Origin of the sequence: Saccharothrix sp. NRRL B-16314 (genome assembly GCF_000716595.1) — a bacterium.
Taxonomy (GTDB): domain Bacteria; phylum Actinomycetota; class Actinomycetes; order Mycobacteriales; family Pseudonocardiaceae; genus Actinosynnema.
Window position 1 is genome coordinate 1 of sequence record NZ_JNXC01000028.1, and the last position, 57,671, is coordinate 57,671.

The 57,671-nt window shown below is 71.0% G+C and carries 35 protein-coding genes (1 of these 35 running past the window's edge); 21 read left to right on the forward strand and 14 right to left on the reverse strand.

The window, feature by feature from the left end:
• Positions 1-244: 244 nt before the first annotated feature.
• Genes OQ02_RS30485 through OQ02_RS30530 form a run of 8 tightly spaced genes read left to right on the forward strand, consistent with a single transcriptional unit; the run spans position 245 to position 11,555 of the window.
• Positions 245-826, forward strand: coding sequence for a YbaB/EbfC family nucleoid-associated protein (locus OQ02_RS30485; protein ID WP_331281559.1), 582 nt, complete (start codon positions 245-247; stop codon positions 824-826).
• Positions 826-1,143, forward strand: coding sequence for a WXG100 family type VII secretion target (locus tag OQ02_RS30490; RefSeq protein WP_033442096.1), 318 nt, complete (start codon positions 826-828; stop codon positions 1,141-1,143). Before OQ02_RS30485 ends, OQ02_RS30490 begins: the two co-directional genes overlap by 1 nt.
• Positions 1,144-1,201: 58 nt before the next feature.
• The gene (locus OQ02_RS46820; RefSeq protein WP_156077400.1) at positions 1,202-6,877 is read left to right on the forward strand and encodes a WXG100-like domain-containing protein; all 5,676 of its coding nucleotides are present in this window, start codon (positions 1,202-1,204) and stop codon (positions 6,875-6,877) included.
• A complete protein-coding gene (locus OQ02_RS30510) occupies positions 6,877-7,272 on the forward strand; it encodes a hypothetical protein (RefSeq protein ID WP_037329695.1) in 396 nt (131 codons plus the stop codon). The genes OQ02_RS46820 and OQ02_RS30510 overlap by 1 nt, the downstream gene beginning before the upstream one ends.
• Positions 7,272-7,667, forward strand: coding sequence for a hypothetical protein (locus OQ02_RS30515; protein ID WP_051772980.1), 396 nt, complete (start codon positions 7,272-7,274; stop codon positions 7,665-7,667). Before OQ02_RS30510 ends, OQ02_RS30515 begins: the two co-directional genes overlap by 1 nt.
• Positions 7,667-8,095, forward strand: a complete 429-nt coding sequence (locus tag OQ02_RS30520) for a hypothetical protein (RefSeq protein WP_051772981.1) — start codon at positions 7,667-7,669, stop codon at positions 8,093-8,095. The genes OQ02_RS30515 and OQ02_RS30520 overlap by 1 nt, the downstream gene beginning before the upstream one ends.
• Before the next feature lie 26 nt (positions 8,096-8,121).
• Positions 8,122-10,269 (forward strand): ADP-ribosylglycohydrolase family protein, encoded by a 2,148-nt coding sequence (locus OQ02_RS30525; RefSeq protein ID WP_033442100.1) that lies wholly within the window; start codon positions 8,122-8,124, stop codon positions 10,267-10,269.
• A 2-nt stretch (positions 10,270-10,271) separates the two neighbouring features.
• The gene (locus OQ02_RS30530; RefSeq protein WP_081916050.1) at positions 10,272-11,555 is read left to right on the forward strand and encodes an ADP-ribosylglycohydrolase family protein; all 1,284 of its coding nucleotides are present in this window, start codon (positions 10,272-10,274) and stop codon (positions 11,553-11,555) included.
• Between the two features lie 4 nt (positions 11,556-11,559).
• Here the strand turns inward: OQ02_RS30530 and OQ02_RS30535 are convergent, their stop codons facing one another.
• Entirely contained in the window at positions 11,560-13,269 is a 1,710-nt protein-coding gene (locus OQ02_RS30535) for an HAL/PAL/TAL family ammonia-lyase (protein ID WP_033442101.1), read from the reverse strand.
• A gap of 393 nt (positions 13,270-13,662) precedes the next feature.
• Between OQ02_RS30535 and OQ02_RS30540 the strand changes: the two genes are divergently transcribed.
• Positions 13,663-14,508 (forward strand): hypothetical protein, encoded by an 846-nt coding sequence (locus OQ02_RS30540; protein WP_033442102.1) that lies wholly within the window; start codon positions 13,663-13,665, stop codon positions 14,506-14,508.
• Positions 14,509-14,554: 46 nt separating this feature from the next.
• On the opposite strand, the gene OQ02_RS30545 is transcribed toward OQ02_RS30540, so the two are convergent.
• Positions 14,555-17,941, reverse strand: coding sequence for a helicase-related protein (locus tag OQ02_RS30545; protein WP_231500301.1), 3,387 nt, complete (start codon positions 17,939-17,941; stop codon positions 14,555-14,557).
• 170 nt (positions 17,942-18,111) lie between these two features.
• Between OQ02_RS30545 and OQ02_RS30550 the strand changes: the two genes are divergently transcribed.
• Positions 18,112-20,775: a DEAD/DEAH box helicase gene (locus OQ02_RS30550; RefSeq protein ID WP_033442104.1), complete on the forward strand. Its 2,664-nt coding sequence runs from the start codon at positions 18,112-18,114 to the stop codon at positions 20,773-20,775.
• A gap of 56 nt (positions 20,776-20,831) precedes the next feature.
• On the opposite strand, the gene OQ02_RS30555 is transcribed toward OQ02_RS30550, so the two are convergent.
• A complete protein-coding gene (locus tag OQ02_RS30555; RefSeq protein ID WP_033442105.1) occupies positions 20,832-22,181 on the reverse strand; it encodes a cellulase family glycosylhydrolase in 1,350 nt (449 codons plus the stop codon).
• 521 nt (positions 22,182-22,702) lie between these two features.
• On the opposite strand from OQ02_RS30555, the gene OQ02_RS30560 reads away from it, so the two are divergent.
• Positions 22,703-23,869 carry an ROK family transcriptional regulator gene (locus tag OQ02_RS30560; protein WP_051772982.1) on the forward strand — a complete coding sequence of 389 codons (1,167 nt, stop codon included), beginning with the start codon at positions 22,703-22,705 and terminating at the stop codon, positions 23,867-23,869.
• 118 nt (positions 23,870-23,987) lie between these two features.
• The gene (locus OQ02_RS30565) at positions 23,988-25,001 is read left to right on the forward strand and encodes a DUF2330 domain-containing protein (protein WP_051772983.1); all 1,014 of its coding nucleotides are present in this window, start codon (positions 23,988-23,990) and stop codon (positions 24,999-25,001) included.
• 3 nt (positions 25,002-25,004) lie between these two features.
• Here OQ02_RS30565 and OQ02_RS30570 read toward each other — a convergent pair whose 3' ends face one another.
• The 5 genes from OQ02_RS30570 to OQ02_RS45140 all read right to left on the reverse strand — a co-directional run bounded on the left by OQ02_RS30570 (position 25,005) and on the right by OQ02_RS45140 (position 30,782).
• Positions 25,005-26,498 (reverse strand): alpha/beta fold hydrolase, encoded by a 1,494-nt coding sequence (locus OQ02_RS30570; protein WP_231500302.1) that lies wholly within the window; start codon positions 26,496-26,498, stop codon positions 25,005-25,007.
• An 83-nt stretch (positions 26,499-26,581) separates the two neighbouring features.
• Positions 26,582-27,133, reverse strand: a complete 552-nt coding sequence (locus tag OQ02_RS30575) for a class I SAM-dependent methyltransferase (RefSeq protein ID WP_033442108.1) — start codon at positions 27,131-27,133, stop codon at positions 26,582-26,584.
• A gap of 71 nt (positions 27,134-27,204) precedes the next feature.
• Positions 27,205-27,693 (reverse strand): hypothetical protein, encoded by a 489-nt coding sequence (locus OQ02_RS30580; RefSeq protein ID WP_156077401.1) that lies wholly within the window; start codon positions 27,691-27,693, stop codon positions 27,205-27,207.
• Between the two features lie 158 nt (positions 27,694-27,851).
• A complete protein-coding gene (locus OQ02_RS30585) occupies positions 27,852-28,799 on the reverse strand; it encodes a substrate-binding domain-containing protein (protein ID WP_033442110.1) in 948 nt (315 codons plus the stop codon).
• Positions 28,800-28,994: 195 nt separating this feature from the next.
• On the reverse strand, positions 28,995-30,782 hold the full coding sequence (locus OQ02_RS45140; protein ID WP_051772985.1) for a serine/threonine-protein kinase: 1,788 nt from the start codon (positions 30,780-30,782) through the stop codon (positions 28,995-28,997).
• A 1,317-nt stretch (positions 30,783-32,099) separates the two neighbouring features.
• Between OQ02_RS45140 and OQ02_RS30595 the strand changes: the two genes are divergently transcribed.
• Both OQ02_RS30595 and OQ02_RS30600 read left to right on the forward strand, forming a co-directional pair.
• Positions 32,100-33,110 (forward strand): hypothetical protein, encoded by a 1,011-nt coding sequence (locus OQ02_RS30595; RefSeq protein WP_033442111.1) that lies wholly within the window; start codon positions 32,100-32,102, stop codon positions 33,108-33,110.
• A 328-nt stretch (positions 33,111-33,438) separates the two neighbouring features.
• Positions 33,439-34,671, forward strand: coding sequence for a cysteine desulfurase (locus OQ02_RS30600; RefSeq protein WP_033442112.1), 1,233 nt, complete (start codon positions 33,439-33,441; stop codon positions 34,669-34,671).
• 82 nt (positions 34,672-34,753) lie between these two features.
• Here the strand turns inward: OQ02_RS30600 and OQ02_RS30605 are convergent, their stop codons facing one another.
• Positions 34,754-35,449: a glycoside hydrolase family 11 protein gene (locus OQ02_RS30605; RefSeq protein ID WP_081916051.1), complete on the reverse strand. Its 696-nt coding sequence runs from the start codon at positions 35,447-35,449 to the stop codon at positions 34,754-34,756.
• Between the two features lie 327 nt (positions 35,450-35,776).
• Here OQ02_RS30605 and OQ02_RS30610 point away from each other — a divergent pair, with 327 nt between their 5' ends.
• On the forward strand, positions 35,777-37,156 hold the full coding sequence (locus tag OQ02_RS30610; RefSeq protein ID WP_081916052.1) for an RCC1 domain-containing protein: 1,380 nt from the start codon (positions 35,777-35,779) through the stop codon (positions 37,154-37,156).
• A 119-nt stretch (positions 37,157-37,275) separates the two neighbouring features.
• The gene (locus OQ02_RS30615; RefSeq protein ID WP_033442113.1) at positions 37,276-38,229 is read left to right on the forward strand and encodes a hypothetical protein; all 954 of its coding nucleotides are present in this window, start codon (positions 37,276-37,278) and stop codon (positions 38,227-38,229) included.
• A 9-nt stretch (positions 38,230-38,238) separates the two neighbouring features.
• On the opposite strand, the gene OQ02_RS46825 is transcribed toward OQ02_RS30615, so the two are convergent.
• Entirely contained in the window at positions 38,239-40,182 is a 1,944-nt protein-coding gene (locus OQ02_RS46825; RefSeq protein ID WP_037329698.1) for a serine/threonine-protein kinase, read from the reverse strand.
• Positions 40,183-40,452: 270 nt separating this feature from the next.
• Here OQ02_RS46825 and OQ02_RS30625 point away from each other — a divergent pair, with 270 nt between their 5' ends.
• Complete coding sequence (locus OQ02_RS30625) at positions 40,453-41,622, forward strand: GDSL-type esterase/lipase family protein (protein ID WP_063747186.1); 1,170 nt, start codon at positions 40,453-40,455, stop codon at positions 41,620-41,622.
• Positions 41,623-41,628: 6 nt separating this feature from the next.
• Here the strand turns inward: OQ02_RS30625 and OQ02_RS30630 are convergent, their stop codons facing one another.
• On the reverse strand, positions 41,629-43,227 hold the full coding sequence (locus OQ02_RS30630; RefSeq protein ID WP_033442114.1) for an FAD-binding oxidoreductase: 1,599 nt from the start codon (positions 43,225-43,227) through the stop codon (positions 41,629-41,631).
• 141 nt (positions 43,228-43,368) lie between these two features.
• Here OQ02_RS30630 and OQ02_RS30635 point away from each other — a divergent pair, with 141 nt between their 5' ends.
• The 4 genes from OQ02_RS30635 to OQ02_RS30650 all read left to right on the forward strand — a co-directional run bounded on the left by OQ02_RS30635 (position 43,369) and on the right by OQ02_RS30650 (position 48,311).
• On the forward strand, positions 43,369-44,169 hold the full coding sequence (locus OQ02_RS30635) for a pyridoxal-phosphate dependent enzyme (RefSeq protein ID WP_156077402.1): 801 nt from the start codon (positions 43,369-43,371) through the stop codon (positions 44,167-44,169).
• A 118-nt stretch (positions 44,170-44,287) separates the two neighbouring features.
• Complete coding sequence (locus tag OQ02_RS30640; RefSeq protein WP_156077403.1) at positions 44,288-45,424, forward strand: trypsin-like serine peptidase; 1,137 nt, start codon at positions 44,288-44,290, stop codon at positions 45,422-45,424.
• Positions 45,425-45,589: 165 nt separating this feature from the next.
• Positions 45,590-46,771: a peptidoglycan DD-metalloendopeptidase family protein gene (locus tag OQ02_RS30645; protein ID WP_197043569.1), complete on the forward strand. Its 1,182-nt coding sequence runs from the start codon at positions 45,590-45,592 to the stop codon at positions 46,769-46,771.
• Between the two features lie 283 nt (positions 46,772-47,054).
• Positions 47,055-48,311 carry a tetratricopeptide repeat protein gene (locus OQ02_RS30650; protein WP_197043570.1) on the forward strand — a complete coding sequence of 419 codons (1,257 nt, stop codon included), beginning with the start codon at positions 47,055-47,057 and terminating at the stop codon, positions 48,309-48,311.
• Positions 48,312-48,374: 63 nt separating this feature from the next.
• Here the strand turns inward: OQ02_RS30650 and OQ02_RS30655 are convergent, their stop codons facing one another.
• From OQ02_RS30655 to OQ02_RS44270, 3 genes are all read right to left on the reverse strand, one after another.
• Positions 48,375-49,802, reverse strand: coding sequence for a protein kinase domain-containing protein (locus OQ02_RS30655; protein ID WP_033442117.1), 1,428 nt, complete (start codon positions 49,800-49,802; stop codon positions 48,375-48,377).
• A 166-nt stretch (positions 49,803-49,968) separates the two neighbouring features.
• Positions 49,969-51,126 carry an acyl-CoA dehydrogenase family protein gene (locus OQ02_RS30660; protein WP_033442145.1) on the reverse strand — a complete coding sequence of 386 codons (1,158 nt, stop codon included), beginning with the start codon at positions 51,124-51,126 and terminating at the stop codon, positions 49,969-49,971.
• 13 nt (positions 51,127-51,139) lie between these two features.
• Positions 51,140-57,671 carry the 3' portion of a type I polyketide synthase gene (locus OQ02_RS44270; RefSeq protein ID WP_051772989.1) on the reverse strand. Its footprint extends 1,616 nt past the window's final position, so only the last 6,532 of its 8,148 coding nucleotides appear in the window; its start codon lies beyond the right edge, outside the window; its stop codon occupies positions 51,140-51,142.

The window sequence follows — 57,671 nt, forward strand, 5'->3', positions numbered from 1 at the left end:
CGACACCGTCATCTGCGAGAAGTACCAAGGCGTCCCCAAGGGCTCCGAACCCAAGAAGATCGGCGAAGGCGCCGACGGCAAGAACTGCTTCTACTCACCGTCCGACATCACCCAGCGGTAGTCGGTGATCCCGGGGTCGGGGCCGAGGCCTCGACCCCGGATCAACCGATCGCACCCGGAGGTGCCGCCCGAACCGCTATGGTCCTGATCAACACCACGGTGCGATCAGGGGGGAATCCTGGCGATGTCGGGCGACGATCGAGCGCGCCTCGAAGCGCGCAACGCCGCCATGAAGGAACAGGTCAACGGCCTGTTGGACACCTTCAACCGGCAGGCCGAGATGCTGCGCGAAGCGCAAGTCGCAGCCGCGCGGACCACTGCTTCGCTGACGTCCAAGGACGGGTTGGTCCGGGCCGCGGTCGACTCCGGCGGCGTGCTCACCCACCTGGAGTTCGCGCCGTCCGCGTTCGAGCGGTCCACGCCCGAGGCCCTGGCCAGGTCCGTGCTGCAACTCGCGCGTGAAGGCGCGAGCCAGGTGAAGCAACAGGTGAACGACCTGATGTCGCCGCTCACCGAGGGCCTGCCCGACTTGTCCGACCTGGTCGAGGGCGCGCCGTCGCTGTCGGCCCTGCTCCCCCGCTTCGACGCGCCCCCACCGCCACCGGTCACGCCGGACGACGACTCGTTCGAGGACCGCAGTGCGCTCGCCGGCCGTACGGAGCAGGCACCGCCGCCACCACCACCGCCACCGCCTGCCGCGCGCAGGCGCACCGCGTCGTCCGATGACGAAGACCTGCCCGACAGCTGGCTCAAGGGGAGCTACTGATGGGCGCGGGTGGCTTCGACATCAACCCGGAGGCCGCGACCACCGCCGCCACCGAGCTCGGTTCGGCGGCGGACCAGTTGCAAGCGGCCGGCAGTGCGCTCGCCGACGCCCTCTCCGCCGTCGGCGCGTGCTGGGGCGGCGACGAGTCCGGCCAGGAGTTCGCCAAGGACTACGTGCCCGGTTCGGAGGGCACGGTGCGGGCGTTCGCGTCGTTGGTGGAAGGGCTGCGCGGGATGCGCGGCAGCGTGGTCGACGCGATGACGACGTACCGGGCTGTCGAGGACGCGCAGGCCGAGACGTTCTCGCGCGGGATCTGAACGGCGATGCAGACCGGTCCGGGGCCGCAGACGGCGTGGCGGGGGTAACGCTGTGGGCATGGAAATACCCGACGAGGTCAAGTGGCTGCTGCCGATCGTCGTGGGCGAGAGCTGGCCGGAGGGCGACGAGGACAAGCTCCGCGAGCTGCGCGACGCCTGGCACCGTGCGGCAGAAGCGATCCCGCAGGTGAGTTCGGCCGCCGACCGGGGTGCGTCGTCGATCATCGGTGAGTGGAGCGGGGAGAGCGCCGAGGCGTTCGAGGAGGCCTGGCAGAAGTACGTCGACGGGGACGAGGCGTACTTCAAGTCGCTCGCCGAGGCGTGCCAGGCCTTGGGGGATTCGTGCGACGCGACGGCGCTCGACGTCGAGTACACGAAGTACATGATCATCGCTTCGTTGATCATGCTGGCGATCTCGATCGCGGCCATGATCGCTTCGGCGGTGGTGACGTTCGGCGCGTCGACGGCCGGCATCGTGCCCGCGCAGATCGCGACGCGCATGACCGTGCAGATGATCTTCCGGCAGTTGCTGCAGAAGCTGGTGCAGCAGGGGTTCAAGAAGGTCGCGCAGCAGGTGTTGCAGCGGGTGCTGCGGGAGGTCGCGACGAACGTGGCCACCGGGGTGGCGCTGGACGCCGGTATTCAGGCCGTGCAGATCGCCAGTGGGGACCGGAAGTCGTGGGACTGGAGCAAGACCGGGGACGCTGCGGTCGGTGGGGCGGTGGAGGGCGTGGTCGGTGCCGCGTCGAACGCCGTGCCGGCGGGCGCGACCAGGGGTCTGACCGACAGCGTCGGTGGCCAGGTCGTCGACGGTGCGGTGCGTGCCGCGACCCGTGGTGCGGTGGAGGGTGCGGTCACCACCGTGGGGGAGGCGGCGGTCACCGGGGAGTTGGACCAGCTGTCGGCGAAGGACGTGCTGATGGGCGCGTCCGGCGGGGCGGTGGACCGGGGTGTCGGCGGGGCGACGGATTCGCTGGGCGCGATCCGTGACATGGACGTCGACACACCGGACACGGATGCCTCGCCGGACACCGGCACTGGCACGGCCGGCACGTCCGTTCCCCGATCCGGCAGCGGTGCGGACGACGTACCGGTCCGGGAGACGGCAACGCGGACTTCGGGACTGTCACCAAGCCTCGCAGACCGTCCGGACACCGCCGCAGCCCAGTTCGGCACCGGTCAGCCCGGCGTGACCAGCGGCAACCAGCCCGCCGGCCAATCCTCCGCGTCCGCACCGACTTCGCAGCCGTGGGTACCGCCAGGCGGGACAAGCCCAGCCGCCAGCGCACCCACAGGCCAAACCTCCACCCAGCACACGGCCACGCACCACACGACCGGCTCCACGTCACCAGGCAGCGCAGGCCAGCCCTCCCCCACAGCCACCTCCAGCCAGGGATCACCCACGCCGACCGGCGGTGGCCAGTCCACCCCGGCAAGCACCACGAGCCACACCGGCTCAGCACCAACCAGCACTCCCAACCAAGCCACCTCCACCCCCGCCCCCAGCGCAGCCGCCACCTCCAGTCCGGCCCCCAGCGGCGGCGGCCCAGGCAGCACCTCCAACCCCACACCGGGTGGCAGCACCGGCACCAACCCCTCACCCGCCGGCAGCCCCAGCCCCAGCACCACCCAAGGCACCAGCTCCACCACCTCCGGCATCAACTCCAGCCCTCCCCCAAGCGGCAGCCCCAGCCCCGCACCGGGCAGCAGCACCACCCCAAGCACCGGCACGGGCACTAACACCGCCACAGGCACCAGCACCACCGCAGGCACCGGCACCAGCCAGGGAAACCCCTCCGGCGGTTACGGGAGGGCTCCCGCACCGGGTCCCGGCTTCGGCATGGCTCCCCCTCCCCCCGGCCCTCCTCTCGGCACTCCCCCCGGCCCTCCCCCCGGCGGCTTCGGCCCACAACCAGCCGGTTACCCCACCGACCCCGGCCGCCAGCAGAACCCGCCCCACGGCAACGTCTTCGCCGCAGGAACAACCGGCCCGCAGTCCGCACCCCGTTTCGACACCCCACCACCGCCGCGCCACGACACCCCACCCGTCCCGCAACAGCACGGCACCCCGCCCCCACCGCCGATGCCAGGACACCAACCCGGCGGCACACCCCCACGCGCCTTCAACCAGGGTCCGCCACAGCGCGGTCCCCAAGGCACACCACCACCACGCGGCCCGGTCCCACCACAGCGCGGCCAACACGGCTCGCCACCACACGGCGCGCCACCACCCCGTGCCGACATGCCCCCGGCCGGCCGCCCCACACTGCCGCCCTACACGCCCGCACCCCCGCCGCCACGGGCTCCGATGCCGCCTCCCGCGCGCCCGATGGGTCCTCCACCGGCACACCGCCCACCCACCGGTCGCCCGCCGATGCCCCCACAGGGCTACGCGCCGAACGCCCCGCACCCACAAGGCCCGCCACCCCCGCGACGTCCCGGACCGGCCTTCCCACCGCCCAACACACCCCGCCCGCAAGGTCCGCCGCCAGCCGGTCCCCGCAGGCCGCCCGAGCCTGCCGACTCACGGCCGTCCGGCCGTCCGGACACCACCCGCACCCCAGGACCGGTCACCCCGCCCCAGACCCGCGCCCCCGAGCCGCCGACCCCGCCCAAGACTCCCCAGGTTCCCGAGGCAACCACCTCACCCGAGCCCAAGCGCACCCCCGAACCCGCGCCGGCCGCACCACACCAGGAGCCGACGCCACCCATCCAGCAGGAAGCGTCGCCTACCCCCGAACCAACGCCCGATCAAACGATCGACACCACCCCCGCCAACACCACCAACACCGACCACGTCGAGCACAACCAGACCGACACAGACCCCGTCGACACCGCCCTCGCTGACACAGATCCCGTCAACGCGGACCCCATGGATGCCGACCCCGTTGACGCCGATCCTGCTGACACGGACCCCGTGGATGCCGACCTCATCGACGCGGCCCTTGTCGACACAGATCCCACAGACGCCGAGCCCTCAGACGCCGACCCCGTCGACACGAACCCCCTCGACACGGACCTCGGCGAGGACTACCTGTTCGACCCGGACCACCGCGCCACCGCCTCCGACACCGCCGCAATCGCCGCCGGGATCTCCAGCGACGACCGCCGCATCCAGCTCAGGCAAGACGCCCTCGCACACCGGGACGCCTCCGAGTCGCTGTCCCGCCTGTCCGACGAAGGCGCGATAGCGCTGCACGCCTACACCGGCCACGACCTGTTCGCCTCGGCCAACACCGCGCAACGGCTCGGTCCCGACGGCAAGCTCGCTGACGACAAGCCCGTGGACTTCCAGCGCGCCAGGCACCAGGTCCGCGCAATCGTGTCGGCGATCAACGAGCTGGACCCGGTCGAAGTCGAACTGGTGCGCGGTATCGACGTCAGGGGCAACCCGGTCCTCGCCAAGATGATCGCGGACCAGTACGAGCCCGGCCGGACGACCGTCGAGCCGACCATCGTCAGCGCCTCGATCAAGGAGTCGCCGGACTTCGTCTCCAAGTTCGGCGAAGACGTCGAGATCCACATCCAGGCCAAGACCGCCCGTGACATCCACGAGCTGTCACAGTGCAAGGACGAGCGCGAAGCGGTCACCAAGCCGGCCACCCAGTGGTACACCCACGCCAAGGAGACCATCGAGGTCGAGCGCGGCGGGAAGGTCAAGCAGAAGACGATCATCCGGGTCGAGGAGGTCCTGCCCGGCGACCCCCGCTACCTCGACCGCACGGCGGCGGAGCAGGAGATCGCCGACCGGCGTGCCGCCAACAACGCCAACAAGAAGACGTTCGACGAACTGCTGGCGAAGTCGATCAACGAGCGGCTGGATGGTGGCAAGTCCGACCAGCCGGAACCACCGAAGCCCACCCCCGCCAAGCGGGAAAGCAACGTCATCAACTACCGGCTCGGCGGCGGCAGCGGCGGTTTCGCGGGCGCGGACCCGATGTTCGACGGTGGCCCGATCGATGTCGACACCACCGGAAGCCACGACTGGTCGCCGCTGTCCCGGGCCACCAACCCGCCGTCCGAACCCGCGATCCACGCCGATACCGCCAACGCCAACCAGTCGGCCAAGTACGTCGCCGAGCGACACCCGCACCTGGCCGGCGTCAACCCGCGCTTCCACGAGGCGAACGCGTACGAGCAGGGTTACCAGACCAACTGCACGCGCGGCGTCGTGGCGAGCGCGTTGCGGCGGGCGGGCATCGACGCCGAAGCCGGGCCACTGCGGCCGGAGCAGATGGAATCCCTCGGCACGTTGGACCACGTCCAGGAACAGCTGGGTGGCGAGTGGCAGTCGCACAACGACTACGACGACGTGATCCGTGCGATGCGCGAACAGCCGCTGGATTCGCGCGCGGTGATCGCGGTCAAGTACCTCGGGCCGGACGGCGTCGAGTACGGGCACGTGGCGGAAGTCGTGCACACCCGCGAGGGCGTGGCGTTCGTGGATCCGCAGACCAACTCGCTGATGAACCTGCCCCACCCACCGGTGACGCTGGACCTGCTCCCGTACGACCTGGCCGAAGCAGCCGACCGCCACTCGACGCACGCCGACACAGAAACGTCCATTAAGGACACGACTGCCACCAGCGACACCGGCTACGGCGCAGCCGAGCCCACCCAACGGCACGAGGACCGCCCACCACCGACCCGCGAGGAAATCGGCCGCTACCTCCAGGAGTCACGCGTCCAGGAAGCCATGCGGGTGGCGGACGCGATCAGCCAACGCGATCCGGACTCCCGGATCACCGTCGACGGCCAGAAGCTGCACATCGGCGAGGCCATCGCCGCACTCCTGCCGCGCCATCCCGAGCTGGCAGCCCTCCTGCGCGACGTTCCGTTCCTGGAGAACTCGCTACTGGCCCGGCCTCAGACCTTGGCCAACCTGCTGAGGCACCCGCAGGCGATCGAGGTGCTGCAGGACTGCGTCCGAGAGGTCAACGAACACGAGGACGGCCCGGAAGCCCTGGCCGACCACTACGACGCCGAACCGACCCCAGGCCCCGCACTGCTCACGCCCGAACAGGCCGAGTTGTCCCAGCGTGCCAAAGACATCGCCCAAGACAGTCCCGGGTCGCACCGTTGGCAGCCTGACTTCATCGAGGCGAACAAGGACGACATCAGCTACCGGGAGCAGTACCTCGAAAGCCTGTACAGCGACTGGCCGGTCAAGCAAGGGCAGTTACACGCGCTAGCCGACGAGGTCGCCAGGGCGACCGGGGGTGACGCCTTCTCGCGCAAGACCGAGAAGAGCAGGGTCCGGGCGATGGACAAGATCACTGGGTACCAGGGGTACGCTGCCAGGCTTGTCGACCTGGTCGGATCCAAGATCCAGTACCGCTCGGTGGCCGATGCCTACCGGGGCCTGGAGGCCCTGCTGGACAAGGTGGAGCAGGACGGTTCGAAGATCAGCATCGTCGGATTCGACGACCGGTTCCTGGCTCCCCAGAAGAGTGGTTACCGCGATCTCCAGTTCAGCGTGCGCCTCGAACTCGAAGACGGCACGGCCCACGTGGCGGAACTACGCTTGCACTTGAAAGCGATAGACGATGTCGCGGAGTTCGAACACGCATTATTCGAGGTTCGTCGTGACTTCAAGGCGCTCGCCAAGGAGCAGGGTCGTATGATGACCCCGGAAGAACGCGCGCTGACCGGAGCGATCCTGGCCAGGGAACAGGATCTGTTCGGTGAAGCGTTCAGGCTGGGACGGGGAGCCGTCCGGAATGGTGGCGAGTGATGGTCCAGACCCCGGCCTACTTCAAGTACTACGGCTCGACCTTCGTGCTCGACACCGATCCCGAGGGCAACTGGGTCGGACATCGCCTCAACATCGACACCGGCGAGTTCGAACTCGACAACAGGCCGATCACCGAAGTGCTGCTGGCCACCTCGACCAGCGATGTCACGGTCCTCGACCGGGACGACTTCATCTGGTGGACCGAGCAGGAACGGGGTCGACTCCGGGGGGACGGCGCCGTCTTCGCGCTCTACGAAACGATCGACGCCATGTACGAACAGAAAGAACGCGAAGGCCGCAAAGCGTTCACCCCCGAAGAACGCGCGTTGATCAAATCGATCCGCCGACGCACGTTCAAGATGTGGAACAACCCTGTCCCGGACGGTGATCGGTGATGGTGCGGACCCCGGCCTACTACGAGTACTACAAGTCGACCTACGTCCTCACGACCAACTCCGAAGGCGACTGGATCGGCTATCGCCTCAACACCAGAACCGGCGAGTTCGACCTGGACAACCGCCCCATCCCCGAAATCCTCCTCGCAACCTCCACCAGCGAAGTAGCCTCCCTGGACTACGACGACTTCGTCTGGACCACCGAGGAGATCCGGGGTCGACTTCGGGGGGACGGAGCCGTCTTCGCGCTCTACGAAACGATCGACGCCATGTACGAGCAGAAAGAACGCGAAGGCCGCAAAGCGTTCACCCCCGAAGAACGCGCGTTGATCAAATCGATCCGCCGACGTATGTTCAAGATGTGGAACAACCCCATCCCGGATGGTGCTCGGTGATGGTGGAAACTCCGGCCTACTTCAAGTACTACGGCTCGACCTTCGTGCTCGACACCGATCCCGAGGGCAACTGGGTCGGCCATCGCCTCAACATCGACACCGGCGAGTTCGAACTCGACAACAGGCCGATCACCGAAGTACTGCTGGCCACGTCGACCAGCGACGTCGCCGTGATCGACCGGGACAGGTTCATCTGGCGGACCGAACAGGAACGCGGTCGGCTCCGCGGTGACGGTGCGGTCTTCGCGCTCTACGAGACGATCAACGCCATCTACGACCAAGCAGCCCGGGAAGGTCGCAAATCGATCACGCGCGAAGAACTGGCGTTGATCAAGTCGATCCGCCGGCGGACGTTCAAGATGTGGGAAGACGAAGCCGCCCGGCGAGCAGCCGGCGAACCGCCCACGTTCACCGTCAGGCGGCCGTGATGACGACAGGGAAGGGTTGAGCAGGGGTGGAGACCGCGGAGGCGGTGGCCAAGGTCGAGGAGTGGCTCCGGGCGGTCCACGGGGCGCGGGGGGTGCGGGTCGACCACGGGAAGGTGCGCCGAGTACCCGAGGGGTGGTCGGTGCCCTACAACTCCGTGGCCTTCTTGGACGGGGGCGACGCGGGCAAGGCGATCTTCCCACCACCGCGCCTCGTCGTGCGCGAGCCGGACGGGCAGTTGCGGGAGGCCAGCCCTCAGCCCGGCGGCCTCAGCATCCCCGCCCGGACACCCGGTGAGGTCTACTGGGCGGAAATCGTCGATCCGGAGGTCGCCGCGTCCGGCTTGGGTTACCTCGGCGTGCCCGAGAGGGCCATCGGCGGCTGGTCACGGGTCGAGCCCGACGGCACGCGGGCCGGTGTGGAACGCGTCAACGACCGCTACCGCTCCGGCCCCCTGCGCCTCGGCTTCCTCCCCCCGGCCAACCCGCTGGAGTGGATGCTGCTGTTCGCCGCCGTCGGCTGGTTCGACGACGACCGCCTGCTCACCGGCCTCACCCAGACCGACGTCCTCGTCCCCCGCACCGGCCTGGTAGGCAAGCGGACCGCGGACTGGTACCCGGTGTACTCGTCCACCCGGCACCTCCCCGCCGACACCACCGAGTGGCGGCGGGTGGACCTCGCGAGCCTCGTTGCGGGCTTCCCGGAACCGACCCGGCTGACCTTCTACAGCCCGGCCGGTCCGCGCGACGTGTCCACGGTCGACCTGGCCGACGCGTTGCAGCGGTTCCCACGCCTCCGTCCCCCCGTAGACGTGCCCGAGTCGCGGTTCGAGGTCGGCGAGGAACCGGCACGGCTGGCGAAGGACATGGCGGCGAAGCTGGGCCTCCGCTCGCCCGCCGACGTCCCGGTCCACGAAGCCCGCTACGCCCGCGCGAACGGCTTCGAGCTCACTGACGACGAGATCCGCCGGACGGTCGTCGGGAAGTCCTGGCAACAGCTGGTCCACGAGACCGGCGACCCGCAGCGGTGGCCTGCCGAAGCCGACCTGGCCGCCAACGGCCTCCAACCCGTCTACGACGACGATGGCCGGATCACGCCACAGGTTGACGCGTACGGCAAGTACTGCATCCAGGCTTCGACCGGCTTCCGGTACGGCTACGGGCGCGTCACCGGCGCGTTCGTCGGCTTCGCCCTGGGCGAAGCACTGGGCCGCGCCGTGGACACGCTCAGCCGGGACGAGATCCGCGAGCACTACGGCCCGCACGGCGTCACCGACCTGGTCTCCGGCGAGATCGGCCCGCTCACCCAACGCCTGCTGTTCCTCACCGAGGGCGCCATCCGCAGCCCCCACGGTCGGGCACCGGACGCGGAGGCGGTCCTCGCCGACGCCGCCACGGGCGGCCTGCTGCGCTGGCTGCACACCCAGGGCGACACGGTCCCCCGCGAGATCGACGGGTGGCTGGTGCGCGTAGCCGACCTCTACGCCGACCGACTCCCCGACGCCGACGAACTGGCCGCCATCCGCGACCTCGCCCTCGGCCGAACGGGCACGGGCTCCGGTCCGGCCGCGCTGCTCGCCGCGCTCCCGGCCGCGCTCACCGAAGGCGGTCCGGGAACCGGCCTCGCCCAAGGCCCCAGGGCAGCCGCCCGCGCAATCGCCGCCCTGACCACCCGGTCCGAAGAGGACATCGCCGCCACCGAGTACCTGACGGGCGTCTTCCAGATCGTCCTGGAGGACAAGGTGAACCCGACACCGCTGTGGTTGGCGGGCCGCGATGTCCAGGTGCCGGGCGTGGACGTGGTGTCGACCTTGCCGGACTACGGCAAGTTCGGCCTGGTCGACGCCTTCAGCCCCGACGAGATGGGCGCCGGACGCGACACGACGACCGTGCTGCGGCAAGCGTTCTCGGCGATCGCCGGGTTCGAGCACAAGCCCGAGCGCGCGCTGGTGCGCGCGGTCAACCACTCCGGGCGCAGCGCGTTCACCGGTGCGCTGGCGGGGGCGCTCCTCGGCGCGCGCGTCGGCATCCCCGGCCTGCCGGCCCGGTGGCTGGAACGGCTGGAGCTGCGCCACCTGGTGGAGAACCTGGCCACCGACGCCTTCCGCCACTTCAACCGCGCCTCGCCTCTCGGTGGCGCCTCGGGCCACTGGACGACGAGATACCCCAGGACGTGACCATGTCAGGCGACTTCCTCTCCGACGCCGACCTCGCGACGCTGGCGGGCCTGGTGCGCAAGCAGCACGCGGCCGACGCCCGGCCGGGACCGCCACCGCGTGACGTCCTGCGGGTCGAGCTGCACATCGGGATCGACGAGGCGGGCCGGAAGTTCATCACCCGCGCACCCGCAGCGGCCACCCCGGACGCGATCCGACCCGCGCCGTCCACAGTGGATCGACAGCGTTGGCGGGGCTGCGTGCTGGCGGGTGCCGTGGCGGACGCGCTGGGCGCGCCGATCGAGTCCAAGCCGATGGACCAGATCCGCGAACTCGCCGGACCACTCGGCGTGACGGGCATGATCCCGGCCTACGACGGCGTCGGCCGGATCACCGACGACACGCAGATGACGTTGTTCACCCTGGAAGCGGTCATCCGCGCGCACGCCCGGCAGCGGCGCGACGGCAGCGGTGACGTCGTGCGCTCACTCCGGCTGGCCTACCAGCGGTGGCTGCACACCCAGGGCACGCCGTGGGTGAGGGCCCGCGGCCCCCAGCACACCTCCGAGACCCCGGACGGGTGGCTGATGGGCGTCCGCGGGCTGTTCAAGCGACGCGCGCCCGGCGCCACGTGCTTCTTCACCCTCCAGGACTACGGCCTCACCGGCCGCGCCGGCACGATCGCCCAGCCGGTCAACGATTCCAAGGGCTGCGGCGGCGTGATGCGGGCGGCACCGGTCGCGCTGTGGTCGCCGGACCCGGCCGTGGTGTTCGAGGTCGCCGCCGCGTCCGCCGCCATCACGCACGGCCACCCCAGCGGCTACCTGTCGGCCGGTGTGCTCGCCGTGCTGGTGCACCAGTTGCTGCGCGGCGTGCCGCTGCGACCGGCCCTCGACACCGCCCGAAGCCACCTCGTCCGCTGGGACGGCCACGAGGAGACGTCGGCCGCCCTCGACGCCGCCCTGGCGCTGGGCGGTCCGCCGACGCCGGAGAAGGTCGCGTCCCTCGGCAACGGCGCGGTCGGCGAGTCGGCGCTGGCGATCGCGGTCTACGCGGCGTTGTCGACCGAGAACCTGAACGCGGCGCTGCTGGCGTCGGTGAACCACGACGGCGACAGCGACTCGACCGGCGCGGTGTGCGGCAACATCGTCGGCGCCCTCTACGGCGAGGACGCCATCGACCCGACGTGGTTGGCGCAGCTCGAACTGCGCGACGTCATCGAACGGCTGACCGACGACGCCACCGCCGAGTTCGGCCCGAACCCGCCCACGGACGACGACTGGCACACCCGCTACCCCGGCGACTGACGGCTCAGGCCGCGCACCTGCTCTGCTCCGGGCTGAGCGCGGCGCGCACGTCCCGGCTGAGTTCGCCGCTGCGCACGAGGTCGGTGGCCTTCTCCAGGTCGGGGGTCATGTGCCGGTCGTCGACCAACGGCCCGACGTGCCGGCGGACCGTCTCGTGCAGTCGCCGCGTGCCCGCGCCCAGCGGGAAAGCGGCCATCTTGTCCTTGATGAGGTCGATGCCCTGCGCCGACATCATGACGTGGACGGCCAGCACTGTCTCCAGTCGGTCGAGGTTGCCGTGCAGGGCGCGCACGGAGGCCATCGCCATCGTGTTGTGGTCCTCCTGCCCGAACTTCGCCGGCCGGGACAACGTGCCGGCGGGCGTCGCCAGCTGCTGCATCTCCGGCACCAGCGCCACCGCGACGGTCTGCACCTGCACCATGCCCGAGTTCAGGCCGACTTCGCCGCCGGCGAGGTTCGCGGGCAGGTGGTAGCTCCACTTGTCCGCGAGCAGCCGCGCGGACAGCTCTTGCGACAGCACGCCGAGGTCGGCGACCTGCGCGTTGAGCGAGTCGATCTCGTGGCCGATCAGCGCCGCGTCCCAGTTGCCGCCCATGACGAACTCGTGACCGCCGCCCTCCTTGGGGAACACCAGCGGGTTGGACGTGGACGCGTTCGCCTCGCGCTCGATGTGGACGCGCGCGTCGGCCAGGCGTTGTCGCAGCGCTCCGACGATGTGCGGGGTGGCGCGCACCGAGACCGCGTCCTGGATGCGCGGGCCGTCGTCGCTGATCGCCTTGCGCCCCTCGTCGGTCATCCAGCCGGTGCCGCAGACCAACACCCTGGTGACCCGGGCCGCCTCGACCTCGGCCGGGATGCGCCGCTCGTCGTGGGTGCGCGCGTCGAACGCGCCCTGCTCGGCCCTCGTGGCCTCCAGGAACAACGCGAACGCACCGTCGTAGGTGTCCACCAGCCGCTCGGCCCGCACCACCGCGTCGACGTACCGCGCGGTCAACACGCTGCTGCCGCTGATCAACGGCAGCGCCTCGCCCTGTTCCAGCTGGAAGCCCGGCGCCAGCCCGGCCGCGGCGAGGATGTCCGGCGCAAGCCCCTCCCTGCCCTCGAAACGGGCTGGTGCGAGCTCCCCGGTGAGGACCAGGCCTGCTGCCGCCATCGGCTGGAGGTCACCGGTGCCCAGCGACCCGATCTCCGGCATCCTCGGCGTGACCCCGGCGTTGACCAGCTCCAGGATGCGGTCCACGAACTCCGGCCGCACCCCCATCGTGCCGCGCGCCATGGAGTTCGCCCGAAGTACGAGCGCCAACCTCGCGACGCGGTCGGACAACGAGGGGCCGACGCCGGCGGCGTGCGAGCGCAGCACCCGGCGCTGGAACTCCACCCGGTCCGCCTCGGCCAACGGCTCGTCCTTCAGCGGACCCAGCGCCTGGTTCCAGCCGTAGACGCGCTGTCCGGCCGCCAGTGCCGCCTCGGCGCCCTGCCGGGTCCTGACCATCTCCTGGCGGGACCTCATGCCCAACCGGACCGTCACCCGGTCGGCCTCCAGCACGTCGACCAGCTGGGCCCACGTCAACGAGTTGCCGTCCAGCTCCACGTCGGCCGTCCCGACCACGTGCCCGGCCTGCCGTACCGCGACCGGCGCGGGTGCCGCGGCGGTGCTCGACACCGTCACGGCGGCGACCGCGATCACGACCAGAAACCGCCACGGGAACACCATTGGAGCTCCTGCCCTCGTTCCACCGGCCACGTCCGACCACCCGATCCTGACACCGCCGACGCCCCGCAGCCCGGCCCGCGCCCCGAACCGAGCCATCAGGTGAGGCCGGCCCGCATGCGCCGTCACGAACGGGTCGAACCGTCGACCGCACGTCACCGGACCGGCCTCCCGTCACCGTGTCGTGAGCAGCCGATCGGTCTGCGCTCGCGCATCGGCAGGGTCGACGCGCCAGCGGCTCGGTCACACCGAGGGCGTCTGTGGTTGGTTGCCCCGGGCCGGCACCGGATCGTTCCGGCGTCTCCTGCCGGGCGGAGGCGGAACCCCGGCCCGAGGCACGGCGTCTCGCACGGTGTACCGGTCCCGCTGCACTGTGAGATGCACTGTGAGGTCGCCATGCCCTTGCGTCGAACCCTGTCCACGCTCCTGGCCGCCGTCGTCGCGGCCGTGATCCTCGCGCCACCGGCGTCCGCCGCCATCCCCGGTGACGAACTCGTCCTGTCCGACCCCGCCGGGCCGTCGTCCTCCCCCACCCGGATCAACTCGGTGTCCTGCCCGGCGGGCAAGCAGCTGACCGGCGCGTTCGCCTACGTCCGGGGCAACAGACGGGACGTGCTGATCACCGCCCTGCTCCTGTCCACGTCCACCGCCTCGGCGATCGCCCACGAGGACCAGGACGGCACCACCGACGAGTGGTACCTCATCGTGGAGGCGATGTGCGCGCTGCCCGTGCCGGGCCACACCGTCGTCTACGCCACGTCGGACTACACGTCGGCCAACAAGCAGGTGCGCGCCACCTGCCCGACCGGCAAGAAGCTCCTCGCCACCGGCTGGAACACGCAGGGCGCGGGTCAGGTGCACGTCAACCAGGTCGCGCAGGCACCGGACCTCACGAGCGTCGCGGTGACCGGCATGGAGGACCCTGACGGGTACTCGAACACCTGGCGGCTGACCACCTACGCGGTGTGCGCGAACCCGTTGCCCGGCCAGGAGTTGCACACGGCGACCTCACCCGTGAACCCGCACGACAAGTTGTTCGACGTGCGGTGTGACTGGGACCAGCGGCGGCTGGCGGCGGGCTGGTCGTTCATCGGCACGGGTGGCGTGACGCCCGCCGGGCAGGTGCTGCCGAACATCTGGGCCGCCGGCACGTCCTGGTACGAGCTGGACGTCTGGGAGGACGACGACGGTTTCGCGCACGACTGGTACGCGATCGGACGGGTCGTCTGCGTCGACCGGTGACCCGACCCGGTCGGGGGACGGCGCGGACCGTCCCCCGACCGGGCGGTCAGAACGGCGCGGTGCCGGCGTCCCAGGTCTTCGACCAGTCGGCCCGGACGCCGGTGGCCGAGAGGTCGCCGAAGTCGACACCGGTGAACGGCGCGGCGACGTAGCGGACCTCGTCGTGCTCGGGGCCGCGCGCGCTGACCGCCACCAGCGCCAGCCGGTAGTCGGGCACCGCGTTCTTCCCGGTGACGATCTCGTTGTGGGTCACGTAGAAGTCGTCCGCGCCCTCGATGCGCGCCTTCACCTCGATCCGGATCGACGGACCGCCGTCGCGCGACACCGAGAGCACGTCGTACCCGGGGTTCGCGAACGGCTGCTCCCGCGGTTCCCGGCCGAGTGCCCGTTCGGTGGCCAGGACGAGGTCCACGCCGCGGCGTTCGACGGCTTTGGTCTCCCTGGCGTGCAACGGCGAGTCGGACGGGAGGTCGACGTCGGCCGCGGGCAGGACCAGCGCGGCCGTCACGATGTGCGGCGGCTTGGGGGAAAGCTCGCTCTGCTTGTCCAGCAGCGCCAGACGTGCCTCGCGACGGGCCCTCAACTCCTGCGCCTTGCGCGTGAGGCTCTCGGAACCCTCCTTCGGCTTGACGCCGGACCGCTCCCGGTCGCGTGCCGCCGCCGCTTCGCCCTCCAGCCGGTTCGCCTCGTACGTCAGCCGCTGGTCGACCTGCTTGCGGGTCCGCTCGACCTCGGCGACCCGACGTGACGCGACCTCGTCGGCGTACTGCTGGAGGCTGTGGCCGATGATCCAGCTCCGGGCCCGGGACTCGGCGTCGGCGAGCCAGGACGGCTTCACCACGGCCGCCGGGTCCGGCACCGGCACGCAGTCCAGGTACGGCGCGGGACCGGCGGGCGTCACCTGGCCGGCGGCGTCGACGTAGGCGTAGCCGAACCGGCGGGCGATGCTCTCCCCGGTGCCGTCCACGACCTCCTCCACGACGGCGACCAGCAGTCGCGGTTCCCCGATCTCCGCGGACACCAGGACCGTGCCGCGGTCGAGCACCCCTCCCAGCTGCGTGGTCGCGACCTCGGCGACGGCGTCGTGCAGCGGGTGGCCGGGTGCGAGCAGGTCGGCGCGGGGCTTGCCGTCCACGTCGACGAGGTCGAGCGCGAACGTGACCCGCTCGTAGCGGCTGGCGACCGGACCCCGCTTGGTGACGCCGCGTACGCCCGGCGGCACGTGGGTGATCTCGTAGCGACCGCGTTCGCGCCTCACCAGCCGTCCGCCGAACCGCTCGAACGCGGCCCGGAACGCCCACTCGACGTAGTGCGGCTGGAGCCGCCGGGCACGCGCCTCCTCCATCCGGCCGCGCACCGCCGCCAAGTCGCCGTGCGACATCGCGTGGTGGGTCAGGGCGCGGTCCTGGAGGAGTTCCCTGAGGCCGTGCGCGACCGACTTGTCGAGCACCTGCTCCATCCTGGCCCGGGTCTCCGGCAGCTCGCCGTACCGGATGGCGTCGATCAGCAGGTCGCGCAGCGGCGTCTCGTCGAACGCGGCGCCCAGGACGTCGAAGACCTTGCCCCCGTAGGCCTTTCGCTGTTCGTCCACCTTCTCCAGCAGCCTGGTGAACACCGCGCCCTCACGGGTGTTGGCGGCCACGAGGTTCCACAGCCGGCACACCTCGGTCTGCCCGATCCGGTGCACCCGTCCGAAGCGCTGCTCGATGCGGTTGGGGTTCCACGGCAGGTCGTAGTTGACCACGAGGTGCGCGGCCTGGAGGTTGAGCCCCTCGCCCGCCGCGTCGGTGGCGACGAGAACCCGGCAGGCGGGGTTCTTGGTGAACTCCTCCGTGGTGGCACGCCGATCCGCGCGCCGGACGCCGCCGTGGATCTCGCGGACCGCGTCCGCCGCGCCGAACAGCGCGCGGATCTTGCGACCGAGGTGGTGCAGGGTGTCGCGGTGCTCGGTGAAGATGATCAGCTTGCGGGGACGTTCGGCGGCCGGGTGGATGAGGTCGTTGTCCTCCAGGATGCGGCGCAGCTCGACCCACTTGCGGTCGGTGCCCAGGTCCCGCACGTGCTGCGCCGCCACGACCAGGTCGGCCAGCTCGGCCAGTTCGGCGTCGAGCTCCTGGACGGTGCGGGCGGCGGTGGCCGCGTCCAGCAGCTCCTCCTCGACCGCTTCGACCTCGGCCGCGCTGCGGTCGTCCGCGTCCCAGTCGCGCGGGTCGATCACCGGCTCGACGGCGACGTCACGACCCTGCACCAGGTCGTCACGGCGCCGCGTGAGGCGTCCGACCCTCCGCACCAACGACTGGTGGATGGCCTCCGGGCTGGACGCCAGGCGCCGCTGGAGGACCGTGAGGGCGAAGCCGACCGTGTTGCGGCGCTTGTCGTCCAGCCGCGCCGCGCGGTTCATGCCCTCGCGCACGTACCCGGTGACGCGGTCGTAGAGGTCCTTCTCCTCCTCGGTCAGCTCGTACGGCACGGTCTGCGCGATCCGCTCGGGGAACAGCGGTCTGCCCTCGAACGTGAGCAGGTCTTCTTTGATCATCCGCCGCATGAGGCCCGAGGTGTCCGGCCGGGGGACGACGCCGTCCTTGAACCTGCCCTCGAACCCGTCGCGCTCGAGCAACGTCAGGAAGAGCTGGAAGTCCTCTTCCTTGCCCGCGTGCGGGGTGGCCGTCATCAGCAGCAGGTGCCGGGTGTGGTCGCGCAGGGTCTCGCCGAGCAGGAAGCGCTTGGTGCGGTCGACCTTGCCGCCGAAGTAGTGCGCGCTCATCCGGTGCGCCTCGTCCACCACGACCAGGTCGAACTGGGTGTCCCGGAGCTGCGCGGTGAGCTCTTCGCTGCGCGAGAGCTGGTCCATCCGCGCGATGAGCAGCGGGTGCTGCTCGAAGACCGTCGTGCCGAGCGCCGCGTCGACGAGGTCCTTGCCGAGGATGTCGAAGCGCAGCCCGAACTTGTAGAACAGCTCGTCCTGCCACTGCTCGACCAGTCCACCGGGCGCGACGATCAGGCAGCGCCGGACGTCGTCGCGCAGCAGCAACTCCTTGACGTAGAGGCCCGCCATGATCGTCTTGCCGGCGCCGGGGTCGTCGGCGAGGAGGAACCGCAGCGGGGCGCGGTCGAGCATCTCGCCGTACACGGCCTGGATCTGGTGCGGCAACGGGCGCACGTCACTGGTCGCCACCGCGAGCATCGGGTCGGACAGGCCCGCCAGGGAGATCCGCTGCGCCTCGGCGACCAGCCGGAAGTCCGACGCGTCGGCGTCGAAGGGCCTGCTGCCCGCGTCGGACGGGCGGAGCTTGTCCTCGTCGGCCCTGAACAGCACCCGCTGACCCAACCCGCTGCTCACGGTCTTGTAGGTCAGCTCGACGGCGTCCGAGCCGTGCGGTTGGGCGGCGATCACCTGGACCGGCTCGCCGGGCACCACGCCCAGCACCCGCACGCCCGACCGAAGATCCTCAAGCCGCACCGACTACCCCCAGCCCACACCGCACCGTCGAGCGGAACATCGCCGCAGGGGCCCGATTCGGTACACACCCACGCTCGCTGGGCCCCGCAGGTGATGTGCTCTACCCTCACCCTTCCCCATTCCCCCGAACCCCGCAGCGGTGCATGAACAAGACTGAACGCCAAGAGCTCCGGCGGCTCGTGGACGACTCGCAGCAGTGGAGTCGGCGCGCTGCCGAATCACAGTCCCGGCGCAAGGCCGTCCGGAACGCGGCACGTGCCGCTGAACAACGGCTGGCCGCGCGCGCCGTGGACGTCAACCGCGCCGGGAAGACCACGTGGCAGGTCATTCCACTCGACGTGGAAGACAAGCAGGCCGTAGCACTCCTGCACGACCGGGCGAACCTCCCGAAGCGCTCGACCGACGACCGGGACCTGCTGAAGGCCCTCACCGAAGACGTGCCGCTCGTGGTCGGCGCGGTCTCCCGGGTGCTCGGCGTCCGGCGGTTCTTCACGGGATCGGCGCGGAAGCAGACGGCGGGCGAAGCTGCCTCGTACCTGCGGGACCTGCACGCGGCGGTCCTCGGGACCGACGGCCCGGCGCGGCTCGACCGGCTGGGGACCTTCGACGACCCGGTCGACGCCTCGGAGGTCGCGCTCGACGCGCTGCTCGACCCGGCGCTCCGCTTCGACCTCGTCTCGGGGCGGAGCGATCCCGGAGCGCTGGTCGTCGACCGGTCCGCCTTCGCCGGGTTGCCCCGTGCGCTGGAGTCCATCGCCGACGCCCTCGCCAACGAGGAGTCGTACCGCGCGGCGGCGCACAAGGCCGGTGAGGAGGTCCGCCGCGCGGAGGTGAGGCGGATGCTGGCCGGGATGCCGGTGGACGCGCTCAAGACGGCCACCCGCGACCGCCTCCGGTTGGGTCCGCTGGTCGAGGCGGGCATCGTCACCGTGCTGGACGTGCTGCGGAACGCCGGGTCGCTCCAGTCGCTGCCCGGCGTCGGCGAGACCTCCGCGCGCCGCATGGTGGGCGCGGCGCAGACGTTGCGGAAGACGACGTTCGACGAGATGCCGGTGCGCATCGACATCGCCAACCGCCACCCCGAGACCACCGAGCTCCTGGACCGCCTCGCCGACTGGGACTCCAGCCGGCGGACCCGCGGCGCGGCGGCGGACCTCGAACGCGCGGCCGAGCTGGCGCCGCTGGGCCGGGCCGTCGGGCGCGGCACGACGCACCTCCTCGTCATCCCCACCCGGAAGGCACCTGCCGACGGGTTCCTGGAGAGCGTCCGGATCGTCATCCGCCGGGCCGGGTTGCTGGACGGTTCGAGCGCGTCGGCGGCGCGGGACGCCGGTGCGGACCCGTGGGACGACTTCCTGGCCCGCCCCGCCGACTACTTCGCCATGCTGTCCGAACTCGGGTTCATCACCGAGGACGAGACCTCGACGCACGGCGACCTCCCGGAGGAGATCGTCGAAGCCGTGCGCGACCAGGCGCTCAGCGGCGAACACCTCACCGCGTCCCTGCGCGGCTACCAGAGCTTCGCGGCGCGGTTCGCCCTGGTGCAGCGCAAGGTCGTCATCGGGGACGAGATGGGCCTCGGCAAGACCGTCGAGGCGATCGCCGTGCTGGCGCACCTGCGCAGCGCGGGCGAGACGCACTTCGTCGTGGTGTGCCCGGCGGCCGTGGTCACGAACTGGGTCCGCGAGGTGGGCGGGAAGTCGAGGCTGCGCGCGCACCGCGTCCACGGACCCGACCGCGAGCGCGCAGCCCGGTCGTGGGCGCGCGACGGGGGCGTCGCCGTCACCACGTTCGAGACGCTGAAGTGGTGGGAGCCCGCGCTGACCCGCGTCCGCGACCTGGCGTGCGTCGTGGTCGACGAAGCGCACTACATCAAGAACCCCGCCGCACACCGGTCGATGCGCACCGGCGACCTCGTCGCGCGGGCGGACCGGGCGATCCTCCTCACCGGCACGCCGCTGGAGAACCGGGTCGAGGAGTTCCGCACCCTCGTGTCCTACCTGCGGCCCGACCTCACCGCGCACGCCGACGACCTGTCCGCCCGGACGTTCCGGCGGCGGATCGCGCCCGCGTACCTGCGGCGCAACCAGGAGGACGTGCTGACCGAGCTGCCCGAGCTCATCGAGGTGGACGAGTGGCTGCCGCTCTCGGCCGCGGAGGCGTCGGCCTACCGGGCGGCCGTCCTCCAGGGCAACTTCATGGCGATGCGCCAAGCCGCGATGCGCCAGGGCAGGCGGTCGGAGAAGCTCCGGCGGCTGGTCGAGATCGTCCAGGAGGCCGAGGCCAACGAACGGCGCGTCATCGTGTTCTCGTACTTCCGGGAGGTGCTGGACCTCGTCGCCAGGGAACTGCCGAAGCCGGTGTTCGGGCCGTTGAACGGCTCGGTGCCCGCGGCCAAGCGGCAGGAGGCGATCGACCGGTTCTCCGCGGCCAGGCACGGTGCGGTGCTGGTGGCCCAGATCGAGGCGCTGGGCGTGGGGCTGAACATCCAGTCGGCCTCCGTCGTCGTCATCTGCGAACCCCAGCTCAAGCCCACCACCGAGGCGCAGGCCATCGCCCGCGCGCACCGCATGGGCCAGGTGCGGTCGGTGCAGGTCCACCGGTTGCTGTCGGAGGACAGCGTGGACCAGCGGATCACCGAGCTGCTCGCCCGCAAGCGGCAGCTGTTCGACGAGTTCGCCAGGGTCAGCGACACGGCCGACTCCAGCCCCGAGGCGGTCGACCTGTCCGAGGCGGAGCTGGTGCGGGAAGTCCTTGCCGCGGAACGGAAGCGGTTCGCCGAGCGGGTCTCCGACCACGAGGGCTGAAGCCGCGACGCGCGGACGCCGGGATGGCCGGCGTCCGCGCGTCGAGGGTGGACAGGTCAGCTCGCGGTGCAGGAGGCGGTCGGCGCGCTGTTGGTGGCGCGCGACGAACCCGTGAACCCGAACGAAGTGCTGGAACCGGCGTTGAGACTGCCGTTGTAGCCCGCGTTCCGGGCCGTCACGGTCGATCCGGCGCTGGTGACCTCGGCGTTCCAGGCGTGGTCGACGGTCTGGCCGTCGGCGTACGTCCAGGTGACCGTCCAGCCCTTGATCGCCGACGTGCCCGCCGTGACCCGGACCTCGCCCTGGAAACCGCCCGGCCACTGGTTGGTGACCGCGTACGCGGCGGTGCAGCGGAGGCCGCCAGGCGTCGTGGTCGTGGGCGTGGTCGTCGTCGTGGTCGTGGTGGTGGTCGACGTGGTCGACGTCGGGCCGCCGAAGATGGCGGCTTCCTTCGCCGTGGCCTTGATCCCGTCGGCGCCGTTGAAGATGCGCTCACCCCAGGTCGTGAGCCGGTTCGGGTCGAAGTCGGTGGCCATGTCCAGGATCGGGTCGGAGTTCCCGCTCCACGACCACGCCAGGTAGCCGAGACCGCGCTTCTCCGACTCGGCCAGGATCGTCTCGTGGTCCACCTCGTTCGCGGCGAACTTCCAGCCGAACTCGCCGATGACGAGCGGCCAGTTGTTGGCCTGGAAGTGGTCCAGGTAGGAGACGATCGTGGACGCCGAGCTGTACACCGAGTACATGTGGATCGACAGCACGGTGTTCTTCCGGCTGTCCGCGTCGAGGACCTCCTGCGCGTCGGCCCGCATGACGTGCTGCCAGTCCTGGCCCCAGTTCGGCCCGTCGACCATCAGCAGGTGCTCGAACCCGTTGGCGCGCATCTTCTTGACCGCGTTGACCGTCGCGTCGGTCCACTGCGCGGCGTCGGTGTTCCCGATCGGCTCGTTGCCGATGTTGATGACGACGTAGTCCTCCTGGCCGACCAGGGCGCTCTTCTGGCTGATCCAGTAGTCGGCCGCCTCGTCGAGGGACGCGGCGGCGGCTTCCTCGCCGTAGCCGGTGGTGTCGTGCACCTCCAGCACGCAGATCATCTTGTTCCGCTTGCACAACGCGATCACTTCGGCCGTGTCGGTGGACGGACCCCACCGCTTGCCGGTGCCCAGGACGACCCGAACGGTGTTGGCGCCCAACGCCTTCACGTCGGCGAACGAGTTCGTCCGGCCGGTGTACCAGACGTGCGGGTGGTTGACGCCGCGCATCACGAACGGCTGCCCGTCGGCTTCGACGATCCTGGTGCCGCTGACGTGCAGCCCCACCGCCGCCTGGGCTTGCGACAGGGCCGTCACCCCGAAACCCGCGACGACGAGCAGCGCGGCGCTGATCATGGCGATTGCTCTTCTAGTCATTGCTCTTCCGACACCTCATCGAGTCGACTCAGCTGGTGACCGACGTTCCGTCTGGGAGCGCTCCCAGTAACGGTGTCGGTCAGTGATGACCACACGACATCGACGGGGAGCAGTAGTCGGCCGACCGGACTGGGTGCAGCACGGTCGGTGACGAGGCGGCGCCCAGCTCCGAGCACCATTAGTTTCCCTGCGGAACTTAAGCGCCCACGGTACGGCCGCCCTCGTCGTGAAGTCAAGATCTACCGTCACAACGGCCTGACCAGTACCGTCATCTGAACCCGCTCCTCCGGTAGAGCGAATCCGCTCCTCCTCGCGCCCGATCCGCCGTAGTCCGTTCGCGGTGGCGCGGCGTTCGGGCGGTCCGGCCGGGTGACGGGGAGGCGCGGGTCGACCGAAGCGGCAAGCCACCGGAACCGCCTGGTGGTGTGTAGCTTTGCGTGACCAGGCAGCGAGTCGTTGCACTGGGAGCGATCCCAGGACGCGGCGAGGTGTGAGCTCGAGATCCAGGAGTGCCGAGGTCGATGACAACGCCCCACGCCACGCCGTCGTGGCCGAACCTGCCCGAGGTCGCGCGGGACGTCCTGCTGGAGGTGTTGATCCACGGCCCGCTGTCCCGCGCGGAGATCGCCGCCCGGTTGCGCCTGTCCCGGCCGACCCTCACCAGGTTGACCAAGGCGCTGGTGTCGGACGGCCTGCTGGTCGAGGGCGAGACCAAACCGGCTCCGTCGGTCGGCCGCCCGTCGGAGATGCTCCACGTGCGGGGTGAGGCCCACCGCTTCCTCGGCGTGAAGCTGACCGCCGAACGGCTCTTCGCCACCGTCACCGACCTGACCGCGATCCCGCTGGACACCACCGAGGAGCCGCTGCACTCCCACGACCCGGACGAGGTCGTCGCCCAGGTCGCGAAGGTCGCGGCCCGGTTCCCCGGCATCACCGGCATCGGCGTGACGCTGGGCGGGATCGTCCTCGACGGGCTGGTCGCGCGCCACGAGTTCCTCGGATGGACCGACGTGCCGCTCAAGACCGCCCTGACCGGCGCCACCGGCATCCCCACCGCGGTAGACAACGACGTGCAGGCGCTCACCGCCGCCGAACACTGGTTCGGTCCGGGCGCCGGGCTGGAGTCGATGGCCGTGATCACCGTCGGCGCGGGTGTCGGCACCGGGCTGATCGTGGACGGCCGGCTCGTGCGCGGCGCGCACGGCCTGCACCCGCACTTCAGCCACACCCTCGTCGACTCCAACGGTCCGCTGTGCGGCTGCGGTCGGCGCGGCTGCATCTCCAGCTACCTCATGACGCACATGATGATGCGCAGGCTGGCCGGCAACCCCGCGTACGAGGAAGCACTGGACCGGGTCCGCGCCGGCGACCCGGAGGCCAGGCGGGTGTTCGACGACGCGGGATACGCGCTCGGCGTGCTCATCGGCACCGTCGCCAACGTCATCGACCCGCAGAAGGTGCTGCTCACCGGCGAAGGTCTGCCGCTGTACGAGGTGTCGTCCCGGTTCGTGCACGACGGCATCGAGGACACCTACGAGGACGACCCCGACCTGATCGAACTGGACGTGCAGCCGTTCGACTTCCGCGAGTGGGCCCGGTCCGGTGCCGCGCTCGCGATCAAGGCCACGATCACCGGGTCCATCCGCGACCGGCCGGAGGGCACTCCGCGACGCGTCGGCCGGCGGTGAAGACGGCTGGGTGAAGACCGGCCCCAGGTGAAGACTGGTCGGGTCACCCGGACGGCGGAACCCGACCGCCGTCGACCGCGTCGGACGGGTCATGGCACTCGGTCGGGTCGCAACCCGAATGGCGGTCGTGGTGGCACTCGCCGTCACGGTGGTGGCAGTGGACCCCGCGATGTCGGGCGCGTGCGCCTGCGGTGCGTTCGTCGCCAACGACAAGCTGCGCGCGCAGCAGGAGACCGCGCTGGTGGAGTTGACCGGGCGCACCGAGTCGATCACCCTCTCGGTGCAGGCGCGGTCCGCGGCGACCCAGGCCGCGTTCCTGATGCCGGTGCCCGCGCGCGCCCGGTTCGAGATCGCCGACGGTGAGCTGTTCACCGAACTCGACCGGATCAGCCGCCCGGACGTCGAGGTGCGGCGCGTGACGATCGACGGTGACGGCGCGGGTGCTCCCCCGGGTTCGGACCGCGGCGCCACGGTCGTCGACCACGTCGAGGTCGGGCCCTACGAGGTCGCGCAACTCGCCGGCACCGACGCCACCGCCGTGACGCAGTGGTTGGGAGAACACGACTTCACGCTGCCCACCGCCCTCGGAGGCGCGCTCGAACCGTACCTCGCCGAGGGCTGGCTCGTCGTCGCGGTGCGCCTGGCCCCGACCTCGGGCAGCCTGTCCGACGGGCTGCCGCCGATGCGGCTGGCGTTCGAGACCGACACCCCGGTCTACCCGATGCGACTGTCCGCCACGGCCGAGGGCAAGCAGCCGCTGCGGCTGTACGTGCTGGCCGACCACCGGATGGACGTCAGCAACCCGGCGCCCAAGGGCACCGCGCCCGAGCTGGTGTTCGCGGGCGAGGTGAAGCCGGACCCGCAGTACCCGACGCTGTCCGCCGCGTTGACCGGCCCGCGCTTCCTGACCCGCTACGACGCGGAGTTCTCACCCGCGAGGATCACCGACGACATCCGCCTCACCCGCGCCGCCACCGACGACCACCACCGAGCGATCGTGGTCGTCACCGAGTACGTCCGCTCGTCCTGGCCGATGCCAGGGCTGCCGCTGACCCTCCTGGCCTTGGCACTGGTCGCAGGCGCCGTCGTCATAGTCCGCCGCGTCCGGTCCCGCCGTTCGACCAAGGCCTGACGCTCACCGCACGACCGGCAAGCCCACCGTGACGTCACGCAACACCATCACGCTCGGCGTGCGGCTGCCGTGCAGGACGAACGTGTCCGAAAGCGCGCTGACGGTCAGGTACAGCGACTGGCCGGCCGGGACGGTCGTGGCGACCGACGGCAGTTCGATCGTCCGGCGGGCGCCGAGGGTCAGGCTCTTCTCGCGGTGCGGCAGCACGTTGTTCTGCACGACCTTCGCGTCCAGCGGGGACGTGCCGACGCTGAGCGCGAAGAACGCGCGGCTGTCCAGGCCCAGGGTGGTGACCCGGGCGTCGAGCGACGGTGACCCCGCGATCGTGAGCGGGCCGTCCGCGATCTTGATCGCCTGCGGCAGGCCGACACCTGCCGTGGTCGCGACGTCCGGCAGCGCGACGGTGGTGGTCGGCTTGACCGAGTCCACGCTGACGCAGCCGCCCTCGGCGGTCATGAGGTGGTAGCGGCCGTGGCCGGTCAGCGTGCGCGTCGCGCCCAGCAGGTTCTCGGAGAGGAACCGCAGTTCGAGTTCGTCGTAACCGCCGCCGACTTCGGCGGAGCAGGCGTCGCCCGCGACCGCGTGACCGAGCGGGAGGGTGCTCGGCAGCGCGTGCCCGCCGTTGTAGCCGACGAGGAGGCTGTTGGCACGGGCACGCGGGGTCAACGCCCGGTCGAAGTTGTCGATCGCCTGGTCCAGCGGGAACAGGTTGTCGCTGACGCCCTGGCGCAGCAGCACCGGGATGTCCAGCCGTCGGCCGGCGGCGACGTGGTGCGCGGGGCCGTTGTCGCGGAAGAACCCGTCCATCGCGGCCGGCCAGTCGCCGGTGACCAGGCCTTCGGCGTAACCGGTGTGCACCGTCGTGGAGTGCGCGTCGAGGCCGGCGGCGTACAGGGCGGTGACCCACGTGGTGCGCACGACCTCGCGCGGGGCGAGGCTGTCGTTCAGCGAGTGCCACGTGATCTGCGGCGCCAGCGCGTCGAACCGGGTCCGTCCGGTCTTCATGATCTCGGTGAACGCGCCGGCGAACTGGTAGCCGCCGCCGTAGGAGCCGCCGACCGCACCGAGGACCGGGTCGTTCGGGCCGTTCCTGCGCACCCAGTCCAGCGACGCGACGTGGTCGATCACGCGGATGACGTCCTCGCCCTCGAACGCCGGGTCCTCCACGTGCGCCTTGCCGCCGCTCTCGCCGAAGCCGCGCTGGTCGATGCTGACCACGCCGAAACCGGCGTCCAGGTACCGCTGGAACGAACCGGGCGCGGACGTGCGGGTGCCGCCCCAACCGTGGCTGTGCAGCAGCACGGGCACCTTGTCGTCCCGTGAGGCGGTGGCGGGTTTGAACACGCTGGCGCAGATGCTCACCGGTCCCGGTTCCAGCGGATCGGTCTCCGGCACGCTCTCGACGCAGACGTGCTCCGGCGCCGGGTGGGCCGCGTTCGCCGCCGGAGCGGCCACGACGACCGCGGCGACGGCCGCCGCCACGGTGAGTGCGGGCATCACGCGCATCGGGTACCTCCGGTTCCTCCGGCGTGCTGGGGCACGCAGCGGATCTAACGAACCAGCCCGGAGATCGTTGCTCTTCAGTTCTCCACGGCGCTGTGCACGGACACCGCGTAGTCGCCGCCGGTGAACGGCTGCCGGTCCCAGGTCGCGAATCGCTCGACCAGCCGCAGCCCGGCCGCGGCGGCGTGGGCGTCGTAGTCGGTGACGGTGTACCCGCGGTCGAGGCTGAAGCCGGCGATCAGCAGTCGGCCGACGTGCCTCGCCACACCGGCGACCAGCGCCGGTTCCGTGCCGGGCGGGGTGAACAGGGGGACGTTGCCCGCCATGACCACGACGTCGAACACCCGGCCGAGGTCGAGGTCGGCGAGGTCGGACTCCACCCAGGTGATGCCCGGGTCCAGTCGGCGCGCGGTGGCCAGCATGGACGCGTCGACGTCCGCCCCGACCACTTCGATCCCGTGCCGGGCCAACTCGATCGCGACCCGCCCGGTGCCGCAGCCGGCGTCGAGCACGCTCGTCGGCCCGTACGCCCGGACGAAGTTCGCCTCACCGTGGATGTCGGTGCCGCTCTCGGCCAACTCGTCGAACCGACGCTGGTAGTCGTCGCCGTCCCACTTGGTGTCCACCACCCGACCAGTATGGGGTTGGCGCCCACGGGCCGACTTGCCCGACCCCGCGCGTGCGCCGATTCGACGGCCGGTCAGACGACCTGGTGGGCTTTCCACACGGCCCAGGCGTCGGAGTGGGACTCGGCGCCGTCGAAGAACGCGTCCGCGACCGGGGCGACGTCCACGTTGTCCAGTCCGCCCGCGACGTCGAAGAACGTCGGGCCGTACACCTCGAACGCGGTCGAGTCCGTGAGCGGCTGGTAGGGCACGGCCAGCTCCATCGACCACGGGGTCAGGCCGTACTCGACCGCCTCGACCGCCAGCGCGTCGCTGCGCCCCCACTCGAAGTTCACGTAGGCGTCCACGACGAGCACCGCCCGGACCGCGCCCGACTCGTTGGTCTCCAGGGCGTGCTGGCCGACGGCCACGGCGTCCTTGAGGTCATCGGCTTGGATGCGCTGCAGAACGCGTTCGCCGTCGGGGAGTTCGTAGGCGAGGATCGGGATGAGCGTCTCGCCTTCGGACACGCTCCAGATCCCGTGTGCGGTGATGTACCCCGCCATCGAAGCGATCTCGATCATGACCGCGAGTATGCACCGGACACCCGTGATCGCGCGGGCAGTCGGGGACATTCACCACCCGACGTGCCGGTTCACCCAGGCGCGCAACGTCCGCGCCACCCGTTCCGCCGAGTCGTCCGCATAGCCGGGCATGCAGGTTCGGCGTCGACGGCGTCAGGTCACCGGGCGGACGGCTGCATCGTCGAAGACCGGACCACCAGCTCGGTGGCCAGCTCGACCCGGTCGGTGGCGGGCGGGTGACCGGCGATCAGGTCGGCCAGCATCCTCCCCGCCTGCCTGCCCATCTCGGCGAGCGGCTGGCGGACGGTGCTGAGCGCGGGTGACGAGCGCCAGGCCGTCGGCAGGTCGTCGAAACCGATGACGCTCAGGTCGTCCGGCACCGACAGACCGGCGGAGCGGGCCGCCTCGATCACGCCGAGGGCCTGCTCGTCGTTGGCCGCGAAGATCGCCGTGGGGCGGTTCGGCCGGCGCAGCAGCTCGTGCGCTTCCCGGCGCCCTCCCTCGCTGGTGAAGTCCGCGTGGCGCACCAACGCCGGGTCGAACGCGATACCGGCGCGGTCGAGGGCGGACCGGTAGCCGTCCAGGCGGGCGCGGCTGCACAGCACGTCACGCGGTCCGCCGACGAAGCCGATCCGGCGGTGGCCGAGGGACAGCAGGTGCCTGGTGGCCGACACGCCGCCCGCCCGGTTCGTGGCGGCGACGCTCAGCAGGTCCGCCGCCGCGTCGACCGGGTCGATGTGCACCAGCGGCACCCCGGCGCGGGCGAGCACGGTCCGCTCGGCGGCGCTGATCGGGCACGTCACCAGCAGCACGCCGGCGCGCCGGGCCTTGACCAGGTCGACGGCCCAGGACGTGCGGCGACCGGCCGCCGCCGACATCACGACGTCCACACCGGAGGCGACGACGCCGCACATCACCTCCATGGCCCACGCGCTGTTGAGGGCCGGGAAGACGAGCTCCACCAGCGGCGCGGTGCGGTGGACGGGCTGCGGCGTCCGGCCCTTCGACGCACGGCCCGCGTGGCACTTGCGCTCCAGGACCCTGGCTGCCGTTGGCGGTGACATCCCACCGGTGGCGGTGACGCCTGCCCATCGCGATCGACTCACGGTTCCGACACTATCGGTAAATCTGCGAAAAACAATCGAACCGCTGAACTGCAACGATTCACCTCCACGCCGGTGAAGGTCATCAGGCCACAGGCAGGGTCCCGACAGGGAGAAGCAAGGACTTTCGCAGGAGTTTCGCAAGTTGCGAAGCGGTGGCCGGCGTCAACGGCGTCCCAGCGTCCACGGTGTTCCGCGTCAGCGGTTGCCGGAGTAGTTGTGCGGCCCCGCGCTGTCGTAGCCCTCCTCGGCCGCCGCGGTCAGGGCTTCCTTGGAGCCGTTCGCCCCGGTGAACGTGGCGACCGCGCCGATCACGTAGCGGTGCTTCTGCCCCTTCCACCCGTTGTTCATCGACTCGTGGTTCGCCTCGCACGGTTCCGAGCCGGCTCCGGTCTTCGGGCAGACGATGCCGAGGTCTTCGGTGCGCACGTCCTTCAACGCCTCGTAGACGTTGTCCGCGATCTCGCTGTTGGCGAACTCCAGCACCTTCACGCTGACCAGGATCGTCCCGTCCGCGCTCACGAAGGCGCCGGTGGTCACGCCGATGCAGCCGTTGCGGTTGAGGATGCCCTCGACGTCGTCGGTCTGGGCGGGTGCGATGCACGACTCGCGGTGACTGCCCGCCTCGAACGTGAACGTCCGACCCTCGGAGTCGGTGAACTCGTCCGCCAACAGGGCCGAGGTGGTCTGCGGGGTGACGTCCGTCGACTTGTCGTTCAGGCTGCTCGGGTCGAAGCGCTCGGTCGTGGTCGTCGTCGTGGTCGTGGTGGTCTCGGCGGCGACGCGCTCGGCCGTCGTCCTCGTCGTGCTCGTCGGCTCGGGCGACTCCTCGCCGGCCGTCTCCGTCGGAGTCCGCGCCGTCGAGGTGGAGAACACGCCCGCCACCGAGTCGATCACCTTGTCGGGGCCGATCATCAGGAACGCCAGGAACCCGGCGAGCAGGACCAGCCCGACGGCGACGGCTTTGACCGTCGACTTCTTGAGCGCCGACTTGTTCAGCACCGACTTCTTGAGCGCCGACAACGGCCTGCCGGTGCGCAGGACCGCGGTCCTGGGCTTCGGCGGCTTGGCCACAGTCCTGGCGTCGTACAACGCGGTGCCGTAGTTGCCGAGGGAGGTCGCGATGTCGGTGGGCAGCCACGACCCGGCGGCCAACCGCATGGTCTGGCCCTCGGTCTGCTTCCTCGCGTACGCCATCACCTCGGTGAGCGTGGGCCGCTTGTCCGGGTCCTTCTCCAGGCAGCGCTCGGCGATGGCGCGCACCTCCGCCGGGCAGTCGTCCAGGTCCGGCGGCTCGTTGAGGATCCGGTAGAACAGCGCGTCCTGGTTGCCCTCGCCGAACGCGGTGTGCCCGGTGGCCGCGAACACCGCGAGCTGGCCCAGCGCGAACACGTCGGTGGCCGTCGTCGCCGAACGGCCGCGGACCTGCTCGGGTGACATCAGCGCGGGCGTGCCGATCTTCATGCCGGTCCGGGTGAGCGACGTGGCCGCGGCGGCGTGCGCGATGCCGAAGTCGATGACGCGGGGGCCGTCGTCGGCGAGCAGCACGTTGGCCGGGGTGAGGTCGCGGTGGATCAGGCCGCAGGCGTGGACGGCGGCCAGCCCTTCGGCCACCCCCGCCATCAGCCGGAACACCGTGGCCAACGGCAGCGGGCCGTGCTCGGTGACCGCCTGGCGCAGCGAAGGACCGGGCACGTAGGCGGTGGCCAGCCAGGGAATCGGCGCTTCGCTGTCCGAGTCGACGACCGGCGCGGTGCAGAGCCCTTGGACGCGCTGGGCCGCGTCGACCTCCTGGCGGAAACGGCGGCGGAACTCCTCGTCCTCCGCGTGCTCGGGCCGGATGACCTTCAACGCGAGGGCACGACCGCCTTGCGTGAAGGCCAGGTACACCCGCCCCATGCCACCCACGCCGATCCGCGCCCGGAGCGCGTATCCACCGACCTCGTCCGGATCGTCCGCCGTCAGCGGCTCGAACCTGCTGGACATCCCACCCCCCGGCACCGGCTCGTGTCCCGCGTCAGTTCTACCTCGCGGGAGGTCGCCGATGTGCGTCATACGGCGCACTGGGTGTGGAAAGGTGGATCAGGTCGGAACGGTCGCTGTCGCAGGTCAGTCCGAGTCGTGGACGCGGCTGAACCGAGGTGCGATCCTGGCGAGGGCCGAACCGGCCGCGATCAGCGCGAACCCGGCCAACACCAACCACAGCACGTTCACCCCGTCGCCTTCGCGTCACGAGGTCCGGGCGTCGGGTCTGGTGCGAGAGCGCGGCGAGGGTGGCACCGATCTGCGCTTCTTCGTCGTGGGCGGGCACGAGCGCGACGACGCGGATTGGCGCGGGAGGGGGTGCCTGCCGAGTGGTGGGGCGGTCCGGAGCGCACCCTTTGTCCCCATTGCGGGTTTCCTTCCGCACTGGCAACTCCTCTGACGGAGCGATCCCGTCACCTGTTCGGCGGTAAACTACGACGAGTAACGATGATCCGGCCCGCACGCCGGTCGGGAACCACCCTTGCGGGCGAGACGGCTCGTACTGTCCGTAGCAAACTCACCTAACGTGCATGTCCGTCACCTCGCGCCGGTCAACGGTCGATACGGCGATCGACCGCACCGCTACCCCCATTTGCGCGACAACGGGTATCCACGATGCACTGAGGACAGCTTTTTAATTGACCGGTCGCCCGAAGTGATGTACGGCCTGCCGGTTTTGACCGATCCGGAACCTTCTCGGGCAATCCACCCGAACGGCCTAGCAGTGGTGTGATCGTCCCAGGTCCACTTCGGCGCCCGAGCCCGGTTTCCACACGTCAAGGGGGTTGTCGGCGGCGATCCGCAGTCACTCGCGGCCGTCGCTCGGATGTTCTTGACAGTCGACATGACCCCGCATACGTTGACATCACGAGGGGGCGTTCAGGGGGATTGCGAACATCAACCGCGACGTCGTCGACGATCAAGTCGACAACCCTCGGCAGACCACGATGCGAAAGTCGGGACCACGCACCGGTTGCCATTCGATTCCGGGGGACGAACGGATGCGCGACGGTCCACGGCACCTTATGGGGGATGCGAAGATGCAGGTCGGCACGAGCATGAACCGCACCGACGACGGTCACTCGTCAGCCGTCGAGCAGGTCTGGCCCACGCCTTAGCGATATCGAGGTCCACCCGGACGCCTGGATTGAACCCGGTGAATCCGGCGCACCCGCGCGCCCTCAATTCTCGACACCGCAATTCCACCGCCCTGTGACCACCGGGCCGTCGAACCACGCCGTAGCCGACCCCTGAACCCGTCCAGGTGCGGAGAACACGATGACGCTCCCGCAAGACCTCGCGTACAAGCCCCACCTCCGGCACTGCACGTTCTTCGTGCCCGACAGCGGCGGCATCCTGATGATCGTCGGCGACCAGCACCTCGAACTGGAGCAGCAGGGCGCCGACCTCGAGTCGTTCCTGAACTTCAAGCGCTACCTGGACGGCCGCCACACCGTCGAGGAGATCTCGCTGATCACCGGCGTGAGCGTGGACGACACCCTGGCGATCGTCAACAGGTTCGCCGAGCAGGGCCTGATCCGCGACGAGAACCAGGACTTGGACCAGATCCCGGCCGGGACGTTCCTCAAGCAGATCGACAAGTCGTGCGCCCTGTGGACCGAGCAGATCGGCTACCACAGGCTGTGGTCCGGCCTGGAGAACGGGGACTTCCGCAAGGAGGTGTTCCTCGGCCTGGTCCTGGAGGCCTACCACCACATCGACTCGGCCAGCCGGCACATCTCCACCGCGATCGCGCACTGCTCCGACCCCGCGTGGAAGCACCTGCTCTCCGGGTACCTGTCCGAGCAGTACGACCGCGCCTGGACGGCCCGCGACAGCCTCGTCAACATGGGCCTTTCGAAGGAGGAGGTCGCCAACGCGCACCCGTTGATCGGCACCTGGTCGTGGACGAACAACCTGTGCGAGATCGCCCGCGAGGACACCCTCGGCTACCTGGCCTGCACCAAGCTGTTCGAGGCGCATGGCGTGGACACGCCGGACGGCGCGCACACCCTTCAGCGCCTGGCGGAGGCCTACGGCTACCCCGAGGGCTGCCTGTCGCCGCTGGTGTCCCGCGTGGAAGAGGACGCCAAGGCGAACCGCACCGGCCTGCTGGAAGAAGCGCTCGCTGATCGGGCCTCCGTGCCCGCCTGGCAGGCGCACCGCGCGGTGGACAACCTGCACGACCTCAAGCACTCGTTCGACCAGTACAACGACGGCATCATCACGTACTACTCGAACGTCTCGAACTACATCCCCCGGTTGAAGGTCGACTACTTCAGCCTCTGAGGAGGCGGTCGACCAGCCGAACCTGTGCCGGCTGCCCGAGCGGCGAGGGAACCTGCGCGGAGCGGGTGCGCGGTCACACCGCCACGGACCTGCCCCCCGGAGGAGCTGCACGAGACCGGCGTGCCGACCGCGGACACCGAGGGGCGACGAGATCGAGTCCGATGTGGACAGGTCCATCGCGCTGCCGGGGCAGGCCTTGGCGCACACCGCCCGCCGGCTCGGGTTCCAGCGCCTCGCGGGCGGACGCGGAACGGGCGCTGGGCGGGCGACCCGGGGCAAGTAGGCTGGGCGCAGACCCCGGATCCGCCGACCTTAGGGACCACGCACCGTGAACGTCGAGTCGATCCGCGAGGACTTCCCGATCCTCCGTCGCAGGCTGGCCGACGACCAGCCCCTCGTCTACCTCGACAGCGCGAACACCTCGCAGAAGCCGTGGCAGGTCATCGACGCCATCGCCGAGCACTACCGGCGGCACAACGCGAACGTCGCGCGCACGGTCCACCAGCTGGGCGAGGAGGCGACCGCCGCGTACGAGCTGGGGCGGACGAAGGTCGCGGAGTTCGTGCGGGCCGACTCGGACGAGATCGTGTTCACGAAGAACGCCTCCGAAGCGCTCAACCTGATGGCCAACGTGCTGGCCTGGAAGTCCCCGTACCAGGTCGGCGCCGGTGACGAGATCGTCATCACCGCGATGGAGCACCACTCGAACATCGTGCCGTGGCAGTTGCTGGCGGAGCGGACCGGCGCCCGGCTGCGCTGGTTCGGCCTCACCGACGAGGGCCGGCTCGACCTGTCCACTATGGACGACCTGATCAACGAGCGGACGAAGGTCGTCGCGCTGACGCACGTGTCGAACATGCTGGGCACGGTCAACCCGGTGGCCCTGATCGCCGAACGCGCGCACCAGGTCGGTGCGCTGGTCGTGCTGGACGCGTCGCAGGCCGTGCCGCACATGCGGTACGACGTGGCGGCGACGGGCGCGGACGCCGTCGCGTTCACCGGTCACAAGATGGGCGGCCCCACCGGCATCGGCGTGCTGTGGGGACGGCGCGACCTGCTCGCGGAGCTGCCCCCGTTCCTGGGCGGCGGTGAGATGATCGAATCCGTCCGGCTGGAGCGGAGCACGTACGCGCAGCCGCCGCACCGGTTCGAGGCGGGCACTCCCCCGATCGCCCAGGCCGTCGGCCTCGGCGCGGCGGTGGACTACCTGACGTCGATCGGCATGGACGACGTCGCCGAGCACGAGCGCGCCGTGACCGACTACGCGCTGCGCGGGCTGGCCGGGGTGCCGGGGCTGCGAATCCTGGGTCCGGCGACGGCCGAGGACCGGGGCGGCGCGATCAGCTTCACGTTCCAGGACGTGCACCCGCACGACGTCAGCCAGGTGCTGGACTCGCTCGGCATCGCGGTGCGGGCGGGCCACCACTGCGCCGCGCCCGCCCACCAGTGGTTCGGCGTGCCCGCGACCACCCGCGCGTCGTCCTACCTCTACACCACGTTCGCCGAGGTGGACGCGTTGATCGAGGGTCTGGAACGGGTTCGCGGCTTCTTCGTCCGCTGATTCACGAGAGGACGCACAACGCGCTGTGGCGCGGCGACCCGATGGCCGCCGCGCCACATCTTCGCGGGTGGTCCCGGGGAATTCAGCTCACGGTGATGTTGGAATTCCCGCTGCTCTGGTAACCCTCGGTCGCCATGATCATGTAGTACCGGAAACCGCCGAGGTTCATCCCGGCCCGGGCCCACGCGTCGAAGTGGTTCCCGGTGGTGATGGTCCCGCCCGTCTTCTTCGACGTGCGGACGCTCCAGAACTGCGGGAACGTCTTGGTGCCTTCGACGGAAGGCGCGTTGTACCGCATCGTCTGGTAGATGTCGTACGTGCCGCCGTCGCTGTTGACCGTGCCCTTGTGCGTACCGGTGGGCCGGTAGTTGCCCCAGTTGTCGACGATGTAGTACTCGACCAGCGGGTTGGACGTCCAGCCGTAGAGGCACAGGTAGCCGTTGCCGGACGGGTAGAAGCTGCCCGAGTACCGCACGGTCCGGCGGCTGCCGGTGCTCCAGCCCTTGCCGCACACGAAGTTGCCGGTGTTGCGCCACGACGTGCTGTACTGGCCGCCCGATCCCATGGTCATGGAAACGGTGCCGTTGGCGTCGGTCCAGAACGAGTAGTAGTAGCCGTTGTGGGTACCGGTCTGGTTGTTGGTGACGGTTTGCGCGTGGGCGGTGCCGGGCAGCAGCAACGCGGACGTGGACACGGCCAAGGCGCCGGCGCCACCGAGGAACATCCTGCGGCTGAGAGGGTGCGCGATCCGGTCAGGGGCGTCGTCGTCCATGTGCATGCTTCCTCCTCGTTGAGGCAGGCAGGGGTCAGGCGGCGGAGTACACCTGGCAGGCCTTTCGGCTGGATCGACAGCGGGTGAAGGCTCATCGATGCGGACAGTGTTCGTCCGACTCCGCCGCGTTGTCAACGATTCTCGTAATGTTTCGAAAACGTTCGGAATGCGCCCTTTCCGGTGGGTCGGCGTTTCCCCTCCGCGGACCCCGCATCAGGTTCGCGCAAAGACCTGCGCGACCGTGCCGCGGCCGTGATCACACCCTCTACCTTGATCACACACCGCGCTCCCGTGGGGGGAGTTCACGACCACGCGGTGATCCGAGGGGGACTGATGAGGGCTGTACACGGAGTCTTGACGGCGGCGGTCGTCGGCTTGTTGGCCGCCATGCCGGGCACGCCGGCCAACGCGACCGGTGACGGCGCACCGGAGACCACCACGACGACGAGCGTGCTCGGGTGGGGGCGCAACTCCGCCGGCCAGGTGGGTGACAACACCTGGACCAAGCGCGCAACCCCGTCCCTGACCTGCGCGGTCGGCGCCACCGACTGCACCACCAACCCGCTGACCTCGGTCACCGCGATCAAGGGCGGCACCACCCACACCGTCGCGCTGCGCGCCGACGGGAGCGTGCTGAGCTGGGGCGCGAACTACGACGGGCAGTTGGGTGACGGCACCACGACGAACCGGTACACCCCCGTGCCGGTGTGCGCGGTCGGCGCCACGAACTGCGCCGCCGACCCGCTGACCGGCGTCACCGCCATCGCCGCGGGCGGTGAGCACAACCTCGCCCTGCTGTCCGACGGCACGGTGGTGAGCTGGGGCCGCAACTACTCGGGCAGGCTCGGCGACGGCACCTACACCGACCGGTCCACCCCCGTGCGGGTGTGCGCGGTGGGCGCAACCGAGTGCGCGGCCGATCCGTTGAGCGGCGTCGTCGCGATCGCCGCCGGCACACCGCACAGCCTCGCGCTGCTCGGTGACGGCACGGTCGTCGCGTGGGGCGACAACTGGAACTCGGAACTGGGCGACGGCACGTCCAACGGCCGCAACACCCCCGGACCGGTGTGCGCGGTCGGCGCCACGGACTGCACCGCCGACCCGCTGACCGGCGTCACCGGGGTCACGTCGGGGTCGAACCACAACCTCGCCCGGCTGAGCACCGGCAGCGTCGTCGCCTGGGGGTACAACGGCAACGGCCGGCTGGGTGACGGCACCACCACGACGCGCACCACGCCGGTCCAGGTCTGCGCGGTCGGCGCGACGGACTGCAACGCTGCCCCGATCACCGGTGTCACGTCGCTCGCCACGTCACCGACCGGCTCGCACAGCTTCGCGTTGACGGGCAGCGGCCAGGTGCTCAGCTGGGGCTTCAATGGCAACGGCGAACTGGGCAACGGCACGACCACCGACCGGTCGACCCCTGGTGCGGTCTGCGCGGTCGCGGCGGTCGACTGCGCCACCACTCCGCTCGGCGGCGTCACGTCGGTGGTCGCGGGCGGCCAGGCCGGTGCGGCGCTCGGTGCCGGTGGCGCCGTCGTGACGTGGGGTGGCAACTACGACGGCCAACTCGGCAACGGCAGCGCGGTGACCAGGGCGACGGTGCCGGGACCGGTGTGCGCGCCGGGCGCGACGAACTGCTCGGCGAGCCCGCTGACCGACGTGACCGCGCTCGGTGCCGGCCGCTGGCACTTCCTCGCCGCACGCGGCTAGACGACCGCAGGGATTCCGCCTGCGGGTCCGCAGCGCACGAAACCCGGTCGGGTACATGCCTTCCCCCGTCCTCCCTGGCAGTCTGATCTTCAACGCCGGTCGAGGACGGGGAGGGTGCCATGACCGGAGACCCGGAGGCGGACCGGAGCCCGCGCTCGGCGACCGACGAGGAGCGGTTGGCCGCCCAGCGGGCCGTCTCGCCGCGCGTCGCGCTGATGGAACGCCTGAGCCTCCTCGAAGGTGAAGTGCCGGGTGCCGCCGCTTACCAGGCCGCGCGCAGGCTTCTCCCGGAGGAGGACCCGCATCCGGGGATGAAACCTCCTCCCGGGGCGGTGTGGAACCCGGAGACCGGCACCTGGTCGGTCGACCACGCGGCGGCGATGCGGCTGTGGTCGCCGGACGACGGGGTCGGCCTGCCGCCGTCGGAGATGGTGGACGCGTTCCTGACGGGCTACGCCGAGCGCACCGGGGACGACAGCGCGCGGCCACTGGTCGAGCAGCTCTACGCCGAGGCGGAGAAGCGGTTGCGCGACCGAGGGGGTGCACCGGAGTCTCTTTCCCCCAGTACCAAGGCAGAGGCGGTCGCTGTCGCCGGGCGGCACGGGTTCGGCGAGTTCGTGGAGACCGTCGAACTCGATTCCTCGTCCAGGGGCTTCGGCGTCGCCTTGGCGTTCGCGGTGTTGCCGGCGTTCTTCGGGGTCTTGCTCCTGTTCCAGGCCGACGGGGACGTGCTCGCCGTCGTGGGTGGCGTCCTGCTCACCGTGCTGGCGATCGGGATTCTGGCGTTGGGCGTCGTGGCGTTGCGCATGCCGGCACCGGTGCCCCGCCGGTTGTTCCTGTTCACCGGTGGCGTCGTGCTCGGCGTCGACGGTGTGCCGGACCCGTACGCGTGGTCGGATCTGGAGCTGGTCGAACGGGTCGTCGTCTCCAACGTGGGCTCGGATCACCACGAGGTCAGGGAGAAGCTGCTCCTGATCGGCCCACTCGGCAGGAGCACGCAGTTCCCCGTCCCCTCGGGGCATCGCGAGACCGTCGTCGCTCTCGGCAGGGCGGGCGGCGCGGTGATCCGGTAGTGCGGCCGGCTACATCCGGCTGAGGATCATGGTTTTCCACCACAGGTCGAGCCGTTCCAACGTGTCCGCCGTCGCGCCGGGTGCGGTGGTCAGCGTGCCCGTGGTGACGGTGCCCGCGTCCGTCCACAACAGACTTCCGGTGCTGCCGTCCAGGTAGCAGGTGGTGAACTCGCCGTCGAGCGGGCCGGAGGTGTCGCGGTAGTAGGTGGAGTAGTGCACGGGGTGGGTGGTCGGGCGGCAGCCGCCCTGGGAGTCGTCGCGCGGGATGCCGTGGGAGGTGACGACGGCTTGGAAGTGGGCGTCCTGGGCGGCGCGGGTGGCGAAGAGGCGGAACTCGGCGCGGGCCGGTGGTGCGAACCGGTCGTGGCGCTCGTTGGCTTGGGTGCAGACCACCTTCGCGGTGACGCCGTCGCCGTCGGTGGGTGCGGTGGCGCAGGAGGTGTTGTCGCGGTAGACGACGGGGAGGGAGCCGAGGAGTTTCTGCTCTTCGGGGTTCGGCCCCGGTGCCTTGGTGGTGGTTGTGGTTGTGGTGGCCGGTGTCGATGACTTGGTGGTCTTGGCCGACGTGGTGGGCTGGGACTCGGTGGTCTGCGAGCCGGTGGCCGTGCCCGAGCCGCCGATGACCCAGTTCGTCGTGCCGTCGAGCGTCACGTAGACGACAGCGGCCACGGCCACGAGCACGACCAGCGAAGCGGCGACCACACCGAGGGCGACGCGACGGGCCTGCGACTGGTCGGCGGGGTGGAACGCGACCGGCGGCTGCCCAGCCGACCCCAGCGGCCACGTGCCTCGGGGTGTGGCCGGAGACCCTGGGCTGTGGGTGGGTCTGAACGCGCCGGCAGCACCCGGCGCAGGGGCACCACCGGGGCCGACGGCAGCACCGGGTGCGGGGGTGGTGTTGCGGGGCTGTGGAGTGGGTTCGGGCGGCGTTGGGGCGGGCTGCGCTGGGATGCCGGGCGATGGGGTGCCGGGCGATGGGGTGCCGGGCGATGGGGTGCCGGGCGATGGCGCGGACGGCGCTGGGATGCCGGGTGCCGGCGCGGACGGCACTGGGATGCCGGGCGATGGGGTGCTGGGCGTCGGGGCGGGCCGCGTTGGAGCGCTGGGTGTTGGGGCGGTGGGTGTGGCGCGTGGTGTCGGGGTCAGGGCGGCGCGGGCGGCGGTGGCGAGGGCGCCGGCGGACTCGTGTCGGGCTGCCGGGTCCTTGGCCATGCCTCGGGCGATCACGTTGTCCAAGGCGGGCGGGACGGCCGGGTTCACCGGGTGCGCCTTCGGCGGCGGTTCCTGGACGTGGGCCCAGATCTGGGCTGCCGTGCCGTCCACGTCGAACGGCCGCCGGCCGCTCAGGCACGCGAACAGCACGCACGCCAACGCGTAGATGTCGGACCGCGCGTCGACCGCCACGTTCTCGAACCGCTCGGGCGCCATGTAGTCGACCGTGCCGATCACGTCACCGGACGCCGTGATCTGCGTTTCGGCCGCCGCGGCGGTGCGGGCGATGCCGAAGTCCACCAAGTACACGAAGTCACCCGGCGTGACGAGGATGTTGGACGGCTTCACGTCCCGGTGCACGAGCCCGTCGGCGTGGGCGGCGTCGAGCGCCCCGGCCACCTGCTCCACGATCCGCACCGCGCGCTCGGGGCTGAGCGGCCCCTGCGCGATCAGGTCGGTCAGGTCCGCGCCCTCCACCAGCCGCATGTCGAGGTAGAGCCGCCCGTCGATCTCACCGTAGGCGTGGATCGGGATCACGTGCGGCTCCCGCAGCCGGGCCACGATCTGCGCCTCCCGGCGGAACCGCGCCCGGAACGCGGCGTCGTCGTGGAAAGCGGGCGACAGCCGCTTGAGCGCCACCGTCCGGTCGTGCACGGTGTCGTGCGCCCGGTGCACCTCGCCCATCCCGCCACGCCCGATCAGCGGCCCGATCCGGTAGGGCCCGAACGTCTCGTCTGCCATGTCCCCCGCGTTCTCCGTACGCCGTCGCTGCGATCGACGCGAGCGGGGTCGCAGCGGTTCCCCGCACCGTCCCCGCGAGCGGGATTATCCGCAGCGGTGAACCGGGGTCGGCGGCGGGTTCGGTGTCGACGGGACCGGTCACGGTCGGCGAAGCGGTGGTCACCCGCTCCGGCGACCTCTCGGCACCAACGGGTCATCCGGCTCCCGGACCGTCCTCGACGGCGGTTCCGACACCTACGGTTGTCCGACCACACCAAGGAGTTGAGGTCGATGTCCGGTGCCACCCGAAGTCGGGTCCTCGCCGCCGTGATCGCCATCGGCGCCGCGGCGCTCACCGCGACCGAAGCGCGGGCGGCCACACCGGCACTGCCCGCCGCGGTCGTCTCGCTCGGCGACAGCTACATCTCCGGTGAAGCCGGTCGCTGGCGTGGCAACGCGCTGGAGAACTCGGGCGACAAGTGGGGCACGGACCTCGCCACCACGTGCGACGCGAACGGCTGCACGACCGACCCGCAGCGGGTCTACGGGGACACCCACACCTCCACGAACATGTGCCACCGCTCGACGTCGGCCGAGATCATCAGCGCCGCGATCCCGGACGCGACACCGGTCAACCTGGCCTGCTCCGGCGCGACCACCCTGGACGTGCGCAACGGCGACGCCGCGCGCAACCAGCCCAACCAGCTCGACCTGCTGCGCGCCACCGTCCGCGAGCACCACGTGAAGCTGGTCGTGCTGTCGGTCGGGGGCAACGACCTGGGGTTCGGCGACATCATCGCCGACTGCGTCAAGGGCTACCTCACCGGCTACAAGTGCGCGCCGACGTGGGATCCGAAGGTGGCCGCGAAGCTCGACCAGCTCCGGCTCGACGTCGGCGCCACCGTAAAGGCGATCAAGGAGGTGCTGAACGCCGCCCAAGGCACCGGCACTTATCAGTTCGTCCTCCAGTCGTACCCCGCGCCGATGCCGGCGGCCCGGAACTTCCGGATCCCCGAGGAAGGTCCGCGGTTCTCGGTGGGCGGTTGCCCGGTGTGGGACTCCGACGCGAACTGGGCGCGGCAGCAGCTCGTGCCGACGATCGCCGAGCAGCTCAAGAAGGTGGCCGCCGCCCGCTCCGTGCGGTTCCTCGACCTCCAGGGCGCCTACGACGGCCGGGGTGTGTGCGCCACGGACTCCCAGCAGGCGCAGAAGGAGAACAGCGCGTCCAACCCGCTGCCCGGCACCACGGCGGAGTGGGTGCGCTGGGTCGTCAGCGGGTACACGCCGCAGGGCGACCGGCAGGAGAGCATGCACCCGAACTTCTACGGCCAGCGCGCGTTGGGCACCTGCCTGCGCCTGATGCACGAGAAGGCCACCGGCGATTTCGGGTGCCACAACACGCGTGGCGCGGGTCCGGGGCGCATGACGCTGTCCCCGATCGCCACGACGCGCGACCTCTGACGTCGGTCACCGACGACCGAGGTCGGGCAGCAGCACGCCGGGGTTGAGGATTCCGGCCGGGTCGAGGGCGGCTTTCGCGGCGGTGAGGGCCAGTGCGAACGGTTCCGGCCGCTGGCGGTCGTACCAGGGGCGGTGGTCGCGGCCGACGGCGTGGTGGTGGGTGATCGTGCCGCCGTGCGCGGCGATGGCCTCGGACACGGCGATCTTGATCTCGTCCCACTGCGCTACCGTGCTGCCCCACCGACCGGCTGCGTAGACGCCGAAGTACGGCGCGGGACCGTCCGGGTACACGTGGGTGAACCGGCAGGTGGTCACGCCCACGCCGCAGACCTCGCGGATCGCCGCCTGCGCCGCTTCCGTGACGGCGGCGTGCAGGGCTTCGAACCGGTCCCACGTGCACGCGGTCTCGAACGTCTCCACGACCATGCCGATCCGGGCCAGCGCGTCGCGCTGGTAGGGCATGCGCAGGAACGACGACCGCCAGTCGTCCGCGATGCCGGACGAGCGCCCGACCGCCTCATCGACCACGCCGCCGTGCTCCCGGCACAGTTCGACGGCACGGGCCAGCGAAGCGTCCACCGGGTGGTCCGCCGATTCGAACGCGAGGACCAGCACCCCGCCGGCGGCGCTCACCCCGGCGTTGAGGAACGCCTCGGCCGCGTCGAGCAAACGGCAGTTCGCCGGGTGCAGACCGGACTGCGCGACGTCCCGGGTCGCGGCGACGGCGGCCGGGTAGTCGGCGAACCGCACCGAAGCGCCGACCCGGTGTCGCGGCCGGCCGCGCAGGCGCATCCACGCCTCCGTGATGACGCCCAGAGTGCCCTCGGAGCCCAGGAACATCCGGTCCGGTGACGGGCCCGCGCCCGAGCCGGGCAAGCGCCGCGACTCGCTGATCCCGACCGGGGTGACCACCCGCAGCGACTCGGTCAGGTCGTCGATGTGGGTCGTCAGCGTGGCGTAGTGCCCGCTCGCCCTGGTCGCGAGCCACCCGCCCAGGGTGGAGAACTCGAAGGACTGCGGGAAGTGCCGCAACGTCAACCCCGTCGGGCGCAGCTGGTCCTCCAGGCGCGGACCGAGCACGCCGGCCTGCACCCTCGCGGCACGGCTCGTGGTGTCGACCTCGATCACCCGGTCGAGCCGGCCGAGGTCGAGCGAGACGACGCCGGGGTGGTCGGCGCACCGCGGTTCGACGCCGCCGACCACCGAACTGCCGCCGCCGTAAGGGATCACCGCGATCCCGGCGCCGGCGCACCAGTCCAGCACGTCCACGACCTCTTGCTCCGTCGCCGGGCGCACCACCAGGTCGGGCACGTGCCGCAAGTCCCCGCGCAGGTTGCGGACCACGTCCCGGAACGCCTTGCCGTGGGCGTGGGCCGCCCGATCGGTGGCGTCGTCGGAACAGGAGCCCGCCAGCGAGCCGGGTGGCCGCAGTCGCACCGGCGGCAGCGCCAGGTCCGCCGGGTCCGGGGGCTCGTGGTCGGTGAGGTCCTGGCCGGGCAGCAGGGCCGCCACCCGCTCGACCAGCGCGGTCCGCTCGCCACCCGTGACCGCGTCCTCGACGTTGCCCCAGCCCCACCACGACCGCGTCTTCGACTTCGCCGTCAAGACTTCCTCGCCATTCCAGGGGTCGCCCACCGCGTTTGCCCCCTAGAAAACTCCTATCCGCGGCGTTGTGCAACACGTCGGATATCCGAAGTTCCCGACGACGCCGCTGAACCGGATTCCGGCGGACCACGTAGTAAGGGCATGTCGATTCTCGATAAGGTGTGTCTTGACGATTTAACACCCCCGGTGGTCCTGGACCGATTAACGGTCGACAGCGGTGTGGTGGCAGTAGCGCGCGAGGACGTCCTGCCGGGCGGGACGAAACAGCGGGCAATCGGTCCGTACCTGGTGGACGCCATGGACGGCGGCGTCTCGACATTCGTCTACGCCAGTCCGGCCCCGGGGTTCGCGCAGGTGGCCCTCGCGCACACGAGTCGACTGCTGGGCGCCGAGTGCGTCCTGTTCTGCGAGTTGCTCGACGGCGATTTCCACGAGTTCTCGCTGCTCGCGCAGTCTTACGGTGCAAGAATCCACGCCTGCGCCTCGCTCTACGACGCCGAGGAGGAGGCGGCGGCCTTCAGCGGCGACGACGACCGGGTGTTGAAGCTGCCACTCGGCTTCGGTTGCACCGAATACGCGTCGCACCTGCGCCAGGCGCTCGCCCGTGAGTGGGCCAACGTCGTCGCGGAGCTGGGGACGACACCGCGCCGGCTCTGGCTGCCCGTCGGCAGCGCGACCCTGGCGAACGCGTTCCGCCAGGTGCTGCCCGAGACCGTCGAGCTGCATTGCGTCGACGTGCGGATCCTGGAAGAGAGCGACGAGCGGATCAAGCAGCTCGGCGAGCTGCCCGGCATCGTGCTGTACCGGAGCGACCAGGAGTTCCTGGAAGCGGCGACCACGCCGCCGCCCTTCCCCTCCAACGCCTTCTACGACGCGAAGCTCTGGCCGTTGATCAGGGAACACGCGGCCGATGGCGACCTCTGGTGGAACGTGGCGCGGTGAATCGCCCCTGGGGCTGATCACGCTCTGATTGCCGACGATCGGCGGGCTGACACTTTCGGGTGACACGAGGACCATCACATGGTGTGACCATCCCTGCTCACAAAGTGAGGTGACACCAGTGCGGAGAACCCTGCAACTCCTCGCTGCCGCCTTGCTCGTCGTGCCCCTGCTGGTCGGAACCGCGTCCGCGGCCCCGGGGCTCGTCGAGCAAGTCCAGAAGGTCGGCGAGGACGAGGTCGTCTCGACCGTCCTCGACGGCAAGACCCGTTCCACGACGGTCGAGCGACCTGGTTCGTGGTACCTGAAAGCCCACTTCACCGGCCTGCGCCTGGTCGCGGGCGACGTGCTCACGGTGGCCGACCCGGCCGGCGCCGAGGCCTATCGCTACACCTCCGACGTGACCGCGTCGGGCACGGCCACCGTGGACGCGACCGGTTTCTGGGCGATGTCCGTGACCGGCGACAAGGCCGTGATCAGCCTCGAAGGCCGGGACGGCGGACCGGCGCACCCGGCCAGCCGGGTGACCCTCGACAAGATCACCCGCGGGTACACGGACGCGGAGATGGACGCCGCGGCGGCGATCGGGCCGCAGAGCATCTGCGGCACGAACGACTACCGCGACGCGGTCTGCTACCAGTCGAGCAACCCCACCGAGTTCGGCCGGACCAGGGCGGTCGCCAAGCTGCTGCGCAACGGCGGTTCCCTGTGCACGGCGTGGCGGGTCGGCCCGAACAACCGGATGCTGACCAACAACCACTGCTTCACCAGCGGCACGGGCATCGAGGTGTGGTTCAACTACCAGTGCCCGACGTGCGGCGGCACCACCTCCGCGACCGTCACCAAGGTGCTGGTGTCGTCGGTGCTCAAGACGAGCGCGGCGCTGGACTACACGTTGTTCAGCGTGACGAACTTCGCCGCGCTGTCGTCGTTCGGCTACCTGGAGCTGGACGCGCGGGTGCCGGCGGTCGGCGAGGAGATGTACATCGTCGGCCACCCGGCCGGGAAGCTCAAGAAGCTCTCCCTGCGTGACGACCAGAACGGCGGCGGGTACTGCGCCGTGAGCGCGGTCCGGGTGAACGGCAGCTCGTCGCAGTCCGACATCGCCTACCGCTGCGACACCGAGGGCGGCTCGTCCGGTTCGCCGGTGCTGTCCCGGCGGACGCACAAGGTGATCGGGCTGCACCACTACGGCGGCTGCCCGAACCAGGGTGTCCGCATCGACCTGGTCTACGGCCAGATCAGCTCACTACTGTAAGGACATCCGGTCGGGCCGCGTTCGGGCGCAACCAGCCGAACGCGGCCCGTCCCCCTGCCACGTCAACGTCAATAATTCACCACTCGCCCGAATGGCTGGTGATTTTCTACCCGACCGTGTCGACACTGGGACGTCCCTGCAACCGCCCTTCCGCCGGAGGCTGCCATGATCCCTCGTCTGCTCGCCGGGGCGTCCCTCGCCACCTTGCTGATCGCCACACCGCTCGTCTCCCCCACCGCGGCCTCCGCCGCGCCCGATCCCGCCGCGACCAACCCCGCCGACCTGAACTCCGTGGTGGTCGCGGAGATGCGCGAACGCGGCGCCTCGATCGCCGACACCAGCCGGACCGCCAAGGTGAACGCCACCAGGCAGGCCGGCGAGTGGGCGTTCGGCACCGCTGTGCTGACCACCGCGGCCGGCTCCGACGACCACCCGGAAGGCTGGCTGTTCGTCGCCCACCGGGCCAAGGGCGCGTGGACGGTGGCGCTCGAAGGCGAGCCCGCGTTCGCCGACCTGACGTCGCGCGCGCCGATCGTGCCCGCCGAAGAACGCACGTTGCTGGCCGAACAGGACGGCCGCCAGATCGGCACCACCAGCGCCACCGACGGGCGCACCGGCATGGCGTTGCCGTGGGCGGTCGGGCAGACCTGGTCCATGTGGGGCGGGCCGCACGGCTGGTCCGGCACCGCCGCGCCGTGGAGCTCGCTCGACCTCGCCGGCGGTGACCAGCGCGTGCTCGCCACCCGCGGCGGCACCGCGTACACGATGTGCACCGGGTGGATCCGGGTGATCCACGACCGCGGTTACTCCACCGACTACTACCACCTGTGGAACAGCATCAACGTCAACGGCGCGGGCGTGAGCCAGGGGACGTTCCTCGGCCACACGGGCACGGACGTCACGTGCGGCGGGTCGGCGTCGGGGCGGCACGTGCACTTCGGGTTGCGGCAGAACAGCGCCTACATCGGCATCGCCCAGCACAACATCGGCAAGTGGGTGCCACAGAACGGCGGCGCCGCCTACCAGGGCTCGGCGTTGCACGGCAGCGCGCGCGTCTACGCCGGTGGTGCGCTGTACAACTACGGCGCGCTCGGCTTCACGCAGGGCATCATCGACGCCAACGGCGGCGGGTCTGTCAACAAGCGCACCGGCCCCGGCACCGGTTACGGCGTCGCGGGTTCCGTGGGCGACGGCGCCACCGTCACCGTCTCCTGCTCCGCGAACGGGACGTCGCACACCGGCCGGTGGGGCACCACCAGCCTGTGGAACCGGCTCAGCGACGGCACCTGGGTCACCGACGCCTTCATGTGGACCGGCGTGAACGGCCCGATCAACGGCTGGTGCTGATAGCGCGTCGCACCAGGAGTTGTTCGACGTGACGCGCCACTTGGTCGGCTGTCGCGGATCGTCCGCCGGCGCACCTGATCGGTGGTGACCTGTCGGCGGGCGCGGACGGTGCTGCTGTCCGCGCCCGCCGACGACGAGTTCGGCTCGCCGAACGTCGCTTGGCGCGGCGCTAAGGTGCGTCCCCGTGGATGCTGCTGATCTCGAGTACCGAGCCCGGTCCTTGTCCGGCTGCATACCTCCACTCCTGGTCTCCCGGCTTCTCGAGCTCGGCCACAGGAAGGAAGTGGAGTTCCAGGCTCGCCGCGGGGAATGGTTCTGCGCGCGCGAGTGGGCACGGCTGCTCGGTGACCAGGGGCGGCAGGCCGAGGCGTTGGAGGTGCTCGCTCCGTACGTCGCCACGGGCTGGTGGCCGGCCGCCCACGCCCAGGCGGAACTGCTGGAGAGCTGGGGACGGGCAGAGGAGGCGATCGCCCTGGCCCGACCGCACGCCGCGGCCGGAGGGCTCTCGCTGGAGTTCTTCGGGCGGCTGCTGGCCCGGCACGGACATCAGGACGAGGCGCTCGTGTTGTTGAGCGCCGGAATCGAAGACCGGTTGATCGCCACCGCTCTGGTGGAGGTTGCCGAGGGAGCGGGCAGGGACGAGGACATCGCCGCGCTGCTGGTCGCACGAATTCCGGTCGAGCACCGACGCGAAGACCTCTCGTGCCGGAGCGGCCTCCACCCGGACACGGCGATCGGCCTGCTCGCGGCGATCCGCGAACGCCAGGGGCGCGTCGACGATGCGATCGCCCTGCTGCGCACCCGGCAGCACATCACCGCCGTGAACGGCCACGACCAGTTGGCCGACCTGTTCGCGAGGCATGACCGGATCGGGGAACTGCGCGGGTACGCGGCGTCCGAGTACCACGGGCACGCCGCGAAGCGCCTGGCCGAGGTGTTGGAGGGGCGCGGCGACGTGGAAGGCGCGATCGCCGTGTACCGGGAGCCGGGCGACTCACCTGCGCGTCTGCACCACGGTTCGGTCCGACTGGCGGAACTCCTGGCCCGGCGTGGCCGGGGCGACGAGGCGATCGCGGTGATGCGCGTGGTCGCGGACTCCCCCGGTGGCGCGGAGGACTGGATCGTCGACACGCTGTGCACCCTGTACGCCGACCACAGCCGCGCCCGGGACGGCCTGGCCTACCTCGACACCCTCACGGCGCGCCGCGACGGCGAGGAGGAGTGGGCCTTCTTCAGGCTGCGGCTTCGGCTCCTGGCCGGCTGCGGATCGCTCGATGACGCAATCGCGCAGGCACGTACGCACCCGGAGCGCGACACCTGGTACGCGGCCCGGACCATCTCCGACCTGCTCGCCGAGGCCGGTCGGACCGAGGAGGCGGTCACGGCCCTGGAAGCGCACCCTCCCGCCAACTCCACCGTGCTGGCGGGGCACCTCGTCGACCTCGGTCGGATCAAGGACGCGGTGGCAGTCCTCCAGCGCGAGCCCGAGCCCGTCGTTCCTCCCTGGACGGACGCTTTCCCCACCGAACCCCCGTTCTGACACCGCACCCGGTGGGCCGGCGGTCGAACGCTCGATCCGGTCGGGCTGTGTGCCGCTCCGCGTTCACCTCACCCTGGCGCCGGACGTGCAGGTCACGTCCGGGTTCGGTGTCGCGGGGCCGTTGGCGGTGAAGCCGAACGTGGTGGAGCCGTCCACGGGCACTTTCGCGTTGTGGTCGGCGTTGAAAACCCTCACCGACCCGGCTTCCGCGGTGAACGTGCCGTTCCACAGGTTGCTGATCACGTGGCCGGTCGGCTGGGGCCAGGTCACGGTCCACCCGCCGAGAGCGCGCTCGGCGGCGTTGCGCACCGTCACCAGGGCCTGGTAACCGCCCGGCCAGGAGTTTGTGATCTTGAGGTCGGCGTCGCAGTCGGCCGACGACGTCGCCGAGTCGGTCTGCACCGCGTCGTCGTCCGCGGAAGCGGTCGTCACGGGAACGGTCGTCGCGGGAACGGCGGACGAACTGGTGTTGCTCGTCGGGGCGGGCAGGGCGTTGTCGGCCGGTTCGTCGTCCCCCACGAGGTCGACGACCACCACACCGCCGACGACCAGCGCCGCCGCACCGGCCGCCAACGCGATCCTCCGCCAGGGCACCCGACGAGGCATGACCAGCGGCATCGTGTCCCGAACCGGCTCCGCTACCTGCTCCGCGACCGGTTCCGGCTCCGGCTCGGCGAAGGGCAGCGCCCGGCCCTCCACGACCGCGCCCAGCAGACCGTGCAGCTCGGCCATCGTCGGCCGCTCCAACGGCTCGCGCACCAGCACCCGCATCAGCACGTCACCCAACGGACCGGGGAACCGCAGCGGCGCCACCTCCGCCTCCGACACCCGCCGCAGCAACGCGTAGGGGTTGTCGGTGGTGCCGAACGGCGGGTGGCCTTCGAGCGCCGCGAACAGCGTCGCGCCCAGCGAGTACACGTCGGACGCGAACACCGCGTCCTCCCCCGCCGCCACCTCGGGCGCGAGGAACGCGGGCGTGCCGACGATGGCCCGCGCGTCCGTCACCGTGCCCTCGCCGATGGCCCGCGCGATGCCGAAGTCGGCGATCTTCGCGGTGCCGTCGTCGGCCAGCAGGATGTTGAACGTCGAGACGTCCCGGTGCACGATCCCCGCCGCGTGCGCCGCTGCCAGCGCCGACGCGACCTGCCACCCGACCCCCGCGACCAGGGCTTCCGGCAGCGGACCGCGCTCGTCGACCAGCTCGGCCAACGTCCGCGACGGCAGGTACTCCATCACCAGGCAGGGCTTGCCACCGTGCTCCACGACGTCGTGCACGGTCACCGCGTGCGGGTGCCGCAACCGGGCCGCGACCCGACCCTCCCGCAACGTCCGGCCCACCGCGTCCGCCGAGTCACCAGCGCCGAGGAACTTGACCGCGACCGCGCGCCCCAGCCGCTCGTCGCGCGCCCGCCAGACGACACCACCGGCACCACGCCCGACCAACGCCACAAGCCGATACCGCCCGGCGATGAGCTCGTCCCGTTCCGACACAGACAGACGCTACTTCGACACCCGACCCACCGGCCACCCTCATCCGTCGGACACCGAAATTGATCACTCAGCGTAATCGACGCGAACGGCCGGATCGGGACGGCGTCCGCGCGGGGTTCCCGCGCTTCCGCCATTCCGATCCGGCCGCTTCCACCAACCGAACCGCTTACGTCCGCCGTGGCACCGGCACGACGTAGCGACCGAACACCAGCTCGCGCAGCACGTCGTCCCCGCCCTCGACGATCGAGACGTACCGGATGTCCCGCATGAGCTTCCCGATCGGCATGTCGTTGGTGTAGCCGAGCCCGCCGAACATCTCCGAGCCGACGCTCGCCACGTCCCAGCCCGCCTGCCCGCAGAACATCTTCGCGGTCAGCGCCGACTTCACCGTGCCCTGCCGGTTGAACAGCGCCGGCGCGTCCGGGTCGGCCATGATCTTGTCGAAGTCGCGGGCCGAGCGGAGCAGGTGGCTCTTCATGACGTCGATCTGCATCTCCATCTGGCCCAGCCGCTGCGCGAACACCGGGCTCTCCAGGAGCGTGCCGTCGCGGAACGGCTTCGTCTTGGCGTAGTTCATGCAGTGGTCGCGGATGCGCCGCGCGATGCCGAGCGCCGTGGTCGCGATCAGGATGCGGCTGGCGTTCAGGCCGATCTCCAGCAGGCGCAGGCCGGAACCCGCGAGCTGGTTGGCGGCTGGCACCCGGACGTCCTTCAACGACACCTGGTACGTGTGCGACGCGCGGAGGCCGATGACGTCCCACCGCTTGACGATCTCCACCCCCGGCGTGCCGCGCGGCACCACGATGGCCGGGTAGTCCTCCGGGTCGTCCGCCGAGCGGGCGATGACCACGAGGAAGTCGGCGAAGTCCGTGTTGGTGGAGAAGAACTTCTCGCCGTTGAGGACGAGGTCGCCGCCGTCCTTCGCGACCATGGTCTCGATCTTGCCGAGCTCGCTGCCCGCGGTGCGCTCGCTGCCGAGCGACGCGCAGAACGTGCCGCCCGCCGCCATCGGGGCCAGGTACCGCTGCTTCAGCTCGTCCGACCCGTACAGCTGCACCATCGTGGTGCCGAGGATCGAGATGAACAGCGTGAAGGCCACGCCCGCGTCACCGTAGGACAGCTCGTTGACGATCTCGACGCTGTCCTCCAGCGTGAGCCCGCGGCCACCCAGCTCCTCCGGCAGCCACCAGTTCGCCAGGCCGGTCTCGCGGAACTTCTCGTACACCTCCAACGGCTTGTCGGTCAGCTCGTCGAGTCGCGCCTCGTCGGTGCCGAGCTCATCCCGGACGAACCGGCGCACGGCCTTAAGGTCTTCTGCCTTCATCGGTCCCATCACTTCATTCCGAGAACGCGCGGTCGATGAGGTCGTCGAGGTCAAGGCCGTCGATCTCCTCGTCCAGTTCGTCCTCTGCCGTGTTGTCGTCGGGTTCCACCGGCTCCGCTGCGTCCGCGCCGAACAACCGGTCGACCAGGTGGTCGGCCAGTGCCGCGGGCGTCGGGTAGTTGAAGATGATCGTAGCGGGGATCTCCACGCCGGTGTCCTTCTTGACGTGGTTGCGGAATTCGACGCCGCTCAGGGAATCGAATCCGATTTCCTTGAACGACATGTCCGCTTCGATGTCGTCCGTCGACGGGTAGCCGAGCACCAGGGCCGAGGTGGACAGCAGCATCCGGAGCATCTCTTCCGTCCGCTCCGGCACCGGGAGGTCGGTCAGCCGCTGCACGAACGGCGGCACGCCACCGGCTTCCACGACCTTCGGCTGCCGCGGCGCGACCATGCCGTGGAACAGCGCGTGCACGGTTTCCTGCTCGCGCAGCCCGGCCCGGTCGACCACGGCCGCCACCACCAGCGCCGAGTCGAGACCCAGCGCGGCGTCGAACAAGGCGGTGCCGGTCGCGGCGGGCAGCGGCACGAACCCGGCACGGCGGAACCGCGCCAGGTCGGCCTCGCCGAGTTCGCCCGCCATGCCCAGCTCCCACGGACCCCAGCCCAGCGACACCGCGGGCAGGCCCTCGGCGCGGCGGTGCGCGGCCAACGCGTCCAGGAACGTGTTGGCGGCGGCGTAGTTCGCCTGCCCCGCCGTGCCGAAGACACCGGCGACGGACGAGTACAGGACGAACGCCGACAGGTCCATGCCCGCGGTCAGCTCGTGCAGGTGCCACGCGGCGTCGACCTTCGGCCGGAACACCCGGTCGAGCTGTTCCGGCGTCATGGTCTCCACGCCGGAGTCGTCGAGCACGCCCGCGAGGTGCACGACCGCGGTCAACGGCGCTTCCGCCGGGATGCGGGCGAGTTCCGCCGCCAGCGCGTCCCGGTCGGACACGTCGCAGGCGGCGTGCACGACCTCGGCGCCGAGCGCCGTCAGCTCGTCGGCCAGAGCGCTCGCACCGGGTGCGGCGGAACCGCGCCGGCTGAGCATCAGCAACCGCCGCGCGCCGCGCGCGGTCACCAGGTGCCGGGCGAACAACGCGCCGAGCCCGCCCGTGGCACCGGTGAGCAACACCGTGCCCTCCGTCCACTCAGGACGGTCGATCGAAGCGGCCGGGGCCGCGGCCAGGCGCGGCACGTGCACCACACCACCGCGGATGGCCACCTGGGGCTCGGTCAGGTCCAGCTTGTCCAGCGCGGCCAGCGAAGCCTTGTCGCCGTCGACGTCCACCAGCACGAACCGGTCCGGGTGCTCGGCCTGCGCCGACCGCAGCAGGCCCCACACCGGCGCGAGCGCCAGGTCCGGCGTCTCGCCCTTGCCGACCGCCACCGCGCCGCGGGTCACGACCACCCGGCGAGTGCCGTCGTCAAGCCACTTCCCGAGCTGGCCCAGCATTTCGTGCGCGGTGGCACGGGCCGACGCGGGCAGGTCGGCGCCCACGCTCGCCATCACGTGCGTGAACTCCGCGTCCGCCGAGCCCGAGCCGGCCGACTCCGGCAGAGCCGTCCAGTCCACCGTGAAGAGGGCATCCGCGGTGGTGCCCGCCGTCAACTGCTCCACCGACGCCGGCATCAGGGCCAGGGAGTCGACGGACAGCACCAGCGCGCCGTCCGACCGGGTGATCCGGAGCGACACCTCGTTGACGCCGATCTTCGCCACCCGGACCCGCAGGTCCGGACCGCCGACCGCGTGCCGGGACACGCCGGACCACGCGTACGGCAGCAGTGCCTGCGTCGAGTCCTCCCCCGCCAGCAGCGACAGGATCGGGTGCAGGGCCGCGTCGAACAGCGCCGGGTGCACGACGAACCCGGACGAGGCGTGCGGAACGTCGTCGGGCAGCCGGACCTCGCCGAACACCTCGTCGTCGCCCGAGCGCCACAGCCCGCGCAGCCCTCGGAACGCGTGCCCGTAGCCGTAACCGCGATCGGCCAGCTCCGGGTAGAACGCGTCCAGGTCCACGGCCTCGGCACCGGCCGGCGGCCAGGCGTCCGAAGTGGACTCGGGCGCGGGCGCGCCGACGGCCAGGACACCGGCGGCGTGCCGGGTCCACGTCCGCGACCCGGCCACCCGCGAGTGGACGCCGATCTCCCGCGCGCCCGCTTCGTCCGGTCCACCGACCGTGAGCTGGAGCTGCACCGGGTCGGCCGCGAGCGTCAGCGGCTTCTCCAGCGTCAGCTCCGAGACCCGACCGCACCCGGCCAGGTCCACGGCCTGCAACGCCATCTCGACGTAGGCCGCACCGGGGAAGACCACTCCGTCGAAGATCCGGTGGTCGGCCAGCCAGCCGTCGGTCGCGGGCGAGACGTGTCCGCTGAGGACGATCTGGTCGCCCACCGCGAGTTCGGTGGCCGCCGACAGGAACGGGTGCTCGATCGCGGTCAGCCCGGCGCCGCTGACGTCACCGCGCGGAGCCTCGGCCTTCACCCAGTACGACTGCCGCTGGAACGCGTAGGTGGGCAGGTCGACCAGTCGGCCGTCGACACCCACTGCGGTGAAGTAGGCCCGCCAGTCCACCGGAACGCCGGCGACGTGCAACCGGGCCAGCGCCTCGGCCAGCGAACGGGCCTCCGGCCGCTTCTTGCGCACCACCGGCACGGCGGTCACCTCGGGCGCGACCTCCGCCAAGGTCTCCTGCGCCATGGCGGCGAGCACGCCGTCCGGCCCGACCTCGACGAACACGCCGACACCGGCGGCCACCGCCGCACGCACGCCGTCCGCGAAGCGCACCGCCTCGCGCACGTGGCGCACCCAGTACTCGGGCCGCTCCAGCTCACCGTCGCCGGCCAGGGCGCCGGTCACGTTCGAGACGACCGGCAGCTGCGGCGCCGCGTACGACACCGACCGCGCGACCTGCTCGAACTCCGCGAGCATCGGCTCCATCAGCGGCGAGTGGAAGGCGTGCGAGACCCGGAGCCGCTGGGTCTTGTAGCCGGCGCCGGAGAACATCCCCTCGATGTCCAGGACGGCGTCCTCCTCGCCGGAGACGACCGTCGCAAGTGGACCGTTGATCGCCGCGATCGAGGCGGTGTCCTCGTACCCGTCGAGCGCTTCGCGGATCTCGTCCTCGTCGGCCTGGATCGCGACCATCGCACCGCCGCGGGGCAGCGCCTGCATCAGACGACCGCGCGCGGCCACCAGCTTCACCGCGTCGGAGAGGGAGAACACGCCCGCGACGTGCGCCGCGGCCAGTTCGCCGATCGAGTGCCCGGTCAGCACGGCCGGCACCACGCCCAGCGATTCGACCAGCCGGAACGCCGCCACCTCGAAGGCGAACAGCGCGGGCTGCGTCATCGCGGTCTCGTCCAGCAGCGCGGCCAGGTCCGAGTCGGGCTCGGCGGACACGACCTCGTCGATGGAGTGGTCGAGCAGGGGCGCGAACTCCGCGCACACCGCGTTCCACGCCTCGGCGAACACGGGGAACCGCCGCACCAGCTCGCGGCTCATGCCGAGGCGCTGGCTGCCCTGCCCGGAGAACAGGACGCCGACGTCCGGCACAACGCTCGCGGAACCGGTGACCAGGCCCGCCGCGCGCTCGTCGGTCGCCAACGCCTCCAGCGCGGGCAGCAGCTCCGCCCGGCCGGTGCCGAAGACGACGGCGCGGTGGTCCAGCGCCGCACGGCCGGTGGCCAGGGTCGTCGCCACGTCGGCGGTGCGGGGCGCGTCGTCCGCCGACACCGCCGCCAGCAGCCGTTCCGCCTGACCCGTCAGGGCCGACGCGTTGCGGGCGGACAGCAGCCAGGGCACGACGGCCTCCGGCTCGGTGTCGTCCACGGCGGGCTCTTCGAGGTCGCCCTGCTCCAGGATCACGTGCGCGTTGGTGCCGCTGATCCCGAACGACGACACGCCGGCCCGTCGAGGCCGGTCCGCCTCGGGCCAGGAACGCCGATCCGTCAGCAGCTCGACCGCGCCCGTCGTCCAGTCGACGTGCGGCGTCGGCTCGTCGACGTGCAGCGTCCGGGGCAGCACCCCGTGCCGCATCGCCATGATCATCTTGATCACGCCGGCGACACCCGCGGCGGCCTGCGTGTGACCGATGTTCGACTTGATCGAGCCGAGCCACAGCGGCTCCGGCCGGTCCTTGCCGTAGGTGGCCAGCAGCGCCTGCGCCTCGATCGGGTCGCCGAGCTGGGTGCCGGTGCCGTGCGCCTCGACCGCGTCGACGTCCGCGGTGGACAGTCCGGCGTTGGCCAGCGCCTGCCGGATGACCCGCTCCTGCGAGGGTCCGTTCGGCGCGGTGAGCCCGTTGCTCTCGCCGTCCTGGTTGATCGCGCTGCCGCGCAGCACGGCGAGCACGCGGTGGCCGTTGCGCCGGGCGTCGGACAGCCGCTCCAGCACGAGCATGCCGACGCCCTCGGACCAGCCGGTGCCGTCGGCGGAACCGGAGAACGCCTTGCAGCGGCCGTCCGCGGCCAAGCCGTTCTGCCGGGAGAACTCGATGAAGATGCCGGGCGTGGACATGATCGTCACGCCGCCGGCGAGCGCGAGCGAGCTGTCACCGGAGCGCAGCGACTGCGCCGCCATGTGCAGCGCCACCAGCGACGACGAGCACGCGGTGTCCACGGTCACGGCCGGTCCCTCGAAGCCGAGGGTGTAGGCGACGCGGCCGGAGACGACGCTGGACGCGCTGCCCGTCAGGGCGTGGCCCGCCACCTCGTCCGGTACCTCGCCCAGTCGCGGCAGGTAGTCCTGGCTCATGGCGCCCAGGAAGACGGCGGTCGGGGTGCGGCGAAGCTCGGCCGGGTCCTGCCCGGCGCGCTCCAGCGCCTCCCAGACCACTTCCAGCACCAGCCGCTGCTGCGGGTCCATGGACAGCGCTTCACGGGGGCTGATGCGGAAGAAGCCCGCGTCGAAGTCACCGGCGTCGTGGAGGAAGCCGCCGACCGAGGCGTAGTCGCCGCCGGACGTCGGCCAGCCCCGGTTGTCCGGGAACGGCGTGATCGCGTCGGCGCCGTCGGCCACCAGCCGCCACAGGTCTTCCGGTGACGCGACGCCACCGGGGTACCGGCAGCTCATGCCGATGATCGCGATCGGCTCGTCGTGGCCCGCGGCACGGGCGGGCGCGACCTCGCGCTCGTCGGCCTCCGACCCGGACAGCTGGTCGCGCATGTGCCGCACGACCGCGCTGGGGGTCGGGTGGTCGTAGAGCAGCGAGGTCGGCAGCTTCAGGCCGGCCGCGGCGTTGAGCCGGTTGCTCAGCTCCACCGCCGTCACCGAGTCGAAGCCGAGCTCCTTGAACGTGTTGTCGGCGCCGACCGCCTTGGGGTCGGACAGGCCGAGCACGGCGGCCGAGTGTGACCGGACCAGCGTCCACAGGTCCTGCTCGGCGAGCCGCTTCGCGGTCCGCTCGGAGTGCGTCTCCACGGGCGCGGCCACCGACGTGCCGACCGGCCGCGGCGCTTCGCGTTCGACGCGCTCACCGGAGACCCAGAACGACTGCCGCTGGAACGCGTAGGTGGGCAGCGGAACGCGGCGGGCGCCATCGAACAGCGGTCGCCAGTCCACGGCGACGCCCTTGGTGCTCAGCTCGGCCATCGACAGCAGCAGGCGGCGGGACTGCTCCTCGTTGCGGCGCAGCGTTCCCTGCACCACCGCGTCGCCCACGGTGTCCTGGATGGCGGCGGTCAGCACCGGGTGCGGGCTGAGCTCCACGAACGTGGTGTGCCCGGCGTCGGCCAGCGCCTTGACGGTCTCGCTGAACCGCACGCGCTCGCGCAGGTTCCGGTACCAGTACTCGGCGTCCAGCTCGGCCACGTCCACCAGGCCACCGGTCACCGTCGAGAAGAACGCGATCCCGCTGTCCGTCGTCGCGATGCCCTCGGCGACCCGGAGCACGTCGTCGCGGACGGACTCCACGTGCGTCGAGTGGGACGCGTAGTCGACCGGGATCACCTTGGCGCGGATGCCGCGGGACTCGCAGTCGGCCACGGCATCGCGCACCGCGTCGACCGCGCCGGAGATGACCACGGAGTTGGGGCCGTTCACCGCCGCGACGGAGACCTTGTCCTGGTCCACGTCGTCGGCGGGCATGGCCAGCGACGCCATCGTGCCGCGGCCGGAGAGGCCCGCGTCGATGGCCTTGCTGCGGCCGACCACGAGCCGGAGCCCGTCGGCCAGCGAGATGATGCCCGCCGCGCACGCCGCCGCGATCTCGCCCTGGGAGTGGCCGACGACGGCGTCGGGCACGAGGCCGACGGAACGCCACACCTCGGCCAGCGACACCATCACCGCGAACAGGGCCGGCTGGACGACGTCCACGCGGGCCAGCGCGTCCTCGTCGGTGAGGACTTCGCGCAGCGACCAGTCGACCAGGCCGCCGAGCGCCTGCTCGCACTCGGTCATGCGGGCGGCGAACACGGGCGAGGAGTCCCACAGCTCGCGGGCCATGCCGACCCACTGCGAACCCTGGCCCGGGAAGACCCACACCACACCGGAGTTGGGG

Coding starts and splice junctions, on each gene's coding strand:
- OQ02_RS46825 (WP_037329698.1), bottom strand. CDS start 40,182: ATGGCAGACGAGACGTTCGGGCCCTACCGGATCGGGCCGCTGATCGGG.
- OQ02_RS30540 (WP_033442102.1), top strand. CDS start 13,663: ATGCCCTTGCGTCGAACCCTGTCCACGCTCCTGGCCGCCGTCGTCGCG.
- OQ02_RS46820 (WP_156077400.1), top strand. CDS start 1,202: ATGGAAATACCCGACGAGGTCAAGTGGCTGCTGCCGATCGTCGTGGGC.
- OQ02_RS30660 (WP_033442145.1), bottom strand. CDS start 51,126: ATGAAGGCAGAAGACCTTAAGGCCGTGCGCCGGTTCGTCCGGGATGAG.
- OQ02_RS30580 (WP_156077401.1), bottom strand. CDS start 27,693: ATGATCGAGATCGCTTCGATGGCGGGGTACATCACCGCACACGGGATC.
- OQ02_RS30510 (WP_037329695.1), top strand. CDS start 6,877: ATGGTCCAGACCCCGGCCTACTTCAAGTACTACGGCTCGACCTTCGTG.
- OQ02_RS30485 (WP_331281559.1), top strand. CDS start 245: ATGTCGGGCGACGATCGAGCGCGCCTCGAAGCGCGCAACGCCGCCATG.
- OQ02_RS30560 (WP_051772982.1), top strand. CDS start 22,703: ATGACAACGCCCCACGCCACGCCGTCGTGGCCGAACCTGCCCGAGGTC.
- OQ02_RS30625 (WP_063747186.1), top strand. CDS start 40,453: ATGTCCGGTGCCACCCGAAGTCGGGTCCTCGCCGCCGTGATCGCCATC.
- OQ02_RS30520 (WP_051772981.1), top strand. CDS start 7,667: ATGGTGGAAACTCCGGCCTACTTCAAGTACTACGGCTCGACCTTCGTG.
- OQ02_RS30565 (WP_051772983.1), top strand. CDS start 23,988: ATGGCGGTCGTGGTGGCACTCGCCGTCACGGTGGTGGCAGTGGACCCC.
- OQ02_RS30515 (WP_051772980.1), top strand. CDS start 7,272: ATGGTGCGGACCCCGGCCTACTACGAGTACTACAAGTCGACCTACGTC.
- OQ02_RS30610 (WP_081916052.1), top strand. CDS start 35,777: ATGAGGGCTGTACACGGAGTCTTGACGGCGGCGGTCGTCGGCTTGTTG.
- OQ02_RS30535 (WP_033442101.1), bottom strand. CDS start 13,269: ATGGTGTTCCCGTGGCGGTTTCTGGTCGTGATCGCGGTCGCCGCCGTG.
- OQ02_RS45140 (WP_051772985.1), bottom strand. CDS start 30,782: ATGTCCAGCAGGTTCGAGCCGCTGACGGCGGACGATCCGGACGAGGTC.
- OQ02_RS30605 (WP_081916051.1), bottom strand. CDS start 35,449: ATGCACATGGACGACGACGCCCCTGACCGGATCGCGCACCCTCTCAGC.
- OQ02_RS30555 (WP_033442105.1), bottom strand. CDS start 22,181: ATGACTAGAAGAGCAATCGCCATGATCAGCGCCGCGCTGCTCGTCGTC.
- OQ02_RS30635 (WP_156077402.1), top strand. CDS start 43,369: ATGTCGATTCTCGATAAGGTGTGTCTTGACGATTTAACACCCCCGGTG.
- OQ02_RS30490 (WP_033442096.1), top strand. CDS start 826: ATGGGCGCGGGTGGCTTCGACATCAACCCGGAGGCCGCGACCACCGCC.
- OQ02_RS30570 (WP_231500302.1), bottom strand. CDS start 26,498: ATGCCCGCACTCACCGTGGCGGCGGCCGTCGCCGCGGTCGTCGTGGCC.
- OQ02_RS30550 (WP_033442104.1), top strand. CDS start 18,112: ATGAACAAGACTGAACGCCAAGAGCTCCGGCGGCTCGTGGACGACTCG.
- OQ02_RS30615 (WP_033442113.1), top strand. CDS start 37,276: ATGACCGGAGACCCGGAGGCGGACCGGAGCCCGCGCTCGGCGACCGAC.
- OQ02_RS30645 (WP_197043569.1), top strand. CDS start 45,590: ATGATCCCTCGTCTGCTCGCCGGGGCGTCCCTCGCCACCTTGCTGATC.
- OQ02_RS30530 (WP_081916050.1), top strand. CDS start 10,272: ATGTCAGGCGACTTCCTCTCCGACGCCGACCTCGCGACGCTGGCGGGC.
- OQ02_RS30595 (WP_033442111.1), top strand. CDS start 32,100: ATGACGCTCCCGCAAGACCTCGCGTACAAGCCCCACCTCCGGCACTGC.